Below are 57,671 nucleotides of genomic sequence, written 5' to 3' on the forward strand. Positions count from 1 at the left end.
TCCAGGGCAGCATATATGATGCTTTCGCCGAGAAGCTTGCGGAGAAGGTTTCTTTGATGAAGGTCGGAGACGGCTTCGAGCCGGGGGTCGTTGCCGGGCCGCTGATTACCGAAAAGGCCGTGCAGAAAGTTGAGGAGCATATTGCCGACGCCTTGGAAAAAGGCGGTATCGTCGCTGTGGGCGGCAAGAGGGACGAACGAGGCGGTCTGTTTTTCCAGCCGACGATTTTGACGGGCGTGACCTCCGCGATGAAGGTTGCGCGCGAAGAAACGTTCGGACCGGTCGCGCCGCTGTTCCGGTTCGAGACCGAGGACGACGTCGTCGAAATGGCCAACGACACCGAGTTCGGCTTGGCCTCCTATTTCTATGCCAAAGATCTCTCGCGCGTTTTCCGGGTGGCCGAGGCACTGGAATACGGCATGGTCGGCATCAATACCGGCCTGATCTCGACAGAGGTGGCGCCCTTTGGGGGCATCAAGCAATCCGGACAGGGTCGCGAAGGCTCAAAATACGGCATCGAGGATTACCTGGAGGTGAAGTATCTCTGCCTGCAGGTTGAATGATAGCGCCGTACCGACCAAGCGAGGAGGGACGGCAAGGTTCATGCGCTTCGCTCACCTCATCGTTCGACAAATGGTCCGCACAGTTCCTGCAATTCTTTAACGAATGACATGACAACGGGCCGAAGGACGCTGCGCCGGCGGTAGGCAATGCCCATACTTCTGGTCCATGTACGCTGGTCCAACTTGAGGGCTACAAATTGAGGATTGCTTCCCTGTACGTATATGCTGGTGCGGGTCAGATAGCTAAGCCAGTTAGAGCCGGCGATCATCGACATCTGAAATGTCGAGGAGGTCGTTTCGCAGATAGCGAGCGGTCGAGGTAGTTGGGCCGCGGCGAAAAGACCCTCCAAAGCCAGTCGATCCGGCTCAGGCCGAGCCGGGATCACCCATCGGTATTCCACCAGATCGCTGAGGCTAACCTTCTGTGCCCGGGCAAGTTTATGGTCCCTGTCTGCGATGACATCGACTGGGATCTCCATCAGGTCGACAAAATCGATTTCCTCGGAAAGCTCCTTGGGGCGCGTCATAACCGCGATATCGATCGCGCCATTTAAGAGGGCGACATAAAGCGTGGAGCTCAGCTCTTCATTGAGGGAGACGTCGACTTCCGGCTGTTCTGCGAGGAAGTGTTTCACTGCTGTAGGCACAAGCTCGCGCATCGCGGTTGTGATCGCGCCGATGCGCAGTCGACCCCGGCGGGCGCCCCGCATGGCGTCCAACTCATTGCGCGCCTCGTCCGTGAGAGACAGGACGAGTTCTCCATATTCGATCAGCCGCTGGCCATAGTCGGTCGGTCGCACGCCCCATGGGCCGCGGTCAAGCAGGCGCACACCCAGCGACTGCTCCAGCGCGCGGATGCTCTTGCTGAGCGCCGGCTGCGTCACATTCAGCCTTTCGGCCGCGACCCCGAAACTGGAATAGCGGGCCACAAGCACCAGGTTTCTCAACTGCCTCAGGTCCACGGTCTCTCCAGTCCGGCGTACTGATCTTTGAGGTCACGAAATGAATTTTCGTTATGGCGAAATGTCGGTCAATGCCAAGCAGCCCTTGCTTTCACTCGTTCGCGAGATTTTTGGCCGATGACCACTGAGCCATTATAACTATTATTCATCATAAAGGACCAGTTAGTTTCTTGCCCCTCCCAGCGCCTTTCACCATCATCCCACCCAACAACACGGCACAAATGCCGGATGGGAACGATGATGACAGCCATTGCACAAAAAGCCCCTGACGCGGGCAATGAACCCATTCCGGCATTTCGCAGCTTGTGCGAATGGGCCGCAACGGCTTCCGAATTTGGCCCGCTCGCTCGCCGCCGCGCCGAAGATGCCTTTGTGGATATCCTCGCGACAATGATTGCCGGAATGAACGACGTTTCGACTGCCTCCGTCATCAAGTCATTGGCAGGATGCGGCGAAGGGTCGTCTTTTGCGTTCGGAGCATCACATGGATTTGCGGCTCCCTGGGCCGCGTTGATCAATGGTACCGCAGCCCATGCACTCGACTTCGACGACAATTTTGCGCCGGCTTTCACCCATGCGACGGCGGTACTTGCCCCTGCGCTCCTGTCGCTGGTGAATGATCGGAAGGTGGACGGAGCCGCCCTCACCGGTGCATTCATTGTCGGACTGGAGTTGCAGGGCCGCATCGGCCGGCTCATGCAGCCTGCTCACTATCAGCGTGGCTGGCATTCCACCTCGACCATTGGTGCGATCGGAACGGCCGGTGCCTGCGCCCGATTGCTCGGTGGCTCTTCGGATCAGATACGGTCTGCGATGAGCGCGGCGACGAGCATGGCGGGTGGTTCGAAACTGCAGTTCGGATCGAAGATGAAGCCGATCCACGCCGGCCTTGCCGCCAAGAATGCCGTTCTGGCGGCGCGTTTCGCCATGGCCGGCATCGGCGCCAATGACGACCCTCTCGCCGGCGATTGGGGTTTCGCGGCATTGACCGGCGCCGGCGATGCCGATCCGGAAGTCATGATCGAGGGCTTGGGAGAGGCGCTGGAAATCGAGACGAGCGGCCTGCTTGCCAAGCGGTTTCCCTGCTGCGGCGCGGCGCATCGCAGTATCGATGCCCTGGAACTGCTGCTGCGGCGGGAGCCGGACCTGTCGCTTGATGCAATCGACAGGATCGAGACGTCATTGCCGGAGATGGCAAGGCGCAACCTGCGCTTCGACTGTCCCACCGACGAGATGGAAGCCCGGTTTAGCGGCACCTATTGCATGGCGCGGATGCTGGTCGACAGGGTTCTGGAACTCGCGCACTTCACGGAAGATAGCGTTGGCGACGAGCGGATTGCCGCGTGGCTACCTCGTATCCACCTGATTGCCTACAATGACGCCTTGATGGTCGATGGCGCGAATTTCGAAGCGGTCACCAGAATTCATCTGAGAGACGGCCGGGTCATGGAGGCCTCGGTGCGACATCCGAAGGGATCGCCGGAAAATCCGCTGAGCGATGACGACCTGTTCGCGAAATTCCGGACCTGCTGCGCCTGGAGCGGTCACGAGGTCGCCGCCGAACGCCTTTTCCAGCTTGCGAGGTCGCTTGGAGCAGCAGGCGACATCGGCGAGGCCATGGCGTCGGTCGAAAGGAACCTCAGCATTCATTAACCGGTCCGTCCGGACCAATCGGTCAAAGGGAACGTCTTCGAAAAATCACATAAACGAAGACAAAAAAACGGAGTGAATATATGAATTTCGTCAAGACTCGGCTGGCGGCTTCGGCTGCCTTGATCCTCCTCGGTGCGCTGCCGCTTTCGGCCGCGGATCTCAAGGTAGGCATCAAATCGGAACCGTCTTCGCTCGACCCGCAGTTTCACGTTCTCGTGCCGAACATGCAGGTCACGTTCGCCATGTTCGATCCGCTCGTGATGATGGATTCGAAGCTGGTGCCGCAACCTGCCTTGGCGGAAAGCTGGAAGGCGACGAGCGAGACGATCTGGGAATTCGTGCTGCGCAAAGATGCAAAATTCTCGGATGGCTCGCCGCTAACGGCCGACGATGTGGTGTTCACCCTCAATCGGATCCCGAAGGTTCCGAACAGCCCGACGGCTTTCACGCTGTTTACCCGCCAGATCGCCACGGTCGAGGCTGTGGATGCACATACGGTGCGCATCACTACCAAGCAGCCCTATCCGCTCCTCATCACCGACCTTGCCAACCTGCCGATCATGTCGAAGACTGCGGCTTCCGGTTCTGCACCTGAGGGCAAGACCACCGTCGAACTCAACCGCGGCGAGGGGCTTGTCGGCACCGGTCCGTTCAAATTCGTGTCCTGGCAGAAGGGCGCGGATCTCGTTTTGGAGCGTAACCCGAACTATTGGGGCAAGCCTGCCGAATGGGACAACGTGATCTATCGCCCGATGACCAATCCGGCCGCACGTGCCGCCGCCCTCCTGTCGGGTGATATCGACATGATGGAAGATCCGCCGACTACCGACCTTGAGCAGTTCAAGACGAACGCCAAGCTCTCGGTGGCTGAAGCTCCGGGCACGCGTATCGTTTACATCGCGCTCGACCAAAAGGGCGAGCCGAGCCCCGGCATTCCCGGTCAGGGCAAGAATCCGCTGATGGACAAGCGAGTGCGTGAGGCGCTTTCGCTGGCGATCGATCGCAAGGCGATCGCCGAGCGCGTCATGGGCGGTGTCGCGGTTGCCGCCGGCGACCTGCTGCCGCAGTCGATGTTCGGTGCCGTCAAGGCGCGTCAGGCCGCACCAGCCTCCGACACGGCCAAGGCCAAGGCTCTGCTCGCCGAAGCCGGTTATCCCAACGGCTTCCAGATCACTCTCGGCACGCCGAATGGGCGTTACGTCAACGACGTGCGGGTGGCGCAGACGATCGCCGCCATGTGGACGCGCGCCGGGGTTAAGGCCGAGGTCGCGGCTGCCGCGCCGCCAGTCTTCTTCAAGAGCCGCGACAACTTCGAATATAGCGCCTACCTCGCTGCCTGGGGCAATTCCACCGGCGAAATGTCGACGACATTGCGGTCGCTGGTCGGCACCCGCGACCCGTCCAAGGGTTCCGGCACGTCGAACGGCGGGCGTTATTCCAATCCGGAACTCGATGCTCTTCTCGAAAAGGCATCTGCGACGATGGACGACAAGGCGCGCGCTGAGCTGCTGCAGAAAGCCGACGAGATGGTCCTTTCGGACTATGGCATCATTCCCGTGCATTTCGAAGTGCCGGTTTGGGCGCTGCGCAAGGGTCTGACTTACGCCGCCCGCGCCGATCAATATACGTTGCCGCAGGACGTCACGTCCGCGAAATAACACGATTTCCGGCCCGTTCGCTTAAGTCTGACGGGCCGGACACCACGAAAGAAGGACAGGCAGGTGCCCGTTTTCATCATCAACCGGCTGCTTCAGGCCATTGGCGTGATCCTTGTCATGTCGGTGCTCGTTTTCGTCGGGCTTTATCTGATCGGCGACCCCACCTCGATGCTCGTCAGCCCCGAAGCGACCGAGATCGAACGGCAGGCATTGCGCAAGGCGCTGGGGCTCGATCAATCCATCTGGATCCAGTACCTGACATTTCTCGGCAATGCTGCGCACGGAGATTTCGGTCGCAGCTTCCTGACAGGGCAGCCAGCGCTGCAACTGATCGTCGAACGCATGCCTGCAACCGTCGAACTCGTGGTTGTTGCCATGACCTTTGCCCTGGTCGTCGGCGTGCCATTGGGAATCCTGGCCGGACTTCGCCCCAAGGCGCCGTCCAGCAAGGCGATCATGACGGGCTCGATCCTTGGTTTCAGCCTGCCGAACTTCTGGATCGGCCTGATGCTCATCATGCTGTTCGCCGTCTATCTCGGTGTCCTGCCGGCATCGGCGCGTGGCGAGACCGTCAACATCGGCGGCGTGGCGCTCAGCATCTTCACGCTCGATGGATGGCAGCATCTCGCCCTGCCGGCGTTGACGCTCGGCATGGCCAAGGCCGCACTCATCATCCGCGTTACCCGGGCCGCCACCCGTGAGGTACTGCCCATGGACTACATCAAGTTCGCCCGCGCCAAGGGATTGCGCCCTTCGCGAATCTTGAAGGTCCATCTTCTGAAGAACATTCTGATACCGATTGTCACCGTCGCGGGCCTGGAATTCGGCCAGGCGATCGCCTTTGCCGTGGTGACGGAAAGCGTCTTCTCCTGGCCGGGCATGGGAAAGCTCCTGATCGACTCCATCATCACCCTCGATCGGCCGGTCGTTGTCGCCTACCTCATCATGATGGTCTTCTTTCTCGTAATCCTGAACCTCGTCATCGACATCCTCTACATAGCCATCGATCCGAGCGCCGGGGAAAAGGTGCGCGACTGATGAGTACGCCAATGACAGTTTCATCGACGGCTCCCGCAGAAGAGTCTCCGTTTCGCCGTCTCCTGATGCAGTTCGCCGAAAATCGGCTCGCACTCGTTGGCCTTGCGCTTCTGCTGCTCCTCGCCGTTCCGGCGATACTGGCGCCGTGGATCGCACCGCAGAACCCCTATGACATTGGCTCGCTCGACATCCTGGACTCCCAGATGCCGCCCGGCAGTATGGGGGAAATGACCGGCATCACCTATTGGCTCGGCACCGACAGCCAGGCCCGCGATGTCCTGTCCGCGGTGCTCTTCGGCATGCGGACGAGCCTGCTCGTGGCTTTCGTGTCCGTCTCCGCCTCTCTGCTGATAGGCGCAACTGTCGGTCTCTGCGCCGCCTATTTTGGTGGCTGGCTCGACGCGCTTTTGATGCGTATCGTCGATATCCAGCTTTCGTTTCCAGCTATCCTCGTGGCGCTCATTATGCTTTCCATCCTTGGTCAGGGACTGGACAAGGTGATCATCGCGCTGATCGTCGTCCAATGGGCATACTTTGCGCGGACCGCGAGAGGCACGGCGCTCGTCGAGCGCAATCGCGAATACATTCTGGCGGCCCGCTGTCTTTCGCTTGGCTGGCGGCGCATCATCTTCCGCCATCTCCTGCCGAACTGTCTGCCGCCGCTGATCGTCATCGCGACCATCGATCTCGCCCATGCGATCGCGCTGGAAGCAACACTTTCCTTCCTCGGGGTAGGGGTTCCTGTCACGCAGCCGTCGCTCGGCATGCTGATCGCCAACGGCTTCGAGTTCATGCTGTCGGGGCACTACTGGATTTCGGTCTTCCCGGGCGTCGCGCTGGCGCTCGCCATCATAGGCATCAACCTCGTCGGCGATCATCTTCGCGACGTTCTGAACCCGAGGAACGCCCAGTGATGGATGTCACCACCATGAAAGCAATGACTGCGGCGGAATGCCAACCTCTGCTGTCGATCAAGGGCCTGAAGACGCATTTCGAGACGCGCGCCGGCATCATAAAAGCGGTTGATGGCGTCGATATCGAACTTGGCCGCGGCGAAATTCTCGGGTTGGTCGGTGAATCCGGCTCTGGAAAATCGATCACCGGCTTTTCGATCCTTGGCCTGATCGATCCGCCCGGCCGCATCGCGGACGGCAGCATCACCTATGACGGCCGCGATCTCGTCTCTATGGACGAGGAGGATCGCCGCCAGCTGCGCGGTAATGACATTGCGATGATCTTCCAGGATCCTTCGATGACGCTCAATCCGGTGCTGCGCATCGATACGCAGATGATCGAAACCGTCCAGGCGCATGCGAATGTGAGTACCGCCGAGGCCCGGCAGCGGGCGAGGGATGCGCTGGTGCAGGTTGGCATTCCCTCTCCGGACGAACGCCTGAAAACCTATCCCTATGAGCTTTCAGGCGGCATGCGCCAGCGTATCGCCATCGCGATTGCTCTCATCAACAGCCCCAAGCTCATCATCGCGGACGAGCCGACGACTGCGCTCGATGTCTCGATCCAGGGGCAGATCATCCACGAGGTCAAGAAACTGTGCCGCAAGACCGGTACGGCGCTCATCTGGATCACTCACGACCTTGCCGTAGTTGCCGGCCTCGCCGACCGGATTGCGGTCATGTATGCCGGCCGCATCGTCGAGACGGGCAAGACCGCGGATCTCATCGAAAGACCGCTGCACCCATACACCAAGGGGCTGATTGACTCCGTCCCGTCGCATTCCACGCGCGGCCGCAGGCTGCATCAGATCAAGGGAATGACACCCTCGCTCCTCAACCTTCCGCAAGGCTGCGCATTCCGCGAACGATGCGAGAAGGTGACGCAGGAATGTCTGGTCGCTCCCGAACCGACGCTTCTGGCCGGAAGGTTGGTGCGTTGCTGGAATCCAGCCCTATGAGACAGGACATGATCACAGACACAAACGTGCAGGGGCCGATGCTGGAGCTGCGCTCACTCGCCAAAACCTTCACCAAGCCGGTTGGTGTAGCCGGTCATATTGCCAATCTCTTCGGCGCCAAGGTCCGGAAGATCGAGGTCCGTGCGGTCGCGGGCATCGACCTGGCGGTTGGCAAGGGCGAGGTAGTGGGTATCGTCGGCGAATCCGGCTGCGGCAAGTCCACCGTCGCGCGGATGATCGCCGGCATCAGCGGGATCACTGCGGGCAGCATCAGCTACAGAGGCGTTCCGACCTCGACCATGACGGCGGAACAGCGGCGGGATTTCTCGCTCAGCGTCCAGATGATCTTCCAGGATCCGTTTGCCTCGCTCAACCCGCGCATGCGGGTAATCGATATCATCGGCGAAGCGCCGGTCGCCCATGGGCTGATCAGCAAGGCCGAGCAGCGTGCCTATGTCATCGATCTCATGGAAAAGGTCGGGCTCTCGGGAGCCTATGTCAACCGTTACCCGCACCAGTTCTCCGGCGGCCAGCGCCAGCGCATCGGCATCGCGCGTGCTCTTGCGGTCAAGCCGTCGCTGATTATCTGCGACGAAGCGGTAGCTGCGCTCGACGTGTCAATCCAGGCGCAGGTGCTGAACCTGTTCATGGACCTGCGCGACGACCTGGACCTCACCTACCTGTTCATTTCGCACAATCTCGGTGTCGTCGAGCATATCTCGGACCGGGTGGTGATCATGTATCTCGGCCGTGTGGTGGAGATCGCGCCGACCGTGGAGCTGTTTTCCAGCCCGAACCATCCCTACACGCGCCTGCTTCTCGAGCAGTTGCCGGTGCTCGAGGCCGGCGAGCGTGACTACAAGCCGATACAGGGCGAACTTCCATCGCCGCTCGATCCACCGTCCGGTTGCCCCTTCCACCCGCGCTGCCCAAGCGCCATGGATCGCTGCAAGCGTGATGTTCCTGAACTGAAAGCCATCGGCGCCGGTCGTCTTTCGGCCTGTCATCTCAACGAAGCTGCCTGATTATGTCCAAACCCAGAACCATCGTGCCGTCCGGAGAGCCTCCGATCCGGGCGCTCCTCACCAGCGCACCCTTCAAGGCAGCGACGGACGCCCTTGCTCAGACCCACACTCGCTTCATAGGCGAGTTGATCATGCTGACCGAAGTTCCCGCCCCACCCTTCAAGGAGGAGCGTCGCGGCAGCGCCTATCGCAACCTGCTGGAGGCAGCCAATCTCGAAGAGATCGCGATCGACGCCGTTGGCAACGTCACGGGCCTTCGCCGTGGCAATGGTGGTGGAGAACGGATGATCGCCATCTCCGCGCATCTCGACACCGTCTTTCCAGAAGGCACGGACTTAACCGTCCGGCGCGATGGATACCGGCTTGCGGCACCGGGCGTCGGCGACAATACCCGAGGTCTTGCAACCATCCTCGCCTATCTGCGGGCGCTCGACGCCGCCGGGATCAGGACGCGTGACGACATCCTGGTGCTGGCAACTGTCGGCGAGGAGGGCGAAGGCGACCTACGCGGGATGCGGCATTTCTTTGCCGAAAGCGTCTACCGCGATCGCATCGCAGCTCTGATCTGCCTGGACGGACCGACCCCGGCGAACACCGTGGTTTCCGGAGGAACAGGATCGAAGCGTTACCGCGTCACGTTTCGCGGACCGGGTGGCCACAGCTTTGCCGACCACGGCATCGTCAATCCGATGATCGCCGCCGCGCGCACGGTCGTTGAGCTCGGCCTCCTGTCCCTGCCCGACGACCCGAAGACGACATGCAGTTCCACGGTGATAGAGGGTGGCAACTCGGTCAACGCGATTCCGGCGGAAGTCTCGCTGATGGTGGATCTGCGCTCCAATTCTCCATCAGAACTGGCGGATCTCGATGCACGCTTCCGGGGGATCGTGCTGCAGTCTTGCCATGTGGAGAATGATAGCCGTTCGATCGAGAAGGGAGCAATCGCGGTCGAGATCGTGCTGATCGGTGATCGACCTGCTGGGGAGACGGCGGAGGGCGAACTGACGCGTTGCGCGGGAGCTGCCATCGAGGCGATCGGCGAGACGCCGGTGTTCGGGTCGTTTTCGACGGATGCGAACGTGGCCATGAGTTTAGGCATTCCGGCGGTGACGCTCTCATGGGGCGGTGAAGGTGGCAATGCCCATGCGCTCAGCGAATGGACGGACGTGAATCCGGAAAAATCGCTGCCCGGCATGTCCGTCGGGCTGGCCGTGATGCTTGCCTGCGCCGGCATCGATATTGGCCAATGATCGAGGGATGAGCGAGATGCAGGAACACAAGGTCGCCACGGCGAGGCGCAACGATTTTCTCGATGCCAGCCATATTTCACGCTGCGCCAACGCAAAGGCTCAGGCCTTTATCGATCTCAGCGACCGCGTATGGGGCATGCCGGAGCTGCGTTTCGAGGAGTTGCGCTCGGTCGAGGAGCATATCGCGGCAATGGAAGCCGAGAGCTTTCAGGTGACCCGCGGCATCGCGGGCATCAGGACGGCCTTTATGGCGGAAGCGGGAGAAGGGGACGTTACCATCGGCTTCCTCGGCGAATTCGATGCTCTGGCCAATCTTTCCCAAGTGTCCGGCATCACCGAGCAGCGGGAGGTCGAGCCCGGTTCGAACGGTCACGGGTGCCATCACAACCTTCTGGGCGCGGCCTCGCTGCTTGCCGCCGTCGCCTTGCGGGATGCCTTGGCCGAGAGCGGTATCAGGGCGCGCGTCCGTTATTACGGATGCCCTGCCGAGGAGGGCGGATCCGGCAAGACATACATGGCCCGCGCCGGCGCATTCGACGACCTCGATGCCGCGTTCTGCTGGCATCCCTGCGTCTACAATGCCGTCATGTCGTCCTCGACACTCGCCAATCTCCAGGCCTATTTCCGCTTCAGCGGCCGCGCGGCGCACGCTGCCATGAGCCCACAGGTCGGCCGTAGCGCGCTCGATGCCGTTGAACTGATGAATGTCGGCATCAACTACATGCGCGAGCACATGCCTTCGGAGGCTCGCGTACACTATGCCATCACCCAGACAGGCGGCATTTCTCCGAACGTTGTGCAGGCATCCGCGGAAGGTCTCTATCTCGTCCGGGCGCCTAAGCTTGCCGACGCCCGCACTCTGTTCGAACGCGTGCGCAAGATCGCCGAGGGCGCTGCGCTGATGACGGAAACGAAGGTGGAGATGATCTTCGACCGTGCAACATCCAACATCCTGCCCAACCGGGCGCTGGAGGAGGCGATGCATCGAGAATTCACGACGCTCGGCCCCCCAGATTTCGATTCCGCCGACTTCGAGTTTGCGGACAGGCTGCGGGCCGAAGCCCTCACCGAGGACGATGTTCGCGCGAGTGCGGAAGCATTCGGAGGGCCTGCCGACTATCCGAAGTCCCTGCATGACGGACTTCTGCCCCTTCCAGGGGAACCGGGACTGCTGTTCGGCTCGACGGATGTGGGTGATGTGAGCTGGGTCGTGCCGACGGCGCAGTGCCTGACGGCAACGGCTGCGATCGGCACACCGTTCCATGCCTGGCAGGCGGTGACGCAGGGTAAGCTGCCGGCTGCCCACAAGGCCATGGTCACGGCCGCTAAGGTCATGGCGGCGACCGGCGCGAGGGTGGTGGCCGATCCGGAACTGTTGTCGCGGGCAAAGCAGGAACTCGCCCTCCGTCGAGGCGGAAAAGCCTACTTAACGCCACTTCCGGATGGCAGCGAGCCGCCTTCGACAGCAGCACGTCCGTAGCAACCAAGGGTATCATCTTCAAACAGAGGCCAGCGCGCAAACAAAGTTTCGGCACAGCGCGAACTCCGAGCAGTCGGTGCCGAACTGCGGGAGCCGGAAAAGGTTTCGGCTTTAAAAGTGTAGAGATGCCTCGATCTCTAAATCACCGACTTTCCAGTCGTGCACAGCAGAGACGTGAGGACCTTGGTCAGAGCTGGAGCCCTTTCCGGATCTGCGTCCCAATCTGCGTCGGAGGAGCAGCGGAGGCAGGGAAGCCCGATCGCTCCACAACCGCAGCCCCTGGTTCCCGTCCAAGGCTTGCTCGGATGCTCTTCGCACACCCAGCCGGTATCGTGGCATTCCTTGCATTGCCGCATCATCAACCTCGTCACGAGTGGGTCACGAATTCACCGGCCGTCGATACCGCAGTCGCGATGACGCGGTATTCGTCGTGGACTCAAACACAAATGACGAGGTCTTTTACCCTGCCAACGAGATTGGGACGAGAACATCAATCGAGCTAGATTGGCTTGCAACTCATGAAACGCAGCTAAGTGTGCTTCCTGCAGCCTTTAGGTGCAGCACTGCGACTTTGATCCAAGGACGAAATCGAACACTGGTTCGGGAAGTCCCGGCGCCACGGGCCGCGATACGGCGGGCATTCTTGTGGCTACTTCCGCCAGGTCAGCCAGCGTGTCCGGCGCCATGCCGAGAGCGCGCGCAAAGGATACGTGGGGCACTTTCATCAAGTGACGGAGCAGCATTGCTGCGCGGCCAGCATGACGCCCGGCTGCGCTGTATTTATTCTCGCGAATCTTCACGCCTGCGGCCGATAGCAAGATCAGCGCTTTGAGAAACGCCCGCTCAGAGCTGCCTCGACCGGCCACTTGCCAAAGGGCTTCCCACGCTTCATGCGCTTCCCAGTAATAGCCGTGGTTGAAGAGATCTTGACCCCACACGAATGCGTCAGAAACAAGCGACGCTTGAGCGGCGACGGGCATTGGCCCGATATGATAACTGTGGCCGGCGGGATCGCGCACGGGATGCGGCTGCCTTCCCGGCAGATATGCGTAGGCAGGAAAGCTCTTTTGCGGTAACAAGCGAAGCCGTCTTTTAACGCCAGTTGTCATAGGGAATGAATAGCATTCCGGCGGCGCGGGTTCCATGAGGGGTTGCCGCAAAGACGATTTGCAAATCGTCTGGTCGCTTCCCGCTGATCCGCCATCGTCAAACGACAACCGGCAAGCTGCCGGAAACTGTCGAAGATGCAGAGCCGACATCGTCTGAGAGGCGTTATACCTCTCGGTGGGTCCGGGCAAGCTCCTGGAAAGCCTTGAAACTCGCGTAGCGCTTGTCATGGATCTCGGCGGTGGAGCCGTCTGCCGGGCTGTACACCGCCGCGACACCGCAGAGGCTTTCCATGGCGGAGCGGGCATCCTGGAACGCGCCGCCAGCGACTGCGCCGAGGATTGCGGACCCGAGCAGCACAGGCTCCTCCGAACTCGTCGCGACCACCTGCATGCCGCAGGCATCGGCGAGGATCTGGCGGACGAGATCATGCTGCCCGGCGCCGCCGCTGATGACCACGCGTTGAACCTGCGCACCCGCCTCAGCCTGGGTTTCTATGATCTGTCGCAGGCCATAACCTATGCCGCAGAGGCCTGCGACATAGAGGGCGATCAGGCTGTCGAATTCGTACTCCATTCCGAGACCCGCGATTATCGCTCTGGCATGGGGGTCGGCAAAAGGCGCGCGATTGCCGAGAAATTCTGGAACGACGTGCAGACCGCGGGCCAGTATGACGGCTTCGGACGCTTTGCTGACTTTTTCGGCGACGGCGTTTGCGATCAGGACCGGCAATGGTATGCGCTGTCTGGCGGCTCGTGCGTGCGCATCGGCCGCGGCGGGATGGAATGAAAGCAGCTGATCGATCGCAGCACCTGCAGCGCTCTGACCACCTTCATTGAGCCACATGCCCGGCACCATGGCTGAGTAATACGGCCCCCATACCCCGGGCACGAAGATGGGCGCTGCGGTCGATGTCATCGTGCAGGAGGACGTTCCGAACACATAGGCGAGATTGTCCTCGGGTCTTCCGCCAATCCCGACGGTCCCGATACCGCCGGCGTGAGCGTCGATCATGCTGGCCGCAACCGCCGTCCCCGGCCTCAGCCCCATGGCCCGCGCGGCCTCTTCGGTCAGTCCTCGTCCAAGCGGCGTTCCCGGTTCGACGATATTCGTGCCGATGCGAATGAACTTCTCGTCTGCAAGCGCGCCGAGGCCAATCTTCTCGAAATAGGTCGGATCCCATCTTTGTTCATGCGCAAGGTACGTCCATTTGCAGGTTACGGTGCAGGTGGAACGGGCAAGATCCCCGGTGGCCTTCCAAGTCAGGAAGTCGGCCAGGTCGAAAAACTGCCATGCGGCATTGAAGGTTTCGGGGCGGTTCTCCTTCAGCCATAGGATTTTCGGCGTTTCCATCTCGGGTGAAATCCGACCGCCGACATAGCGCAGGACATCGTGACCCATCTCGTTGATCCGTTCCGCTTGGGCGACAGCGCGGTGATCCATCCAGACGATGATGTCCCGATTGCTATCTTCCGACGGGCCGACCGCCAGGGGACGCCCGCCTTCACCCAGCACCACGAGTGAACAGGTCGCATCAAAACCAAGACCGACAGCGCCAGCCGGATCAACTCCAGCCAAGGCTACCGCCTCCCGGATAACCGCGCACACGGCATGCCAGATTTCAGTGCTGGATTGCTCGACCAACGCGCCGGCTTCCCGAAATAATGTGATGTCCCGCTTGGCCACAGCGAGCATGCGGCCATCAAGATCGAACAGTCCGGCGCGCGCACTCCCGGTGCCGACATCGACGCCGATGAGATAGCGTAAAACCACGGGCACGGAAGGGTTGGCTGCATTGCTCATAATACTGGGCTCTTAAAGGTGCGCGGATATCAGACAAGCTTGCCGGCGGGCGTCGATCAAAGATCAACGCTGTTTGGCAGGATCACAAGATCGCGGATCGTGATGTTGCGTGGTCGCGAAAGCATGAAGATCACGGCTTCGGCTACTTCCTTTGGCTGCATCAGGCTGCCGTTCGCGAGCGCTTCTTCCATCTTGGCCTTCGGCCAATCATCGAGCAAAGCGGTTACCACCGGGCCGGGCAGCACGGCACCGACACGCACACCATATTGCGCTACCTGTCGGCGGGTCGAATGGACAAAGGCCTGAACCGCAAACTTAGATGCCGTGTAGATCGGTTCCCAAACCACCGGCACGACGCCGGCAATTGAACTTGTGAACAGGATGTCTCCGGATTTCTGGGCGATCATGTGCGGCAGCACCGCGTGAACTGACCGGAAAGCGGCATTGATGTTGAGGTTCAGTACGCGGTCCCATTCGTCCGGGTCGCCTTCCGCGACCGGTCCGCCGACATAGGCACCGGCATTGGCATGGAAGATGTCGAGGCGTCCGCCGAGCTCGAGGACGCGAGGTAGGATGCCGGATAGTTCTTCACCATTTAGCAAATCCACCACCAGCGGCCGTGCGCGATCGCCCAGTTCTTTGCACAGTGTTTCGAGCTTGTCTCGGGCGCGATCGATCAACACGACGGTCGCACCTTCGGCAAGCAGGGCGCGGCTGCATTCCAGCCCAATGCCCGACGCGGCGCCGGTGACTGCGGCAACTTTACCCTTCATGAGTTCGGCCATGAGATTTCCTTCGACTTGTTTTTACGCGCGGCCATGGCTGAGGCGTGACCGGCGAGCGAGCGAATCGACGATCACCGCAATCGCAAGCACAGCGCCTGTAATCATGTAGCGCAGGGATGAATTCAGGTTCAGCAAGGTAAGACCGTTGGAGATGGCCTGAATGACGATGATGCCGAGTAAGGCCGAATACGCGCTCCCACGACCACCAAAGAGGCTGGTTCCGCCGATGACCGCCGCCGCGATCGCATTCAGATTGACGTCACCGGTGCCGGCCTGCTGGCTCGATGATGCCAGCCGCGACGCCGACAGGATGCCGCCAAGCGCTGCAAGGGTGGAGCACAGCATGAAGGCGCTCAGGTAGATCCGGCGGACATTGATGCCGGAGCGACGAGCAGCTTCCCGGTTTCCGCCGACGGCAAAGATCGACCGACCCCATTGTGTCTTTGTCAGTGCGTAATTCAGGACTATAACCAGGGCGACAAGGAGCCCGAACATCCAAGGTACGCCGCGGCCGAGGTTCAGGTAGTATACGGCGAATTCCAGGCTGACGGTCAGGGCAGCCGCTTTCCCGAGCAGGATCGTCAAAGGCTGCGTTGACAGATTGGCCGACCGGCGGCGTTTGCGAACAGCGAAACCGACCATGACCATGACGAGCCCCGGCATCAAGGCTAACCCATGGGATATCCAGTCCGGCATCACCAGGATCTGACCGAAACGGACCAGCGGTGATGCATATGGCAGATTGATACTTCCAGTCGGCCCGAGAATGTAGAGCTGCAGACCGAGCAGCGCGAGGAGCCCGGCGAGCGTGGCAACGAAGCTTGGCATGCCCAGCCGATTGTACATCAAGGCGTAAAGCGCACCGATCAGGGCTCCAGTCACCAGCGCCGCGAAGATCGCAATGACCACGGGCAAGCCGGAATTGACCCAGAGAACACCGATGATGGCGGAAGACAGGCCACTCATCGAGCCGACGGACAGATCGATCTCGCCAAGCAGAAGAACGCAGACGATGCCAAGCGAAAGGATGCCCACGGTAGCGCAATCAAACAGCAGATTTACCAGGTTGTTCGGTGCCAGGAAGACCGGGTTGAGAATGCTGAATACGATTGAGATAACAATCAGCCCCACCGCCACCGGCAACATGCCCAGGTCGCCCGACCGCACCCGATTGACAAAACTCCGCAGCGCGCCCGGCAGGCCATCGTCATGTCTGATCCGTTCGTCTCTGCGATCGAGAGCCTGATCCTTGTTTGCCACATCCTTTGGCATGTTGCGGTTCATGTGGCACTCCCGTTCAGTCCATTGTGGCCCGTCCTGCGGTCAAGGCGACGCGATACGGAATTTTCCGTGGCTCCGGTGATCGATGCAACCAGCTCTTGATTGGATGCGTCCGGGCGGAAGACGCCGTTGTTGCGACCGAGGCGCAATACCACGATGCGATCGGCGACAGCCCTGACATCTTCCATATTGTGGCTGATGATGATGACGCCGAGCCCACGGTCGCGGACGCGCTCGATGAGGTTCAGCACCTCGGCGGTCTGGGCCACGCCGAGAGCTGCCGTCGGCTCGTCGAGCATGATGATCTTCGGGTCGAGAAGAAGGGAGCGTGCAATTGCAACGGTTTGGCGCTGACCACCCGATAGCGAAGCGACCGGCTCTCGGACGGAGGGAATACGCGCAGCCAGCTCCTTCAAAAGAGTCCAGGCACGAACTTCCATGGCAACTTCATCGAGATTCCACGGCGACAGTTCGTGGCCAAGGAAGAGGTTTGCGACGACGTCGAGGTTTTCGCAAAGTGCCAGATCCTGAAAAACCGTGGCGATGCCAAGCTCGAGCGCGCGGCTGGGGCTATCAAGAGAGACGGGCTGTCCGCAGAACTCAATTCTGCCGGAGGACGGCTGATGGACACCTGCAAGTATCTTGATCAAGGTCGACTTGCCTGCACCATTGTCTCCGACGAGGGCAACGACCTCCCCGGATTGCACTTCCAGATCGATATCCGTCAGCGCCGATACAGCTCCAAAATTCTTGGAGATACCAGTAAGCCGGAGGATGGGGTTGCCCTTCTCCGGGTTCGCTCGGTGTTCTTGCACCATTGCTTGACGCTCTTTCGCGTTTTCGGAACCAGTCCGGACGAGCACAGTGCTCGGCCGGACACTTTGAGATCGTTATTTTGTAATGCCAAGCTTCTTGCAGCCCTGGACATACTCCCCGGTGCAGACCTCCTCTGCGGTCTGGATCTTCTTGTCGAAGATTTCAGCCTTGATATTTTTGGCGGTCACCACGGATGGGACGAAGAGCTCGGAGGGCGTATTATAGAGCGAGGTTTTCGCCTCGGGCGTCTCGCCCTTCAGGAGCTGGACCGTAACCTTGGCGGCAGCAGCGGCAACGATCTCCGAAGGCTTGGATATCGTGTTATACTGATCGCCCGAAATGATGAGCTGCAGGGCTGCGATCGTGGCGTCATTGCCGGTGACCGGCGGCACAGGAGCCACGCCGGCCGCCTTGAATGCAGCGATTGCACCACCGCCTGTACCGTCATTGGCGGCGACGACGCCCTTGATGTCGGCGCCAAACCGGGTGATCTGACCAGCAGTCCATTCCTGTGCCTTCGGCGGAGCCCATTCCGGGGTGTCGAATTCGGCGAGCGTCTTGTAACCTGAATCCTTCAGGCCCCGATGGATACCGTCGCGAATAAGACCGGCAGCAGCATCTGTCGGCGAGCCGTTGATCTGGAGCACGCCCGCGCCTTCGGGAACGCCGGCTGCCTTAAGATGATCGACGAGCGATTTGGCTATCGCGTGGCCGATACCTTCATTATCGAACGATACGTAAAAGTCAGCCGCTTTCGCCGGAATCGGGCGGTCATAGGCGATGACTTTTACATCCTGTGACTGGGCGATCTCGACGAGTGCAGCCGCGGCGGCGGAGTCAACCGGATCGAGAACGACCACCTTGGCACCCTGGGCGATCGCCGAGTTGAACTGTTGTTGCTGAAGCGCCATGTCTGCGTTGGCATTTTGATAGATCACCGTGCAAGTCGGGCACAGTTTCTTCATCTCGGCCTTGAAGCCCGGATAGTCATGATTTTCATATCGCGTCGATGCCTGATCCGGCATCAGAAATGCGACGGTTGCCGCTTCCTGTCCATAGGCTGAGCCGGCAAACGTTGCGGCGGCGGCGATGGACATCAACACTGAACGGTATTTCATAGTCTCCTCCGTTTTGATCTAGAAGCCGTGTCAAGAGACGCTTCCGGTTTCATGCAAGCCTTCCGCGCTTTGCCGCACGCGGCAAAGCGCGATCTCACTTTCCTCACCGAACCACGTCGGCGCGGCAATGAACGTGGCGTGCCTGAACCCCTCCCGATTGACTCTCCACAGCCAACCAACTTCATCGATTGTGCAGCGATGCTCAATCGATGAAGCAAGAATTGCCACCCCCGCCCAATAATGTCAAGCTGCGTTCGAAGTGGAGAAATTCGTGAATCAGGACAAGGTAACAAAAAAGACGACCATCTATGACCTTGCCGAGCTTGCAGGAACATCGGCCAGCGCCGTCAGCGCTGTGCTGAATGGTAATTGGAAAAAGCGCAGGATCAGCAGCCAACTTGCGGAAAGGATCACTCGGTTAGCCGAAGAGCAGGGCTACGCCGTCAATATGCAGGCGAGCCTTCTGCGCCGCGAGAAGTCGAAAATCATTGGCATGATCGTGCCTAAATACGACAACCGTTATTTTGGTTCGATTGTCGAGACATTCGAGACGATGGCGCGCGAGCGGGGACTATTCCCGATTATCACCTGTACCCGCCGCGATCCTGAGCTTGAAATCGAAGCTGCCCGCACGATGCTTTCCTATCAGGTGGAATGGTTGATTTCGACCGGCGCTACGGATCCCGATCGTATCACCGACATCTGCAGCGCCGCTGGCGTGAGAAGCCTCAATCTCGACCTTCCAGGGAGCAAAGCCCCGTCCATCATTTCCGACAACTTCAAAGGCGCGCGTGAGCTGACGAGGCGCATCCTCATCAACAGTGAACGCAAGCTGGGCGCCGCCCACCCGCTTCTCTTCATTGGCGGCCGTGGCAGCGATCACAACACCGCGGAACGTGTACGTGGTTTCCGCACTGCGCATGCCGACGTCGGCGTTTCCGTCGACGAGAGCCATATCCTGACCTGCGGCTACGCGCCCGAGAAAGCGGAGAGTTCGCTTCAAGCCCTGGCGGCATCCGAAGGCCGGCTGCCAGATGGGATGTTCGTGAACTCCACCATCTCGCTCGAAGGCGTGATGCGGTGGATCAAGCGTTCGGGTCACTATGTCGGCCGCTCACCCGTGATCGGCTGCTTCGACTGGGATCCGTTCGCTGCCTTGCTCGCGGACGAAATCGAAATGGTCCGGCAGGACGTACAAGGCATGTTGGATGCCGTGTTCGGTATCATTGATCAAGGATCGTCAAGCGAAACGTTGATACAGATCCCGCCTGTCTTCATGGAGGGTGATGCTCCGTGGTAGTTGAAGTTCTTTTCGTCAATACGGTTCCATCGATCGTTGGAACGCTGGATACATCGCGTCCCCAGTAGCTGCGTCGCTTGAGCTTGGACGCACGCTCATGACTTTTTAACGTGAGTCCGCCAGCTAGCCTCCTGGCCGTTCGGCCGGCCAGCCGCGCGTTCGTCTCGAGGCCGGCTCTTTGGCCGCGGGCGAGGCGGCGCGATCATCCTCGTCCCTCAGTTCGCCTGATTGAGCGCCCTGCCACGGATCTGCGGCTTGGGCTCCGGCCCAGGATGCTGGGAGATTCGTGTTCAACACCGGGGTGCCGCATTGAATCCATGCGGTTTGTCCTGTATCAGCCTACAAGATCGGTATAAAATACCCTGCCAGTCATTGCGGAATTTTGTCGTCCATGCTCACCAAAAAGGGAAAATACGGCCTCAAGGCAATGGTTCATCTCGCCCAGCTTGAGCCGGGGCGGACCGCTTTCGTCAGCGAGATCGCCGAACAGAACAATATATCCAAGAAGTTTCTGGATGCCATCCTGCTGGAGCTGCGCAAGGGCGGCCTGTTGCGCTCCAAAAAAGGACCAGGCGGTGGATATGCGCTTTCCAAGCCGGCCTCCCAGATCTTTGTCGGACAGGCGGTGCGGATCCTCGATGGGCCGCTGGCCCCGATCCGCTGCGCCAGCAAGACAGCCTTCGAAGCGTGTGACGATTGCGATTATCCGGAAGATTGCCAGATCCGCCATTCGATGACCGAAGTGCGTGACGCCATCGCAGCCGTGCTTGACGGCATGACGCTCGAGCAGATGGTGCTCAAACGCTCCAGCGGTCTTCTCGACGACCGGAAGGCCAGCGGCGAAAAGAACTAGAACTGGCCGTTCGGCGGCGGCAGCCTGCCATTCAGATGGAAATCGCCGATCGCGTGATGTTTCCAGCGGACCGGATCATGAATGGTGTGGGTGCGGGCATTTCGCCAGTGACGGTCGAGGTTAAGCTCTTCGTTAGTCGAGGAGGTTCCCGCAAGCTCGAAGAGCGCATTAGACGCATCGAGTGCGGCTTCGGTGCTCAGGACCTTAGCTGCCGCCACTGCAAGAGATGCTTCGGTTGCCGTTTCGGCTGAGGGACTGATCTGGGCGATATCCACCTTGCGTCCGGCCCGCTCGAGGACGGCGCTCGCTGCCTCCAACTTCACGGCAAGCGCCCCCGCACGGGCAATGGTCAATGGATCAGCACTCGCCGATTCAATACCGAGGTTGCGATTGCCGCGCGACTTGAGGCGTACGAAGTCAATCATATCGGCAAAGGCAGCGCGGGCGATCCCGAGATCGACCGCCGCATGCAGGAGCTGTCCCAGGGAACCGAGCGGCCCCGGCTGTTCGAAACTCCTGTAGTGACCGACGACGGCATCCGCCGCGACATAGATATTGTCGATGATGACCGTTCCGCTCGCTGTGGTCCGTTGGCCGAAGCCGGACCAATCGTCGATAATCTCCAATCCTGCCGTTTCGCGCGGCACGATAGCCATGACAAGCTTGTTATGCTGATCCAGTCCGAAGATTGCGATCCAGTCGGCGAAAAGCGCGCCGGTTGAATAATATTTGCGTCCTGTGATGCGATAACCTGGCCCGTCGGGGACAAGGCGGGTCTCCATATCTCCGGCCGCTTTGGTGCCCGCTTCCGCCAAGGCGTTTGCAAAATGCTCCCCCGCAAGCGCCCGTGTGAAGAAATATCTCTTCTGCTCCTCGGTGCCGGCCAATCTCAGCGCTTCCAGAATGTAAAAATGGTTCTGAGGGATCTGCCCGACCGAGCTATCCGCTTCCGACAGGATGGCGATGACCTCGGCCAGAAACGGATTGGATATGTCGGCGCCGCCATAGTCCGCGGGAACGCTGACACCCAGCAGACCGGACTGGGCGACGAGCTCCATCTCGTGATGCGGCAGGATGCGTTCGCGGTCTCGAAAACTGGAACCTTGCGCGATCTGCAGCGCCAGCGCCTTCGCTGCTTCAATCGCCTGATCCTCGGTTGCAAGATAGGGAGACACTGCTCTTATCTTTCCTGCCAAACGGACAACCCTGCTCATGGTTCACCTCCCAGACAAGACTGTCATTCAGCCATTTCCAGCACGTGTCGGGAAGAAATAAAGCTTTAAATGATTGCCTCAACGCAACCAATTTTACCTCGCAACAGGCGCCGCAAGATGCTCGTTGACCTCAACCGATGGAACGGTACTGGCCGTGACTGTAGATCAAGGGTGATCCGCCTCCGACCGAAACTCCGACGATACGTCCGAGGATGATGGCGTGGCTATGGCGCTCGATGATCTCCTCGACCTCGCAATCCAACGCGGCCAGAGCATCGACGAGGACGGCCGCGCCCGTCGAAAGTACCGTCCAGTCGGCCCCTTCATAACGCTTCTTCCCCTTGATGCCGTCCTTGCCGGAAAAACGCTCGGCGATCGCCTGTTGACTGTCGCTGAGGATGTTGACGCAGAAGTGGCGGTGTCGCGCGATTGCCGGCCAGGTCGAGGAGGATCGGTTGATGTTGGCGATCATCGTCGGGGGCTCGACCGACAACGCGGTTGCGGACGTGACCGTAGCACCCGTCCGGTCACTCTCGTCTCCCGCAGTGATAATCGACACCGTTCCAGCGACATGTCTCATCACTGCTTTGAGGTCGTTTGAGGTCGGGATCTGCAATACCGGGGAAGACCCCGCCGACAATGCAACTGCCAAATCCATTTCAGTTCTCCAGATGGTGAGGAAGGAGAAGCGGTATCAGCCGCTCCGTTCGCGGCAGATCAATTGGCCCGCTCTACAGGTTGCTCGGGCGGCAGGAGGTCGGCGTGGTGAGCGCGGGCGACGTCGGGATGGGAACGCAGCCGACTTTTCAGATGGTTCTGACCGACCTCTCGAAAGATCGGGTTCAGGGGGTCAACGGAAATACCCCGTTCCGATCGCTTCAGCTCTTCCGGAAGCTCGATGACGGGGATCGTCGCATCGTAGCGCGAGCCGAGGAAGAAGGCGACCGAGAACCGCTCGACACCAGCAGGGGGTGCAACGACGTCATGAACGTCGGCGCGCACGAAGCCGTTTGTGGCAAGCTCGAGCAGTTCGCCTGTGTTGATTATGAAGGTGCCCGGCACCGGCGGCGCCTCGATCCAGAACCCCTCCTCGGTCCGCACACGAAGACCCGGGGTTGTGTCCTGCAAAAGAACAGTCACAAAACCACCGTCCTTGTGGGCGCCGACCCCTTGATCCGTCTCGGCGACGTCTCGCCCGGGATAACGGATGATTTTCAGCAGTTGGGAGGGTTGTGGCTCGTAGATCCCGGCAAAGACATTTTCCGGCTGGCCGAGCGCCGCGGCGATTGCCTTGAGGATGTCAATCCCGACGCGCGTCACCTCTGCCTGGTAGGCCAGCAGCAGTGGCTTCAGCTCCGGAAGAGCATCCGGCCACTGGTTGGGCCCAAAAAGGCGCTTCCAGGGTGGTGTATCGTGGCCGATTTCGACGGCCACGCCTTCAGTATTGATATCGAGCTGTTCCCGCCAGTCCTGTTCGCCGCGCGTGCGCTCCTGGCCGGCTCGATTGTAGCCGCGAAAATGCGGTGACTTCACCATCTCGATCTTGAGCTTTTCTTCAAGCGGCAGGGCGAAGAAACGTTTGGTGGTCGAGACCACGTCTTCGATCAACCTGGAATCGACGCCATGGCCTTTGAGATAGAAGAAGCCGTGGTCATGGAGCACCTTCCGCAGTTCGGCGACAAACGCGGTCCGCTCCTGAGGGGAGGCATAAAAACGCGAGAGATCAAGGGTCGGCAACGACGTTGCCGTTTCGACCCGCTGGGCGTGGATGGTCATCGGCTTGTCCTTTCTGAACGATTCAGCCCCGGCCCGAGGTGCCGAAAATGGAATTGACCACGAATGTCTCCCTCTTGCAGGTTCATTGTGGGCTAGACGCTAAAGTCTATTAATTCCCTGGACAAACAAGATAATGGCAAAGATCACCTATCCTGTAGAATGATTTGTCGCCTCAGGCGCGAAATCGGGAAGAAGCCAGCAGCGATCAGTCGCTACGGGTACCCAAGGGCTATCGGGTGGCGGGAATTGCTGAGCTTTTCGGCAATTTGCCACGGTCCTCAAAAACATGTCAAAACTTATCAAGAATTGTTAGCGGTATCTTGCCCGCGGGGGAGGCTTCGATATAGTTCGCTCACATGGACGATATCCGCAGAAACGACTTCCTGGTTATTTTTCTGTCGATCAGGGATCGGCTCACCGCTGTCATTCAGCGGCGTGTGGCCTGTAGCGCAACGGCCGCCGATTTGACGCAGGATACGTTTCTCAAGCTCTGGGAGCGCCGCACCTTGCTGCGCGGCGTTTCCGACCTCGCTGGCTATTTCGTCACGACGGGGCGCAACCTCGCAGCCGATCATGAGCGGCGCCGACGGATATCTCCGTTTGTTGCAGGTATCGAGCACCTTGAGCACGTCGCGGACAACAGGCCCTCGGCGGAGGACATCATGCTTTCCCGCGACGAACTGCGCCGGCTGCAGGAGATCGTCGACGCGCTGCCGCCGAAATGCCGGCAGGTGTTTCTGCTCTCAAGGCTGGAAGGTCTCACCTATGTCGAGATCGGGGCTCGTCTCGGCATTTCCCCCAAAACCGTCTTCAGCCATATGGTGACGGCGCTGCAGCGCCTGAAAGCCGGGATGTAGGCACTATTTCCGCAACCCAGATTTTTGCCCGTCCCATTCGTCCTGGTTGATGGGGAAGGAATGCGCCGCATGGAAGAACCGGCTGACTGTCATCAGCGAACGGACGATCAGATTTCGCGCGAGGCCGCGGAATGGTTTGCGCTGTTGCTCGACGGGCGAGAAAAGCCTTCCGACCGCCAGCGGTTTCGTGACTGGCTGCTGACCGACGACCGCAACGCCCGGGCCTATGCCGAACTGGAACAGCTCTGGTCCGGCGCCGGCATGGTGCGGGACCGCATGGCAGAAGCCAATCCGTCGCGGCGGACGGCCCTCAAGACCGGTGGCGCTGCCATTGTGCTGCTTGCTGCCGGTTATGCCGGCACGCGACTGTTCGGATCCTCGGCGGACTACCGCACCGGCACCGGGGAAACTGCGACGGTGACGCTGCCGGATGGCTCCACGGCTCAGCTCTCGACCCGCACGGCGTTCTCCATTGACTTCGCGCCTGGGCGCAGACGCGTGGTGATCGAACGGGGTGAGGTATTTTTTGACGTGGCGCCGGATTCGCGACGGCCGTTCACGGTGGAGGCCGCTGATTTGAACGCAACGGCACTCGGTACAGCCTACTCGGTTGGGTTTCTGAATGACGGGATTGAGGTCACTGTCGCCAAACATGCGGTCAGCGTCTCGACCGGAGGCACGTCGCAAAGGCTAGTCGAGGGGGATACCGTCATCTATCGGAACGGCAGGCTCTCCGTTCCGGTCAAGACGGATGTCGAACAACAGCTTTCCTGGCGCAACGGTAAACTCGTCTTCCTGTCCACCCCGCTTGCAAACGTCGTCTCGTCGCTCTCCCGCTGGAGAACCGGCAAGATCGTCATCATGGACGACGAACTGGCTCGGCGGCCGGTGACCATCATCGTCGACGTCAAGCGCTCGGGCACCATTCTGGATACGCTGGCACTCGGCCTGCCGATTACCGTCCGCAACCTGTCACCTTGGCTGACACTGATTTACCCAAAATAAAAATTTCAAAAATTACTCAGGTTTTCGGACCGGCCGCTCGTCCTTTTGATTATGGCGCGCTCGTTCGCGCAGAAATGTCGCGTTGCCGAAGGGGGATTTTCGTGTCGCGTATCAATATCAGTAGCCGGTTGCCGGCCATCGTGGCGGGCTCCTTCCGCAAGTCTCTTCTCGCGACCGTCTGCGTCGCGACGCTCCTGCAAGCCGCCCCTGTGATGGCCCAGGCAGCGGCTCATGCCGCTTCCTACACGTTCTCGATCCCGGCGCAGCCTCTTTCTTCGGCTCTGGTGCGCTTTTCCTCGATCACAGGCATCGATGTCGTTTTCGACGGCGCCCTGCCGGCAGGTGCTCTGACGCAAGGGGTGCGCGGCTCGGCTTCGGCAGAGGGAGCGCTAGGCCAGCTTCTTGCCGGCACCGGCCTTTCCTGGCAATTCCGCGGCGCCGGTACCGTGGTCCTGAGCGTGCCCAGCCAGACTGGAACGACCGGATCGACGGGTTCAGCCACGGAACTGAAGCCGATCGTGCTGGGTGCTGAAAGCGCTTGGGGGCCTGTTGAAGGTTTCGTCGCCAATCGAAGTGCCACGGGCACCAAGACCGATACGCCGTTGATTGAAACGCCACAATCGATCTCCGTCGTCACCCGGGATCAGATGGACGTGCAAGGCGTCAACAGCTTGAACAGCGCGCTCCGCTACACGCCGGGCGCGACCGGCGACGTTTATGGCACGGACAATCGCGGTCTCGGTGTCCAGCTCCGCGGTATGGGAACGGGCAGTAGCGGCATCTTCTACCGGGACGGTCTGCAGCTCAAGGACTCCAACTTCACCATGTTCAACGCCATCGAGCCTTACGGGGCCGAGCGTTACGAAGTGCTGCGCGGCCCGGCCTCCGTCCTTTACGGCCAGGCGACGCCAGGCGGCCTCATCAACTATGTGAGCAAGCGCCCGACCGAAGATGTGCTGCGCGAAGTCGAGCTGCTCGGCGGAAGTTTTGATCACTACGAGGGACGGTTCGATTTCAGCGGGCCTGTCTCCGACGACGACACGGTGCTCTACCGAATGACCGGCGTGGTGAGGGACAGCTCGACGCAGATCGATTTCGTCGACGAGGATCGCATTTTCCTCGCGCCTGCCGTCACCTTCAAGCCGGATGAAGACACCAAGCTGACGATCCTCGGACAATACCAGCGCGACCGCTCCGGCTGGGCCATGCAATATCTTCCCGCATCTGGAACGGTCTTCGATAGCCCCTATGGGGAAATTCCCAATAGCCGTTTCGTGGGCGAGCCGGCCTTCGACGAATACAACAATACCCTGGGCTCGATCGGCTACGAATTCGAGCATCGCTTCAACGATACCTGGCAGATCCGCCAGAATGCCCGTTACGTCTGGTTGGACCATGAGGAAAAAGGCGTTTTCGGTGGCGGCTTGCAGGCGGACGGCCGCACATACGACCGCTACGCCGACGCCGGTGGAACCGAACTGAACGGCGGTACGATCGACACGCAGATCATCGGCGAGTTCGATACCGGGCAACTATCACACACGCTTCTTGCGGGCCTCGACTACAAACGGCATTTTTATCGGGACTATGCTTCGAGCGGGGAGGTCGATCCACTCGATATCTTCGATCCGGTCTATGGCAGCCCCGTAGGCCCGATGACGCCCTACAGGGACACCGACACTACACAGAGCCAGCTCGGCATCTACGGCCAGGACCAGATCAAGCTCGACAAATGGGCGCTGACTTTGGGCGGTCGTTACGACTGGGCGTGGGGAAGTGCCCGCGATTCCGTCGATTCGGCCAACAACGTTAACATGAGCGATGAAGCCTTCACCGGCCGTGCCGGTCTCGTCTATCTCGCCGACAATGGCTTCGCGCCGTATCTGAGCTACACTGAGTCCTTCATCCCGATCACCAGGGCAGGGTTCGAACCCGAGACTGGTCGTCAATACGAGATCGGCGTCAAATATCAGCCGCCCGGCTCCAATTCCTTCGTTACCGTCTCTGCCTTCGATCTGGTTCGTCAGAATGTGGAAAGCTATACAGGCCCAGGTGGTGCCGTCGAGGGACAGACTGGTGAGATCACCTCACGTGGGATCGAAGTCGAAGGCGTGGCAAGCCTCGACTCAGGCATAAACCTTCGCCTAGCCTATACCTATCTCGATACGGAGATAACAAAAGAGACCGATACCAGCAGTGGCGAAAGCGATCTCGGCAACACACCATTCGGCGTCGCCAAACATCGCGCCTCACTTTGGGCCGACTATACGCTGCAGGATGGCCTGCTCGAGGGCCTCACGCTGGGTGGCGGCGTGCGCTATGTCGGCAAAACCTGGGGCAGCAACGCCAACACCTTCAAGGTTCCCGACTATGTGCTGGCGGATGCGGCGCTGAGTTATAAGAAGGACAATACGACCTTCTCTCTCAACGTCAGCAATATCTTCGACAAGGACTATGTCGCCTCCTGCTTTGATGCGAGTTTCGGGTGCTTCTATGGCGAGGGCCGACGGATTACGGCATCCGTGCGGGTCACCTGGTAAGGCAGGCGCGTGGAGCCTGTCACGAAAGGACTAGGCAGGCGAACGTTCCTTGGCGGAGCGTGCGCCTTTGCTCTTTCGGGAACGTCTGCAGCGTCCTCGTCTCCGCCAAAGCGTGTCGTCTGCCTTGAATGGACCGCCGCCGGGATGGTGATGTCGCTTGGCCTCACGCCAATCGCAGTCGGTGACCTCAAGGGTTATTCGCAATGGGTCGATCAGCCAAAGCTGCCGCCTGAGACGCTGGATCTTGGCTCGCGCGGTGAACCGAGCCTCGAACTTTTGGAGGAACTCGACCCCGATCTTATAATCGCAACTTACGGCTATGGACTGGAACCGAGGGAATTCGATCGCTTTGCGCCGACCTATGATCTGCCGCTCTATGCGAGTGGTGCGTCCCCCTATATCCAGGCAAAGACCGAGACGCGCAGGCTTGGCGATCGCCTGGGGCGACGCCGAGAGGCGGAAACGCTGCTTGTCGACGCCGAACGGATGATCGAGCAGTCCCGGACGAAGCTCCTGGATCGCCGGTCCGGCCCGGTCTGTCTCTTTACCTTCTTCGACGACCGGCACCTGCGTATCTACGGCGCCGGCAGCCTGCTGCAGGATGTCCTGACCCGGCTCGAAATCACCAATGCCTGGACAGGCGAGACCAGCGACTGGGGCATATCGACGGTGGGCGTCGAGCAACTCGCGACCATCGGAGACGCGCGACTCGTCTGTCTCGAACCGATCATGCCGCATGCGCACCGGATGATGCGGCAAAGCACGCTCTGGCAGAACCTGCCTGCAGTGCGCGCTCATCCGATCACCACGCTTCCAACCCTCTGGCCCTTCGGCGGCCTGGATGTCGCCGCCCGGTTTGCCACTTCGATGGCGAACAATCTGGTATCTGCGTGATGCGTGCCGTCTTCGCCGCCCTCCTATTGGGGTTTGTCTGCGCGGGGTTGACCGCAAGAGGCCTTCATTCAGTGCTGCCCGTGGAGCTCTGGTGGCAGGCTCTTGTCACACCGGACATGTCGGATGTCAGCCAATTGCTTTTTCATCATTCGGCAATTCCCCGGATCGCCGTGAGCATTCTTGCTGGGGCGGCGCTCGGGCTTGCCGGGACGATCCTCCAGCAGGCACTCCGCAACCCGCTTGCCGAACCAGCGACGATCGGCACGGCCGCCGGAGCTAACCTCGCACTCGGCATTGCCTCGCTCACCGCTCCTCTTCTGTTTGGCTTCGGCCGCGAGCTTGTCGCGATCGGCGGGGCTGTCCTGGCGACTGCGGCGGTGATTGCGCTTTCCTGGAGGCGGCATCTGTCGCCGGTCTCGCTCGTGCTTGCAGGCCTCGTCGTCAGCCTCGTATGCGGATCTGCCAGTGCCCTTTTGGTGATCCTCAACCGGGACTACATGACGGAACTGTTCATATGGCAGACCGGTTCGCTGGTCCAGAACGGTACTGTGGTTGCAGGTGATCTTGCGATCAGGCTGGCGATTGGCTTTGCCTTGGCCTCTCTACTCATCAGGCCGATGCGACTTTTGGAACTCGATGATGACAATACCCGCAGCCTGGGTTCTTCCCCGATCGTGCTGCGCCTGGCCGGGCTCGGTGTCGCCGTCTGGCTGGCTGCAATCGTCGTCGCTGCTGTCGGCGTGATCGGCTTCATCGGCCTTTCTGCGCCGCATATCGCGCGTATGCTCGGTGCCCGCACCTTCAGCCAAAGGCTGGCGCTCGCGCCTGTCGCCGGTGCGCTGCTACTCTGGCTGACCGACCAGATTGTGCAGATTCTGCCCTTGCCGGAAGAGGTGCCGGCCGGCACCGTGACGGCATTGGTCGGCGCGCCGATCTTGCTTTTCCTTCTGCCCCGCATACGGACAGTCATGCCGGGGCAGAGCGCTGTTGACGGGAATTCAGCACGGCACGTCATCCGATGGTGGATGCCGCATGCGGCCGTCCTCTCCATCGCTGCGACCATCGTGCTCAGCCTTTTCCTTGCCCGCGGTACCGGCGGATGGCATTGGGCATCGGTGGGAGAACTTGCCACCTTCATGCCCCTTCGGCTTCCGCGTGTCCTTGTCGCGCTTTCGGCCGGCGCAATCCTTGCGGTGTCCGGTACGCTCCTGCAGCGTACGACCGGTAATCCGATGGCATCGCCGGAAGTTCTCGGGATATCGTCCGGTGCCTCGGTGGGCGTCATCCTGCTTTTTCTGGCCGGCATTGACCTTACCCGCAGCGGCATGATGGTTGCCGCGACGGTCGGCGCACTGCTGACCCTTTCTGTCGTCATGGTAATGGCGGAGCGGATCCGCTCGGCACCAGATCATATCCTTCTTGTGGGCGTGTCGCTGACGGCCATGGGAACAGGGCTTGCCGCCCTCGTGCTTGCAAGCGGTGATCCGCGAATTGATTTCCTCCTCGCATGGCTTTCCGGCTCGACCTACCGGGCTTCGGCCCTGGACGCGGTAACGGCGATCGCACTGGCCTGCATGCTGCTTTGTCTTTCCCCTCTGATGGCGCGCTGGCTGGAAATCCTGCCGCTTGGGATCCCGGCATCGCAATCGCTAGGCCTGCCGTTCAAGGCCGCGCGTCTTTGCATATGGCTTGCGGCCGGTATCGCGGCCGCAGCGGCGACCATCTTGGTCGGACCACTAAGCTTCGTGGGGCTTATTGCACCACGCGCGGCAGATTATCTGGGGTATCATCGACCCCTGCCGCAGCTTTTCGTCGGTGCCTTCGTTGGCGGCATCGTGATGGCGGTCTCGGATTGGATCGGTCGCACGATCATCTTTCCCTGGCAGGTGCCGGTCGGCCTGCTGGTCGCGCTGATCGGAGGCCCGTTTTTTCTTTGGCAACTCACCCGTCGCACGTGAGCGGGTTGAGCCCCAAGTCGTGCCTCGTCACGGCGGACTCCGGGAAACATGTGCGAGTTGTCGTTTGGTGAACGGGGGCTGATCTTCCCGTCAGCCTAACGTCGTTGCGCTGCCGTTGCCGCGGGATTTGATAGCGTTGATGAAGGCCTCCGCGGTCCAGGACAGCGGTGTCCCCGGAAGGATGATGATCCCGTAATCATAAATTTTGTCCGGCAGGAAAGGCCGCATGGCGACTGCGTCACTGCGGAAAAAATCGGCGATCAGAGATGGTACGATCGCGATGCCCAGCCCCTGGGCGGCGCAGGCGCAGGCGGTTTCCACTGAATGGACTTCGAGGCTGCAGCGATAGGTCGGCACCATACGGCGCAGTTCGTGTTCCAATTCGTTGCGGTTGATCCGTTGCCGGCCGAGCAGGATCAGGTCGTTTCGGGCAAGATCATTGACGTCGATCGCTTCTTTTGCCGCAAGCGGATGGCCGGCCGGCATCACGCAGGTCGTGCCGCTGGTAAAGAGCGGCCGCGCATCGAAAGAATGCTGTTCGACCGGCAGGCGGACGAAGCCCAGATCGGCGGTGCGGTTGTAGACCATGCGCTCGATCGCATCGTAGGGCCCGCTCAGGATTTCCACCGTCACGCGCGGATGATCCGCCTTGAAACGCGCTACGATCGGCGGGAGCATGGTGGTCGACAGGCTGTGGGGAAAGGCGACACGCACCAGCGCCTCGCCGAAGGCGCCGGAAACGACGTCGCCGATCTTGGTTCTGAGCCGAGTGACACTCTGAGCCACATCGTCTACCTCGTTCACCAGGAGGCGGGCCTCGGGACGCGGGACGAGCCGGCCCTTGTCGCGCAGGAAGAGTTCGCGGCCGATCTCTTCTTCCAATGAGGCGAGCTGACGACTGATGGCCGATTGCGACAGACCGAGCTGCGCCGCAGCCGCCATGGTCGAGCCGGTATCCATGATCGTCTTGAAGATTTCGAGCTGCTTGAAGTTCATGGATGCGATCCTACGGGCAACGGACCGCCGAACACAAGCGAAGACAGCCAGCGTATCTGCCCGCGCGCAAAACGCATAGGCCCATGCGTTCCGCTCATAATATTGCGCATCTCTCCGGCGCCGTTATCGTCATCGTCAACAAACAGAAAAAAGGGAACATTTTTCCATGGAAATTCTCTGTCCGGGTGGGACGAAGGGTAAGCGGGGGCGCACGTCATGACGGTCTTCGTCATTCGCCGCTTCCTCCAGAGCATCGCCGTTCTGGCTGTGACCGCAGTCATCGTCTTCATCGGCATCTATGCGATCGGCGACCCGGCCGAAATGCTGATTTCTCCGGATGCGAGCCAGGCGGAACGCGCCCAGGTGGTTGCTTCGCTCGGCCTCGACAAGCCGCTCTGGGAACAGTTCTTCACCTTCGCCTGGAACGCGCTGCACGGTGATCTCGGTCGCTCCTTCGTCTTCAACCGCCCGTCGATCGCCCTGATCTTCGAGCGCCTGCCGGCAACGCTCGAGCTGACGCTGACCGGCCTCGTTTTCGCGCTTATCCTCGGCATTCCGCTCGGCCTGCTTTCAGGTCTGAAACCCAACAGCGCCACCGATGAAGTGATCATGACGGGCTCGATCTTCGGCTTTTCGTTGCCGAGCTTCTGGCAGGGCATGATGCTGATCATGATCTTTTCCGTCTGGCTCGGCTGGCTGCCGTCTACCGGCCGTGGCCAGGTTGGCGAGTTTCTCGGCATCCATTCCAGCCTCTTCACGCTGGATGGCCTGAAGCATCTCATCCTGCCGGCGATCAATCTTTCGCTGTTCAAGCTGTCGCTGGTGATCCGCCTGACTCGCACCGGTGTGCGCGAGACCATGCCGCTCGATTTCGTGAAATTCGCCCGGGCCAAGGGATTGTCCGAAAAGCGGATCGTGTTTGTGCATGTGTTCAAGAATATCCTGATTCCGCTCATCACCGTGATCGGTCTCGAACTCGGGAGCATGCTGGCGTTTGCCGTCGTCACCGAAACGATCTTCGCCTGGCCGGGTATCGGCAAGCTGCTGATCGACAGCATCATGCGGCTCGACCGACCGGTGGTCGTTGCCTATCTGCTGGTCATCGTCAGCCTGTTCATCTTCATCAATTTCGTGGTCGATGTGCTTTATTCGCTGGTCGATCCGCGCGTACGGCTCGGAGGTGCGCAATGACCGTTCGTGCCCTTTTCGCTGAAGACATGCTGCTCGGCCGCCTGGTCACCGGCATCGGCCGTAGCCCGAAGGCCGTCGTCGCCGCCGTGGTCTGTGTCATCCTGCTTTTCGCGGCGATCGCCGGACCTTATCTTACGCCGCAGGACCCTTACGATCTCGCTGTTCTCGACATTCTCGACGCCAAGCTGCCGCCGGGGTCGGAAAGCATGGGTGGCCTCGTCTACTGGCTTGGCACGGACGGCCAGGGCCGCGACATGTTCTCGGCCATGATCTACGGCTTGCGTACCAGCCTCGGTGTTGGTGTCTTTTCCGGAATAGTGGCGCTCATCGTCGGCACAGTGCTTGGGTTGACCGCCGCCTATTTCGGGGGACGTATCGATACCCTGATCATGCGCGTGGTCGACTTGATGCTCGGCTTTCCGACCATTCTCGTGGCGTTGATGCTGCTGGCGCTTCTGGGGCAGGGCCTCTGGAAGGTGATCTTCGCGCTCATCCTGGTGCAGTGGGCGACATTTGCGCGAGCCGTCCGAAGCGCAGCGCTGGTCGAGAAGAACAAGGATTACGTCGAGGCGGCCGTGACGCTCGGCATCTCCACGCCGCGCATCCTGATCGGTCATATCCTGCCGAACTGTCTGCCGCCGCTGATCGTTATCGGCATGCTGCAGGTCGCGAACGCGATCTCCGCGGAAGCGACACTCTCCTTCCTCGGCATCGGCCTGCCGATCACCGAACCGTCGCTCGGCCTGCTGATCGCCAACGGCTACCAGCTTCTGATGTCCGGGGAGTACTGGATCAGCGTCTATCCGGGCGTGCTGCTGCTCGTGCTGGTCTTCTCGATCAACATTGTCGGAGACAGGCTGCGCGAAGTTCTCAACCCTCGACTGGGCGAAAGGTGAGCGCGATGACACCCGTCCTCGAAGTTAGAAACCTTTCCACCCATTTCATGACCCGCCGCGGCGTGTTGAAGGCGGTCGACGACGTGAGCTTCACGGTCGGTCAGCGCGAAATCGTCGGCCTTGTCGGCGAATCCGGCTCCGGCAAGTCGATCACCGGCTTCTCGATCCTCGGCCTGGTCGATCCGCCGGGCCGGGTGGTCAACGGCCAGATCCTATTCAACGGCGACGACCTCCTGAAGATGTCGCCGACCGCGATGCGGACGATCCGGGGCAAGCGCATCGCAATGATCTTCCAGGATCCGATGATGACGCTGAACCCGGTGCTTTCGGTCGGCACGCAGATGATCGAGACCGTGCAGGCACATGACAGGGTTTCCCGTGCCGAGGCCCGCGCTCGGTCGCGCGATGCGCTCGGCCTTGTCGGCATTCCCTCTCCGGAAGAGCGGCTCGATTCCTATCCGCACCAGTTTTCCGGCGGCATGCGCCAGCGCGTGGCGATCGCCATCGCTCTTCTTCATCGGCCGGATCTGATCATCGCCGACGAGCCGACCACGGCGCTCGACGTGACGATCCAGTCGCAGATCCTGTTCGAGATCAAGCGGCTCGCCGCCGAGTTCGGCATGGCGCTGATCTGGATCAGCCACGATCTCGGTGTGGTGGCAGCGCTCGCCGACCGGATCATGGTCATGTATGCGGGACGGATCGTCGAGGCGGGTCAGGTGGACGGCGTACTCTCCGAGCCGCGCCATCCTTATACGTCCGGCCTCTTGAGCGCAGTTCCGGCGGCGGTGCCGCGCGGCGAGCCCTTGCGTCCGATCCCAGGTTTTGCGCCATCGCCGCTATCGCGTCCTTCCGGCTGTGCGTTCCGGGACCGCTGCGCCCGCGCCACGGACATCTGCGCCACCGAACCGATGCTGGAGATTGCCGCCGGCCGCGAATTCCGCTGCTTCCACCCCCATCTCTGGAGCGCCGCATGACTAACCCGCTCGTGGAAGCCGTGGACGCTAGCCGGCGGTTCAGCCGCAAGCTCGATTATGCGGAGAAGATTGCCAATCTGTTCGGCGCCGGGCTTGAGGAAAAGACCGTGCATGCGGTCGACGGCGTCAATCTCACAGTCTATCCCGGCGAAGTCGTCGGCCTGGTCGGCGAATCCGGCTGCGGAAAGTCGACGCTCGGCCGTATCATGGCCGGCATCATGCCGACAAGCGACGGCGAGGTGCGCTGGCAGGGCAAGTCGCTGGCGGCGCTTCAGGGCGATGAAAAACGCGCCATGCGCCTTTCCGCCCAGATGATTTTCCAGGATCCGATGTCGACGCTCAATCCGCGCAAGCGGGTGATCGACCTGATCGGCGAAGCCCCGAAGGTGCATGGTATCGTCAAGGGCCGCGAGGTGCGGGACTATGTTGCTTCGCTCACCGAGCGCGTCGGCCTCGATGCCTCCTATCTCGACCGCTATCCGCACCAGTTCTCCGGTGGCCAGCGGCAGCGCATCGGCATTGCCCGGGCGCTGGCGGTGAAGCCAAAACTGCTCGTCTGCGACGAATCCGTCGCTGCTCTCGACGTGTCGATCCAGGCGCAGATCCTCAACCTCTTCATGGACCTGAAGCGGGAGTTCGGGCTCACCTATCTGTTCATCAGCCACGATCTCGGGGTGGTGAAGCATATCTGTGACCGGGTGGTGGTCATGTATCTCGGCCGCGTGGTCGAAAGTGCCACGCCGGATGAACTCTTCGACAATCCGAAACACCCCTATACCCAGGCTCTGATCCGCGAACTGCCGAGTGTCACGGATCGCCGCCGTGTCTTCACGCCGATCAAGGGAGAAATCCCGTCGCCGCTCCATCCGCCACCGGGATGCCATTTCCATCCCCGCTGTCCGAAGGCTTTCGACCGATGCCGCGTGGAACGGCCAGTTCTGAAGAAGAATGGACCCGGTCATATCAGCGCCTGCCATCTGAACGACCTGTCCGCTACCGAAACGAAGAATGCAACGGCCGAAACGGCCATCTAAAAAGAAGGGAACTGACACATGAAACCGATGAAATTTCTGTTGGCCGGGGTTGCGGCCACCGTCATCGCGCTGGGTTCGGCTCAAGCTGCCGACCTCGTGCTTGGCAGCGCCACCGAGCCATCGGCGATCGACCCGCAGTTCTCGCGCACCGGCAACAACCAGAACATCGCCATGCAGGTCTTCGACCGCCTTGTGCAGACGGATGCAGCAATCAATATCGAACCGGCGCTGGCGGTCTCGTGGACGAATGTCGATCCTCTGACCTGGCATGTAAAGCTGCGCGAAGGCGTCAAGTTCCACGACGGCAATCCACTGACCGCCGAGGACGTGATCTTTTCGCTGACCCGCGCCAAGGACATCCCGAACAGCCCAGCGCCTTTTTCCGGCAACGTCGCGGCGATCGACAGCATGAAGGCCCTCGATGACCTGACCGTCGAGTTCAAGACGAAAAAACCCTCTCCGGACTTCATCGAGCAGATCGGCTTCGTCTACATCGTCGAGAAGAAGGTCGCAGAAGGGGCTTCGATCGAGGATTTCAACAGCGGAAAGGCGGCGATCGGCACGGGTGCCTACAAGTTCAAATCCTGGACGCCGGGCGACAACCTGGTTCTGATCCGCAACGACGCCTTCTGGGGCAAAAAGCAGGATTTCGACAACGTCACGATCAAGTTCATCTCGAACGATGCCTCCCGCGTTGCGGCGCTTCGCTCGGGCGCTGTCGACCTGATCGACGCGGTGCCGCCGGGTGATGTGAAGACACTCCAGGGTATTTCCGATCTCAAGGTCTTCTCGACTGCATCGGCGCGGATGATCTATCTCGCGCTCGACAGCGCCCGCGACAAGAGCCCCTTCATCACCGATAAGGATGGCAAGCCGCTGGATAAGAACCCGCTGAAGGACGTGAAGGTGCGTCAGGGGCTTTCGAAACTCGTCAACCGCCAGCTGATCATCGACCGCATTCTCGATGGCTCGGCCGAACCTGCGGGCCAGCTCGTGCCCAATGGCGTGGCTGGAAACGATCCGTCCATCAAGGCGCCTGCCTTCGATGCGGACGAGGCCAAGAAGCTGCTTGCCGATGCGGGGTACAAGGACGGTTTCGGCGTCACCATCCACACTTCCAACGACCGCTTTCCAGGCGACGCCGAGGTTGCTCAGGCACTCGGCCAGATGTTTGCGCGTGGCGGCCTCAAGGTCAACGGCGTCGTCGCCCAGCCCTACAACGTCTATACCAAGGGCGCCGGAGCCGGCGAATTCTCCGCCTTCATCTTCTCGCTCGGTAATTCCACGCCGACCTCGGCGACGGGCCTTCGCAATCTGCTGATGACGGCAAACAAGGATGCCGGCACGGGTTCCTTCAACCGTACCAAGTATTCCAACCCTGCCTTCGACGAGGCGATGCGCACCGCGACCGCCGAGTTCGATGCAAAGAAGCGCGTCGAGCTTCTGCAGACGGCGACAAAGCTGGTGTTTGCCGACGTGCCGGTCATTCCGCTCTACTGGCAGAAGGTTCATTGGGCCGGCAAGGCAAACCTTTCCTACGTCGCCAACATGACGGAAGACACGAGTGCAACGCTCGCTGGCCTCGCCAAGTAAGTCGGGCCAGGCACGCTTTCGCCGCAGCGCCCGCTTTTCCGGGCGCGCGGTTCTCCCGAGCCGGGCAGCGAGTGCGGCGGGCCGGCTCGGGTTTTCTCTGCCAATTTTTGAGGATACGGATATGGATACCCTGACGCCATCGCGCTTCGAGGTGATTGCCGACGACGTGATTGTCGAACGCGATGTGATGGTGACGATGCGTGACGGCATCAGACTTGCGACCGACGTCTACCGGCCGGCCAAGGAAGGCAAGGTGGTGGAGGGCAGGCTGCCGTCGATCATGGAACGCACGCCCTACGGCAAGGCGGAGCGCTCGCGCTCCGAAATTGAAGTCGGCATGGCGGCCCCGATGAAGCGCGAGGAAGTCGCCGTATACTTTGTGCGCGCTGGCTACGCTGTCGTCTATCAGGACTGCCGAGGTCGCTACAATTCCGAAGGCGAGTTCAGCAAGTACATTTCCGAAGCCGCCGATGGCTATGACACGGCAAGTTGGCTGGTGGAACAGCCTTGGTCGAACGGCAAGTTCGGGACGATGGGCCTTTCCTATGCGGCGCATACTCAAGCTGCGCTCGCCTGCCTCAATCCCCCGGGCCTTGCCTGCATGGTGATGGATTCGGGCGGGTTTTCCAACGCCTATCAATGCGGCATCCGCCAAGGTGGCGCCTTCGAACTGAAACAAGCGACCTGGGCCTACAACCAGGCGATCGGCGAAGGCAACGAACTGGCCCGTGCCGCAATCGAGGCTGAGGATATCCACGCCTGGTTCAACGTCATGCCCTGGAGCGAAGGCGTCTCGCCGGTTCGGTGGATGCCGGAATACGAAAATTACCTGCTGGAACAATGGCGCAGCGGCTCGTTCGACGAAAGCTGGCGTCGCGTCGGTCTCTACATGGAAGGGTTCTACGAGACCTTTCCGGAGGTTCCCATCGTGCTGATGTCCAGTTGGTACGACGCTTATGTGAAGTCGACGCTCGACAACTATCGTGGCCTCTCCGGCAAGGACAGTCGGCCGCTGCAGCTTATCATGGGGCCTTGGCTACACGGCAACCGCAACTCCACCTTTGCCGGCGATACGTTCTTTGGGCTTGCCGCACCGCTCGGGGGCAATGTGACTGAAAGCTGGCTCTCCTTCCGACGTGACTGGTTCGATCGATGGTTGAAGGGCCAGGAAAACCATGTTGCCGAGGCGCCGGTGGTTCGTGCCTTCGTCATGGGAGGTGGTTCCGGCGGGCGCGATGTCGAGGGGCGGCTTGACCATGGTGGGTCCTGGATCGAGGCAACCGACTGGCCGCTGCCGGGCACCGAGTTCAAATCCTATTATATCCATGAGAACGGCTCGCTTTCGCCCGAAAAGCCGGAGGCGGACGCCGCGCCGTTCGTCTATGACTACGACCCGAAGAACCCCGTTCCGACGATCGGAGGTTCGCTCACCAGTGGCCAACCGATCTTCGAGGGTGGCGGCTTTGACCAGCGCGAGGGTGAAAGGTTCTTTGGCTCCCGACATCCCGGATTGCCGCTGGCGGCGCGGGCCGATGTCTTGTCGTTCGAGACCGAACCGCTTGAGAATGAGATTGCCGTGGTGGGGCCGATCCTTGTTGAACTCTTTGTGGCGTCGGATGCCCTGGACACCGATTTCACGGCGAAGCTGGTCGATGTCTATCCGCCAAACAAGGACTATCCGACCGGTTACGCGCTCAATATCACCGATGGGATCATCCGCTGCCGTTATCGCAATTCCTGGGAAAAGCCGGAGCCGATCGTGGCGGGCGAGGTTTTCAGGGTGACGATCGAGCCTTTTGCGACCGCCAATCGTTTCGCCAAGGGACATCGCATCCGGCTCGATATCTCCTCTTCCAACTTCCCGAAATATGACATCAATCCCAACAGCTTTGCGCCCGAAGGCCGAGGCCGTACGACCGAGGTCGCCCGAAACAGCGTGTTCTGCGATGCTGTAAGGCCATCTTCGATCTGCTTGCCGGTCGTAGACCCGACGGCTCTGAAACCGCTGGCCAGGTGAGCGAAACATGCTTTCTGTCGGGCTCACTGGCCAAATCCTCATCCATGGCCCACTCGATCTCTCGGGTCGGGGGCACGCTCGGGTGCGGGAATTCCTCCAGGCGGACGTCGTCTTCGGAAATCTGGAGGCGACGGTCGAAACGAGGGACGCCTGGCCGACGAAAACGAAGACGCTGCATCTTGCATCGCCCGAGGCGTTGTATTCGTTGCGAGGCCTCGGTTTCCACGCGGTAACCCATGCCAACAACCACGCCTTCGATCTTGGTCCGCCCGGAATAGCTGCAACCCGTTCGGCGGCGAAGGCGGCGGGCCTGCAGCTTGCCGGCAGCGGTGCTGATATCGATGAGGCAGCTGCGCCGGCGATCGCGACCGGTCCGGATCGGTCGGTGGCAATCTTCTCCGTCGATATCGGTCCGCAGCCGGACATAAACTACGCCTCCGTCGACCGCGCTGGTATTGCGCCGTTGCGGGTTCGGCGCTCTGTGTCGGTTCCGCCCGCGGAGTTCGCGGCGCTTTCACGGATCGTTGCGGCGCTTGGTGACGATGCACGCGAGGCTGCTCGTGCCTCTGTCGGCTATCGCCCCGACGGTGGCGAGGGGATCGAAGTTTTCGGCACCCCGGTTATCGCAGGCGAGGAGATCAAGGCCGTGTGGTCGGCGGACGAGGGCGACATGCGGCGTCTTGTGGCCGGAATAGCGTCCGCCAAGTCCAAGGGCTCTTATGTTGCCGTGGCAATTCATGGCCACCGTTGGAATGCGGTATGGTCCCAAACCCCGACCTGGCTGCTCGATCTTTGTCGCGATCTGATCGACCAGGGGGCGGATATGATCCTTGGCACGGGCGCACCGGTCATGCAGCCGATACATTTTCATCGTGGCCGCGCGATCGTTCCGGGGCTCGGCAACTTCGTATTTCATACTCGACGATCGGAGAGTTATCGACAACGAGGCGTTGATGTCTGGCGCAGCGCGGCAATCCGGTTGGAGCTTGCTGCCGACGGTGAATGCCAACGACTGGAAATCCTGCCGGTTGCGGTCGGCCGCCCCGCGGATGACGGGTTGGCGAGGGCGCCGGTACCTCTTGAGGGCGCGGACGCCCTCGACATTGCGAATATTGCTTTTCGAGAGATTTCTGCTGCCGACCATCATCGGCTAGGACCTCTCAAGGCTTGAGCGATAGATCCAGAACACGGCCTTCGAACAGACGATCGCGTGAGCCTTCCAGATGCTTTCGCATGAGATCACGGGCGTCCTCGGCGCGGCCTTCGCTGACTGCCTGAAAAATTTCCTGATGCTCCTCATAGACCTGCTGCAGGCCAGGGCGAGCACCCATCAACGAAAGACCATGCAGGTGCATGCCGACAGCAATATGTGCCTTCAGCGCCTCCATCGAGGCGGTGTAGAAATGATTGTTCGCTGCCTGAGTAACTGCCCTGTGGAAGTTGAAGTCTGCCTCCACTCTATGCAGCTGGTGGCTTGTCGCCTCGCGCAACTCCGCAAGCGCTTCAGCGATCTTATCGATTGCGGCTTTGTCTCGCCGCTGCGCCGCAAAAAAGGCGGCAGCCGGTTCGATTGTCAGACGAAATTCATAACAACGCTGAATATCGGCGATCGATTTGACCGGTGAATAGGCGAGCTGGGCTGTATTGGAAGCCTGGGCGCTGACGAACGTGCCAGCCCCCTGACGCGAATAAATCATTCCCTGATCCCGTAGACGGCTCAACGCATCGCGGACGACGGGTCTCGACACGCCGAGCAGTGCGGCAAGTTCATGTTCGCCAGGAAGCCTTGAGTCCGGTGCATAATTTCCGGTGCGGATACGCTCGAGGAGTTGGTCAAAGACCCGATCCACAAGTTTGACCGACCGGACCCGGTCCGGCTTACCCTGAGCTGCTGGCCGCGCCTGTTTGCTCAATCCTTCAGCCAATCGATCTGTCATTTGGTCCCATCATAAGGTCCGCCTTGTTTCGGGCGGCTTTGCGAGCGCTTTTACCAGAGTTTCCTGAGATCCGAAGCCCCCCGATTTGATCGCCAGTCGTATCTGCCGCCCGTTTTGCAGAACCAGCTCACACCACGGAAAACCCGGCTCAAGTTCGCCCTTTGGCGACAACAGGCCGACATTCAAGGCGCGCAAAAGCGCGTGCGCGGTGTCGCCGCCGCCGGTAATGACCGTATCGGCCTTCGTCGCCTCAATGATGTCGGTAACCTTTTCGGCGAAACGGTCGGCCACCGCCGCACCGTCTTCGACAACCTCACCGGAGCAGCGGATCAGGACCGGCAGGGTCACTTCAGGGCGTATAGAAAGGACGCCTGCGGGGGCATCGAGCAGGCCGTTCAGTCCCCCACTTGTTTCAAGGGCCTCCATCTGCCTCATGGTGATGGGGTCGCGCGAGCCGATTGCAAACAGGGTTGCAGAACTGGGGGAAAAATATCTTGCGCCGGATCGACCCTTGCAAAGTCTGCGCGCCAGAGCAAGGCCGAGGCCGCGCGCTCCAACGAGCACCGCCTTGCCGTCGAGTTGAGCGACGATCCTATCGAGATCAGCGTCAGTTTCGGCATCCGCAATGTAGAGCTCGACGCCGGGACCGGCAAAAAGCGGCAGGATTGGCAATGGTATCTCGACGCCACGCCCGACGACCGATCCGCCGCGTGTAAAGCGCTGCTGATCGGGGACGGCAGGGGCGATGACGAGCTTGCTATTGCCAAAGACGTCGGCGACCGCCTCGCTTTCAATGGCGACATTCCCTTTAAGACGGGAATCGATTTTCTTGAAGACAAAGGAAGGTTTAGCCGTGGCGATCGTTGCGGCGGCGTAGCGCACGGTCTGCTCTGCCTGTGGAGCAGGCATGGCCCTTGAGGCTGTATTGACGACCAGGACGTCTGGTGCGGCTTTGAGCGCGACCGATATGTTGTCCACGTCGATCGCCACTGAAACGGTCAATCCCGCCCCCATGAAGGGTGTGCTAGTGTCGAGCGCACCCGTCAGATCGTCGGCGATGATTGCGACTTCCAGGCCCATCACGCTGAACTCGAATTGACGGCATGGCAGGCAACCAAATGACCGGGCCGGGCCGCCTTCCATTCCGGTACGACCTTGGCACAAATGTCCGCGGCAATTGGGCAGCGCGTATGAAATCGGCAGCCTGTGGGCGGATTGAGGGGGCTTGGGACGTCGCCCTCCAGAATCTGGCGTTTGCGATTGCGCTCCCTCACCGGATCCGCTTCCGGCACGGCAGACAACAGCGCTTTCGTGTAGGGATGAAGCGGTGCTTCGAAGAGCGCATCGCGTGGTGCCAGTTCGGCCAGGCGGCCGAGATACATGACTCCAACGCGGGTCGAGATATGTCGCACAACGGCCAGATCGTGGGCGATGAAAAGATAGGTGAGCCCGTATTTTTCCTGCAGGTCGAGCAGGAGGTTGATGATTTGGGCCTGGATCGAGACGTCGAGAGCCGAGATCGCTTCGTCGCAGACGATGAATTTAGGCTGGCAGGCTAGTGCCCTGGCAATCACCACACGCTGTCGCTGACCGCCGGAAAGCTCGTGCGGGTAACGCGAGGCGAAACGGGACGGCAGGCCGACATCCTGAAGAAGTGCGGCGATCTTGTCATTCAGTTCAGTCTTGGCCGCGAGTTTGTGAAACAGCATCGGCTCGCCGATTGCCTCGCCGACGGTCATGCGCGGATTAAGGGTTGAATAGGGATCCTGGAAAACGATCTGCAGGTCGCGGCGGAAGGGGCGCATGTGCTTGTCGTCGAGCAAGGTCAGGTCCTGACCTTTGTAAATAACTCTTCCGCCGCTGGCGCGGTGCAGGTTCAAGATGGTGAAGCCAGTCGTCGATTTTCCGCAACCGGACTCGCCGACCAGGCTCAGCGTTTCCCCATGCTGGATGTCGAGGCTGACGTCATCGAGTGCGTGGACAGTGGCCGTCCTTTCGCCGAAGGCGCCGAGACGCACATGAAAATGCTTTACGAGATTTTCGACCTTGAGCAGGGGTTCGACATTCATCATGCGGCCTTTAGCGCTTTGTGGGCTGCGAAGCAGGCGGCGCGGTGGCTGCCCTCCGAGGAAATGGGTTCGAGCTTGGGCACTTCTTTGCGGCAGATGTCCATTGCAACGGGACAGCGGGGCGCAAAGGGGCAGCCCGGAGGGCGGCGTCCCGGTTCAGGCGGTGTGCCGCCGATCGAGCTTAATCGCGCTGCCGGCGCGTCCGACAGTGTAGGGATCGAGGCGAGTAGGCCTCTGGTATAAGGATGACTCGGATTGGCAAAGAGGGCATCGACCGGAGCATCCTCAACCACGGTGCCGGCATAGAGCACGACAACGCGGTCAGCGAGGCCAGCAATCAGTGCCAGATCATGGGTAATCCAGACGACGGACATGCCGAGCTTGGCCCGAAGCTGCTTCACGAGATCGACGATCTGGGCCTGGATCGTAACGTCGAGCGCTGTTGTGGGCTCGTCGGCAATCAGCAGCTTTGGGTCGCAAGCCAAGCCGATCGCAATCATCACGCGCTGCCGCATACCGCCGGAGAGTTCGTGCGGATAGGCGTTCAGCCGTTCCTCAGGACCTGGAATGCCGACGAGCCGCAAAAGTTCGACAGCCCGTTTGCGGGCATCTTGGCGAGACATCCCGCGATGATAGAGGAGCGGTTCGCAGATCTGGTCGCCCACCTTCATGACCGGATTGAGGGATGTCATCGGGTCCTGGAAGACGAAGCCGATGTCGCCACCACGCACCTTGCGCAGCGCCCGCGCCGACATCTTCTGCAGGTCTTGGCCGTCGAAATCGGCAGAGCCCTTCGTCACCTTGATCTTGTTGGGCAGGAGCCGCATCAGGCTGAGCATGGTGAGGCTTTTGCCACAGCCGGACTCTCCGACCACGCCGAGTGTCTCTCCCCTGGTCACATGAAGATCGATCCCATCGACGACGACCGCCCGGCCGCCGCGGCCGTCGATTTCAACGCTCAGGCCCTTAACATCGAGCAGTCGTTCCCTGGTGTTTTGAGCGGTCACTTCGTGCCTCGCGGGTTGAGGGCGTCGTTCAGCCCATCGCCGAGAAAGGAGAAGGCGACGGACGCCAAGCCAAGCACGGCGGCGGGTGCAGCGAGCAGGTGAGGATAGTGTTGCCAGACCCGCAGGCCGTCGGAGATCATGTTGCCCCAGCTGGGCGTCGGCGGGTTCACGCCGACGCCCAGGAAGGAAAATGCGCTTTCCAGAACCATGGCGGTGCCGAGCCCGGCACTCACCGCCACAATGAGGGGCCCAAGTGCATTGGGGACGACGTAGCGCATCATGATGATACGGTTGGAAAGCCCCAATGCCATGGCGGCGGTGATATAGGGCCGGCTTCGGATCGACAGCACTTGGGCGCGGACCAGGCGCGCATAAGGCGGCCAGGATATCAGCGCCATTGAACCAAAAACGAGAAGGAAATCGATCCAGATCGTCTCGCGATAGAAGGGGTTCAGCGTCGCCATGTACTGGGCTTCCATCCAACGGGCGATGGGCGTCTTCAGCGAGGCATTGATGACCACGACCAGGAGCAAATTGGGTACCGACATGGTCATGTCCGTCAACCACATGATGACGCGGTCATAGGGATCGCCGAAGAAACCCGCAACCGCACCGAGGGCCGTACCGATTGAAAGCGCAATTGCCGTAACGACGATCGCGACCAGAAAGGCAGTGCGGCTGCCATAAACGACACGACTGAAGACATCGCGGCCGAGGTCGTCAGTGCCGAAGAGATGGGAGAGCGACGGCGCCTGGTTACGAGCCTGGAGATCCTGGCTCAGGAAGTCGTAAGGTGTCAGATAAGGTCCGAAGATTGCCACAAAGGCCAGCAGCACGATGATACCGAGGCCGAAGATCGCCAGTTTGTTGCGTTTCAGTCGGTGCCAGGCATCGCGCCAGAGGTTGACCGGGCGGTCCTGCTCGTCGCCGATGGTAGGATTGGTCTGAACGAGCGTCATCGTCAGCGGCTCCTTTTGGAATCGTTGGCGCGCGGGTCGAGCAGTGGATAGAGGATGTCGACCAGAAGATTGGACATCATCACCAGAAAGGATCCGATCAAAGTGATCGCCAGGATCACGGGATAATCCGAATTGATCAGCGCCTGCACGGTGAGGCGCCCAAGACCCGGCAGGCCGAAAACGAGCTCCACGAAGATCGCCCCGTTGACGATGGTGATCATGATAAGGCCGAGCTGCGTGACGACCGGCGTCAGGACCGGTCGGAGGATATGGCGCAACGCCACCATCATCTCCGGCACTCCCTTGGCTCGTGCGGTGCGCACGAAATCCTCCGAAAGCACTTCGATGACGGCAGCGCGCGTCTGGCGAATGATAAGTGCGATCGGCTGGAAGGAGAGCACGAAAAGCGGCAGGAGGATGCGCATGTCAAACACACCACCCCATCCGTAAGGGACTTTCGCCCCCGGCAGGAGGACGATAAGGGCCACCATCAGCAGAGGCCCTGCGACATAGGCAGGGATAGCCCACAGGAAGAGCGCGGATCCGAGAATGGCGTAGTCGGTTCGGGTGTTCTGGTTGAGCGCAGCGATCATGCCAAGCGGGATGGCGACGACAGCGGTCAGGACGATGGAACAGAGGGCAAGCTGGAATGAGACGGGCGCGGCAGCCTTCACCAGGGCCCAGACCGAACGGCCTGAACTGAGGGAGTTGCCGAACTTTCCCTGCAGCAGGTTCCACACATAGTAGGCAAACTGCTCGATGAACGGCTTATTGAGCCCGGCGCTCTCGCGGATCGCCTCGATACGCTGAGGATTATAGGCGACATCGCCGGGTGCGCGCAGGAAGATAAGTTTGATCGGATCGCCGGCACCATAGAAGGCAAGCGCGTAGACCGCCAGCATGACCAGCAGGACCGACGGGACCCAGATTGCAAATCGTGTCGCAACGTAACGCAGCATCGCCGAGTTTCCCTCCCGCATGGGCCGGCCGCCGGCAAAGGCTTCCTGACGCTTTCATGCCGTCTTTTCCGCAGCCTCCAGATGTGCGCGGAATCAGTTTGAATTCCGGTTTTTTCGGAAAGCGATGCGCGAACCGAAAACTGCGCATCGCATTCCTGCCGGGCTGGGATCAGCCCGCCGGACTCATCTCGGCTGCCTCAGCCGATGGTAATTTCCCAAGGCCGTGCAACCTGCCAATCAAGGTTTTTGTCGATGCCCTTGACCTCTTTGGTGGCCCAGCGCGACATGGCTTGAGCATACCAGGGAATGAAGGCCCAGTCTTCGCGGAAAGCCGTCTGAGCCTCCTGCGCGAGTGCGACGCGTTTCGGATCGTCGGCCGCCTTGGTCGAAGCCTCGGCAAGTGCGGCATCGACCTTGGGATTTTTGTAGCCTCCAAGCTTGTTCTGAGCGTTGGAAGAGGTGGAAGCGATCGAACCTTGCAGGTAGGAGACGGCATCGGGCACGCGGGTGCCGACATCGTCGCGGAAGATTTGTACGGCGTTCTGATCAGGGCCGGCGTAGGCATCCTGCTGCGGCTTCATGTCCACAGCGGTGATGCCGAGGTTCTGACGCCATTGTTCGGCTATGAATTGCGCCGCCGCCTCGATGGCGGGCCCGGAGACGCCGACAAAGAGGAGTTTCGGCAGGCGTTCAGGGCCGCCATACTTGGATTCCTTCAACAGCTTTTTGGCTGCGGCTGGATCGAATGGATAAGGTTCGAAGCCGGAATTCTCCGCCCCAGGCACCGAGTTGATCACCTGATCTGTCTTCTTGTGCGGCCCGTCGGGATAAGAAGCCTTCAAAAGACCCTCGCGGTCGACCGCCATGATCAGCGCCTGGCGCACCTTCGGGTCGTCCATCGGCGCGCGCGACGTATTGAACCAGAAATGCTGGCTGGTCGGGATCAGTGGACCTGATGAAAATTCCGGCCCCAGATCCTGTACGATCGTGGAGGTGATGAGTTCGGTATGGGCGTTGAATTCGCCGGACTTGATCAGCGACGTCGCGGTGATGTTATCCTCAATGGAAGAGATCTCGATCCCCGCAAGCTTCGGCTTCGGTCCGAAAAAATGCTCGTTCGGTTCGAAGGCGAGCTTGCCCGCGTCGAGATCGATCTCGATGAGTTTGAACGGTCCGGAATAGACAGCACCGTTGTCGGGCATGTACCAGTCCTGGATCTCGGCGCCGTCGCTGCCGCGCGATTGCGACGCCTTGGTAATCGGCGCGATATGGTTTGCTACGCGCATGAAGAAGATGGGGTCGGTTTCCGACAGCGTCACCACGACTGTCCCGGCGTCGGGAGTGGCCACGCCGGAAAGCTCGGTGGCTTTGCCGCTGCTGATTTCACCATAACCCGCGACCTTGCTCAGCACCTGGTCGGCCCGCTGATTCTTGGTGGTTGGCATGGCCGAAACGTTCCAGGAGCCTTTGACATCCTCAGATGTGATTTTGCTGCCGTCGGAGAAGGAGGCCTTGGGATCGATCTTGAAGGTCCAGACCTTGCCATCCTGCGACGGAGTCCAGCTCGTGAAGACATAGGGATGGATCTCGCCTTTCTCGTCGAAATACATCGGAGATGCCCACCAGATGGAATTCCAGCGATAGGGAACACCGCCGCCTCGTAGCGGAGACCAATCCTGGTTAAAAGCCGGATTTGCGACCTTCAGGATCTGCCCTTCCTGCGCGACCACGATGCGGGCGCTACCACCGAACACAGATGCCGCAATGGTTGCTCCCAAGCCAAGCTTCAATGTGTCCCGCCGGGACATTTGCGCCGAATTTGCTGCGCTGTCTGCTGCTTTCGTCATCCCTACCTCCCAATAGAATGTCGGCCGTTCCTCCCGGCCGGCGATGGGGTACACTCCCGCGATAATGTAAATATGTCAATATTTATCTGCCATTTTTCTACTCAATTGTGATATCTACATAAAAAATCGTTGTATATCAATATGATATTAGAGTGAATGCGGATGTTGTGTCGTTTGTTTGTTGACAACCTATAGAGTTTCGAGAGAGAAAAGTGAAGACGCGGTGGACGCTATCTCTACTGCGAGTGGGGTTGCCGCGATTGGAGGAGAACATGTTAAACAAGCAGGCCGTAAGAGGTGTGTTCTGTGCGGCCGCCACGCCCTTGAATGGCGACGGCTCACCGGATCTCGCGTTGTTTTCGAGCCATTGTAAACAACTGCTGTCCGAGGGCTGCCACGGGGTGGCTCTTTTGGGTACGACGGGAGAGGCAAATTCCTTTTCCATCGCCGAGCGTCGGGCTATCCTCGAGGCAGCCATTGCAGCCGGCATCGACCCCGACACCTTGATGCCTGGCACCGGGCTTGTTTGTCTGGCGGATACGGTTGAATTGACCCGGCATGCCTTATCCTGCGGCGTTACCAAGGTGGTCATGCTGCCACCGTTTTATTACAAAGGTGTGAGTGACGATGGCCTGTTTACAGCCTATGGGCAGATCATCGAGAAGATTGGTGACCCCCGGCTGCGGGTCATTCTTTACAACATCCCTCAGATCTCGGGAGTGGCGCTCTCGTTGGCGCTCGTGAAGCGTCTCGTGGACGCGTTTCCACAAGTCGTTGTCGGGATAAAGGATTCCTCTGGTGATCTTGCCAACATGCAGGCGACTTCAGTGGCCCTTCCGGATTTTTCGGTCTTGGCCGGTGCCGATCCGCTCATGTTGCCGCTCCTGCAATCGGGGGGAGCGGGTTGCATTACCGCAACGTCCAACCTGGTAGCCGGTTCCCTGCGTGTCGTGTACGACCAGTTTGCGAACACAGACAGGGCCGGAGAGGTTGAAGCAGCCCAGTCGCGCATCAATGCCTATCGGTCGCTTTCCAATTCCTATGTTCAGATTCCGACTATCAAGGCGATGGTTGGTTTGAAGCGGAGCGAAAGTGATTGGCGCCGCACTCGTCCGCCGTTGATGCCGTTGACCGATGCCGAGTTTGCCGAGCTTTCCTCTCATTATTCAAGACTTCCGTGAACCTTGGGTGCCCACATGACCCCGACAGCTCTTGACCCCGCAGAAGTTCCGGCCCTGATGACCGGAAGGATGGTCGTCAACGGCGACGCCGCCGATCGTGTTGACGCATATCTGCCTTCCCCATGCGTACAGAATCATGCGGCAAATCTAGCCTTTCTTGCAGACGGGACGCTCACCTGCGCCTGGTTCGGCGGCACGATGGAAGGGATGGGCGATATCTCCGTCTATATGTCCAGGCTTCCGCCGGGAGCCACTTCATGGTCGCAACCTGAAAAGCTGAGCGACGATCCCTTGCGGTCGGAGCAGAATCCTTTGCTGTTTCAAGCGCCCGACGGCAGGGTATGGCTGTTTTATACGTCGCAGATATCCGGGAATCAGGATGGAGCAGTTGTCAAGAAACGCATCTCCGCGGATGGAGGACGGACCTTCTCCGCGCCCGATTTTCTCTGCGATATTCCTGGTACATTCATACGCCAGCCATTGATCGTCAACGGCGACGGCACTTGGCTGTTGCCCGCCTTCCGGTGCCTGAGCGAGGCGGGGCGCCGGTGGACCGGGGATATCGACAGGGCCGCGGTGCTGGTTTCCAAAGATCGTGGCAGCAACTGGGACATGGTGGAGGTGCCCGAGAGCCTTGGCGCGGTGCATATGAACATCGTGCCCTTCAGCGGCGGTGATATGGTGGCTTTTTATCGCAACCGCTTCGCCACGCAGATATTGCGTAGCCATTCAAACGACGGCGGACTGAACTGGAGCCCCCCGGAAGCGACCGAACTGCCCAACAACAATTCGTCCATACAGGCTATCAGATTGAAAGATGGAAGTATTGCAATGGTTTACAACCACAGCAATGCGGAAATGTCGGACGCGCGTCGCCATTCGCTCTATGACGAGATCGACGGTCCCGAAGATGTTGTGCCGGTACAGGCGAATGCTGTTGCGGACCGGAAGGGCGCGGTCTGGGGCGTGCCGCGTGCGCCGCTGAGCCTCGCGATCTCGCGCGATGGCGGTAGGACATTTGCGGCGCGGTTTGACCTTGATAGGGGTGACGGGCACTGCTTGAGCAACAATTCTACGGATATGCTGAACCGGGAGTTCTCCTATCCCTCTATCGTCGAAGGTCCCGATGGCGCCCTTCATGTTGCCTACACCTATTTCCGCCGCGCGATCAAATACGTCCGGCTGGAGCCGTCGTTTTTCAAAAAATGACAAGTTGAAGGGGATGGTTCGCCCGTCCCGGACCTACCAAGGGGTGCTAAAGTGGCGCGCTGTCGCCGATTCAAAGACTGATTCGTCAAAAGACTCGTCGCTGCTTGCAAAGTCTCCGTAGTATATATAACAACTTTACATATATTTGGCGCAGGCACCCGTTGCCGCGCTGGAGGAGGGTAAGCCGATGAGCATGTTGAGCACGCCGATTTCGATGATCCGACCGCCCTTGATCGAGTTCGGGGTTGGGACAGCTGAACGTCTTGGTGCTTGGGCTCACCTGCGAGGATGCAGGCGTATTCTTGTCGTTTCGGATGCTTTCAATGCACCGCGTACAGATCTGCTTGGCCTCAAAGGGGAGGTGAGTGTATTCGGGGAGGTTCGTGCAGAGCCAGATAGCGGCGATCTGGGGCGCGTGCTGGCTGCGACGGATGCAGCGGATGCGGATCTGATCATCGGTTTCGGCGGTGGAAGCGCCATGGACCTGGCAAAACTCGCCGCCGCGCTTGCTGGTTCCGGACAAAAACTGTCAGATGTGGTTGGTGCCGGCAAGATCGCTGCACGGGGGAGGGCGGCGTTGGCGCAGGTGCCGACGACCGCCGGCACCGGAAGCGAGGCAGGCATCCGGGCCCTCGTCACGGATCCCACCACGAAAAGCAAGCTGGCAGTCGAGAGCATACATATGCTTGCTGATATTGCGGTCATCGACCCGGCGCTGACCTTCACCGTGCCGCCAGCGATTACCGCCGCCACGGGTGTCGACGCCATGGCGCATTGCGTCGAGGCTTTCACGAACCGCAAGTCGCACCCCATCGTCGATCTTTATGCGATCGAGGGCGTGCGGCTGGTCGGGCGTTATCTGGCCCGGGCGGTTGCCGACGGACAGGATGCTGAAGCGCGCGCCGGTCTGGCGCTGGCCTCGCTTTATGGAGGCTACTGTCTGGGACCGGTCAATACTGCCGGAGGCCATGCGCTCGCGTATCCACTCGGGACGCGCTGGAATATCGCCCATGGCGCCGCCAATGCGCTGATCTTTCCGCATGTTCTGGCCTTCAATACGCCCGCCGTTCCGCAAAAGACCGCAGCGGTGCTTGAGGCGCTGGGACTTGCGCAATCCGGTACGGTGGGCTCCGTCTACGAAGCGTCGCGTGCCTTTTGCGCTTCGCTCGATATCGAGATGAAGCTGTCGAAGGTCGGCGTGCCGCAAGCGGATCTCGGCGCGATGGCCGACGATGCCTTTGCCATTCGTCGCCTGCTCGACAACAATCCTCGCGAGATGTCGCGCGCCGATATATTGGCGATTTACGAGGCGGCCTATTGAAGGGCAGGGGAGGGAAAGGCATCTGAGAATGAGCAAGGACACACGTATCGCGATCACGCTGGGCGACCCGGCGGGCGTGGGGCCGGAGGTGATCGTCAAGGCCCTCAGTGCCTTGCCTGAGATAGAGCGGGAAAATTTCACGGTCGTCGGCTCCGAGGAAGCGTTGCAGCGGGCGAACAGTGCGTGCGGCACCGCGCTGCTGTTCTCGCCAACTCCGAAGGACGGTACGATCCTTGTGGACGAGGTACCGATAGACGGTAGGCTGCCGCAGATCGGCAAGGTGGATGCTGTCGCGGGCGACGCTTCGGTACGCTACATCCGCCGGGCAGTCGAACTGGCGCTTTCCGGCACAGTCGACTGCATCGTCACGGCGCCGATCAACAAGGAAGCTATGAACCTCGCCGGTCATCATTACGACGGCCATACCGGACTGCTGGCACATCTCACGGGATCGAAGAGCTCCTTCATGCTGCTTGCCTCCGAACGCCTCAACACCATCCATGTCTCCACCCATGTTTCCTTGCGCGGGGCGATCGAACGGGCCAAGACCGAGCGTGTTTTGGCGACGATCGTAGCCGGCCATCAACATTTTTTGCGTATCGGCAAGACGCCGCGCATTGCCGTTGCGGGGCTTAATCCGCATTGCGGCGAGAACGGGCTTTTTGGCACCGAGGATACTGAATTTCTGGCCCCTGCCATCGAACAGGCTCGTGCGAAGGGCATCGATGTGGTGGGACCCATCTCGGCGGATACGGTTTTTGCGCGTGCCTATAACGGCGCATTTGATCTGGTTGTCGCACAGTATCACGACCAGGGGCACATACCGATCAAGCTGGTCGCCTTCGACAGCGCGGTCAACGTTTCGCTCGGCCTTCCGATCGATCGTGTCTCCGTCGATCACGGCACCGCCTTCGATATCGCCGGAACCGGCAAAGCAAACCACGTCAACATGTTGTCGGCGATCTCCTATGCTCGCCTGATGGCCGGGGCACATGGCTGACGGCAGTCTGCGGCCGCACCGAGCGGCAATCTGAAACGCGAGCTCTTGCGATCGAAGACATTTCGTCCCAATATGAAGATATTGGGGGTTCGTATGCATCTAACCGAACGTCAATCGAAAATCGTTGCGCTGGCCAAGTCGGCCGGGCGGGTGCTCGTCGAGGAAATGGCGGGCGAATTCCAGGTGACGCCGCAGACGATTCGCAAGGATCTCAACGATCTTTGCGCGGCGCAGCTTCTGACGCGCATCCACGGTGGAGCCACTTTCCCGCGTGGAACGGAGAATGTGCGCTATGATTCGCGTCGCCAGATCGCAGCCGCCGAAAAGCAGGCAATCGGCATTGCCGCGGCCGGGCTCATTCCCGACAATGCCTCTCTCTTCATCAATATCGGTACGACGACGGAGGCCGTCGGGGAAGCTTTGGATCACCATCAGGAATTGATGGTGATCACCAACAATATCAATGTCGCCAACCGGTTGCGCCTCCTGGACGACATCGAAGTGGTAATAACGGGCGGAGTCGTGCGCCAATCCGACGGCGGTATAGTGGGAGAGGCGGCCGTTGACTTCATCCGGCAATTCAAGGTGGATTTTGCAGTGATCGGGGCTTCGGCGATCGATTCGGATGGAGCGCTTCTGGACTACGATTTCCGGGAGGTGAAAGTTGCGCAGGCGATCATCGCCAATGCGCGTCACGTCATCCTGGTCGCGGACTCAACGAAATTCGAGCGCACCGCCCCGGTGCGCATAGCACAGATTTCCCAGGTCCATACCTTTATCACCGACCAATGCGACTCGCCTTCGATCCGCGATATCTGTCAGCAAAGCGGTGTTACGATCATCGAGACGTCGAAAGAAAACTGATAATTTCTGGTGCACTTGACATTCGTTTGACATTCGGAAAATTTCGTTCTTAATGGAATGACTTTCGAAAGGTCGAGACGCTGCTCGCCGGCGGCTCGAAGTGGGGGAGAATGAGCCAGATTGTCCACGATATCTTCGTGATCGGCGGCGGCATCAACGGATGCGGCATAGCCCGCGACGCCGTTGGGCGCGGTTATTCGGTCGCGCTTGCGGAAATGGATGATTTCGCCTCCGGGACGTCTTCTGGAGCCACCAAGCTCATTCATGGTGGATTGAGGTACCTCGAGCACTACGAATTTCGGCTGGTGCGCGAATCGCTGATGGAGCGCGAGGTGCTTTGGGCGATGGCGCCGCACATCATCTGGCCGATGCGTTTCGTCCTCCCCTATCACAAGGGCGGGATAAGGCCGGCCTGGCTTATCCGCATGGGACTCTTCCTCTACGATCATCTCGGTGGGCGGAAGCTTCTGCCGCCCACGGCAGTCCTGGATATGAGAACCGACCCGGCAGGCAAGCCGCTCAAGACGCTGTTTACGAAAGCATTCGAATATTCGGACGGCTGGGTGGACGATGCCCGCATGGTCGTCCTCAACGCGCGTGATGCTGCGGACCGAGGGGCTCTTATCCTGCCGCGAACGAAAGTCGTGTCTGCCAGGCGCGAGAACTCGATCTGGACCGTGGAGACCGTCAATGTCGTTTCGGGCCGCACGCAATCCTATCAGGCGCGCATGCTCATCAATGCCGGGGGGCCATGGGTCGATCACGTGATACGGTCTGCCTTCGGGCAGAATGCAGCGCATAATGTACGGCTCGTCCAGGGCAGTCATATCGTGGTGCGGAAGAAGTTTGAGGGCCCGAGAGCCTATTTCTTTCAGAACCCCGACAATCGCATTATCTTCGCCATACCCTATGAGGATGATTTCACGCTGATCGGTACGACCGACCGTGATTACCACGGCGATCCCAAGGATGTGCACATCTCCGAAGAGGAGACGGAATATCTGTGCAAGGCGGCCAGCGAATATTTTCGCGAGCCCGTCACGTCGCAGGATATCGTGTGGACCTATTCGGCCGTTCGGCCGCTTTTCGACGACGGCGCCTCCAAGGCCCAGGAAGCCACCCGCGATTATGTGCTGAAGCTCGACCTGGAGAACGGCGCGCCCCTGCTCAACGTGTTCGGTGGAAAGCTGACCACCTATCGGCGCCTCTCGGAACATGCGCTGCAGAAGATCGGGGAGGCAATAGGCTCCAAGGGACATTCCTGGACCGCCGGCAGCCATCTTCCAGGTGGTGATTTTGCCGTGGAGGGTTACGAGACCGAGGTCAAACGACTGATGCAGCGACATGGGTTCCTGACCGCAGGACATGCGCGTCGTCTGGTACGCCGTTACGGGACAAAGGCACAGGTCATCCTTGATGGCGTCAACGATACCGAGGGGCTTGGCCGTCATTTCGGCAGCAACCTTTATGAAGCTGAGGTGCGCTATCTCATCGAGCACGAGTGGGCGATGACGGCGCAGGATGTACTCTGGCGCAGGACCAAGGAAGGACTGCGTCTGACCGAACAAGAAGCGAGATCTTTGGAGGAGTACATGGCTGCCCTACCGGCAAGAATGGTCGGTTAGGCGGGCATGTGGTCCCCGTTGCGAGGAGGCACGGGAGCCTGAATGCTGGAACTGCGAAACGTGGCCAAGATGGTTGCGGGAGATTATCACATCTACCCGACCGATCTTGCCTTTGAACGAGGCACGCTCAATGTCCTGCTCGGGCCGACGCTGGCGGGCAAGACATCGCTGATGCGATTGATGGCCGGGCTCGACCGGCCGACGAGCGGCTCGGTCTTCTTCGACGGTGCCGACGTCACCGGCGTGCGGGTGCAACAACGCAACGTCGCGATGGTCTATCAACAGTTCATCAATTATCCGGCCTTGACGGTCTACGAGAACATAGCCTCGCCGTTGCGCATTGCGGGCAGGGATTCTGCGTCGATCGACCAAGCCGTGAGGCAGGCGGCGGAACTCCTGAAGCTGACGCCCTATCTCGATCGCACACCCCTCAATCTGTCCGGTGGGCAGCAGCAGCGAACTGCGCTGGCTCGTGCGCTCGTCAAAAATGCCAGTCTCGTCCTGATGGACGAGCCGCTCGCCAACCTCGACTACAAGCTCCGCGAGGAATTGCGCGAGGAACTGCCGAAGATCTTTGCCCAGTCTGGGGCAGTTTTCGTCTACGCGACGACGGAGCCGTCGGAGGCGCTTCTGCTCGGTGGCAATACGGCAACGCTTTCTGAGGGACGGGTGACCCAGTTCGGAAAGACGATTGACGTCTACCGCAAACCCGCCGATCTCGTGACCGCCAAGACATTTGCCGACCCCCCGCTCAATTTCATTGATGTGATCAAGTCCGGTGCCTTCTTTCAACATCAGGATTTCGACCGCCTGCCCGTACCGTCGCATCTGTTGAAGATATCCGACGGAGCGATGACCGTGGCCTTCCATCCACATCACCTGGGGCTTAGCCGGCAAACGGAGGGCGCCGCGCCGCTGAAGGCCGTGACGCAGATTTCCGAAATCACGGGTTCGGAAAGTTTCGTCCATCTGGACTATAATGGCGTGCGCTGGATCATGTTGGCTGCCGGCATTCACGAGATCGATCCAGATACGCAGATCGAGCTCTTCCTCGACACGCGTCATCTGATGGCTTTTGGCAGCGATGGCCGGGCCATTGCCGTTGATGCCGTGGCCTAGGGGGAGAAAAATCATGGCTCGCATCACACTTGACCATATTCGCCACGCCTACGGCCCCAATCCGAAGTCTGCGAAGGACTACGCGTTGCGCGAAGTCCATCACGAATGGAACGACGGCGGCGCCTATGCGCTGCTTGGGCCATCCGGCTGCGGCAAGACGACCCTGCTGAACATCATCTCCGGGCTGCTTCAGCCGTCCGAGGGACATATCCTGTTCGACGGCAAGGATGTTACATACCTGTCGACCCAGGCGCGCAATATCGCTCAGGTTTTCCAGTTCCCGGTCATCTATGACACGATGACGGTTTACGACAATCTGGCCTTCCCCTTGCGCAACCGCGCTGTGCCGGAGGCGGAAGTTGATCGCCGTGTCCGCGAGATGCTGGAGATCATCGATCTTGCCGGATGGGCAAAGCGCAAGGCGCAGGGATTGACCGCCGACCAGAAGCAGAAGATTTCCCTCGGCCGGGGCCTCGTCCGCAATGACGTCAACGCGATCCTGTTCGACGAGCCGCTCACCGTCATCGATCCTCACATGAAGTGGGTGCTGCGCTCGCAGTTGAAGCGGCTGCACAAGCAGTTCGGTTTCACCATGGTCTACGTGACGCACGACCAGACGGAGGCGCTGACCTTCGCAGACAAGGTCGTCGTCATGTATGACGGCCAGATCGTGCAGATCGGGACGCCCGCTGAGCTTTTCGAGCGTCCTACACACACATTCGTGGGCTATTTCATAGGCTCTCCGGGCATGAACGTCATGCCGGCGCGCGTCGAAGGTTCCGCCGTGGTCGTCGGAGGCGAGACTATCGCTCTCGATTATTCCCCTCAGGTCAAAGCCGGTGACCGGGCCGAACTTGGTATCCGGCCGGAATTCATCCGTATCGGCCGGGAAGGCATGCCGGTCGCCGTGAACCGTATCGAGGACATCGGGCGCCGAAGGATCGTCCGCGCAGATTTCCAGGGACAGCGGATCGCCATCGTCGCATCAGAGGATGCCGAGATCCCGGCAGAGCCGCGCATCA

At 60.2% G+C, this 57,671-nt stretch carries 49 protein-coding genes (1 of these 49 running past the window's edge); 31 read left to right on the plus strand and 18 right to left on the minus strand.

Going from position 1 to position 57,671, the window contains the following annotated elements:
* Window positions 1-563, plus strand: a 563-nt coding sequence (locus tag C5L13_RS07485; protein ID WP_158693408.1) for an aldehyde dehydrogenase family protein, incomplete at its 5' end; no start/stop codon positions are given.
* 56 nt (window positions 564-619) lie between these two features.
* Here C5L13_RS07485 and C5L13_RS07490 read toward each other — a convergent pair.
* Window positions 620-1,525, minus strand: a complete 906-nt coding sequence (locus tag C5L13_RS07490) for a LysR family transcriptional regulator (RefSeq protein ID WP_105382664.1) — start codon at window positions 1,523-1,525, stop codon at window positions 620-622.
* A 237-nt stretch (window positions 1,526-1,762) separates the two neighbouring features.
* On the opposite strand from C5L13_RS07490, the gene C5L13_RS07495 reads away from it, so the two are divergent.
* From C5L13_RS07495 to C5L13_RS07530, 8 genes are all read left to right on the plus strand, one after another.
* The gene (locus tag C5L13_RS07495) at window positions 1,763-3,178 is read left to right on the plus strand and encodes an MmgE/PrpD family protein (RefSeq protein WP_158693409.1); all 1,416 of its coding nucleotides are present in this window, start codon (window positions 1,763-1,765) and stop codon (window positions 3,176-3,178) included.
* A gap of 80 nt (window positions 3,179-3,258) precedes the next feature.
* The gene (locus tag C5L13_RS07500) at window positions 3,259-4,836 is read left to right on the plus strand and encodes an ABC transporter substrate-binding protein (protein ID WP_105382666.1); all 1,578 of its coding nucleotides are present in this window, start codon (window positions 3,259-3,261) and stop codon (window positions 4,834-4,836) included.
* A 63-nt stretch (window positions 4,837-4,899) separates the two neighbouring features.
* Window positions 4,900-5,874 (plus strand): ABC transporter permease, encoded by a 975-nt coding sequence (locus tag C5L13_RS07505; RefSeq protein ID WP_105382667.1) that lies wholly within the window; start codon window positions 4,900-4,902, stop codon window positions 5,872-5,874.
* Window positions 5,875-5,885: 11 nt separating this feature from the next.
* Complete coding sequence (locus C5L13_RS07510; protein ID WP_170117228.1) at window positions 5,886-6,788, plus strand: ABC transporter permease; 903 nt, start codon at window positions 5,886-5,888, stop codon at window positions 6,786-6,788.
* The gene (locus tag C5L13_RS07515) at window positions 6,788-7,786 is read left to right on the plus strand and encodes an ABC transporter ATP-binding protein (RefSeq protein WP_105382669.1); all 999 of its coding nucleotides are present in this window, start codon (window positions 6,788-6,790) and stop codon (window positions 7,784-7,786) included. Before C5L13_RS07510 ends, C5L13_RS07515 begins: the two co-directional genes overlap by 1 nt.
* 8 nt (window positions 7,787-7,794) lie before the next feature.
* On the plus strand, window positions 7,795-8,811 hold the full coding sequence (locus tag C5L13_RS07520) for an ABC transporter ATP-binding protein (protein ID WP_205836816.1): 1,017 nt from the start codon (window positions 7,795-7,797) through the stop codon (window positions 8,809-8,811).
* A gap of 2 nt (window positions 8,812-8,813) precedes the next feature.
* Entirely contained in the window at window positions 8,814-10,061 is a 1,248-nt protein-coding gene (locus C5L13_RS07525) for a M20/M25/M40 family metallo-hydrolase (RefSeq protein ID WP_105382671.1), read from the plus strand.
* Window positions 10,062-10,077: 16 nt separating this feature from the next.
* On the plus strand, window positions 10,078-11,541 hold the full coding sequence (locus tag C5L13_RS07530; RefSeq protein ID WP_105382672.1) for a M20 family metallopeptidase: 1,464 nt from the start codon (window positions 10,078-10,080) through the stop codon (window positions 11,539-11,541).
* Window positions 11,542-12,092: 551 nt separating this feature from the next.
* Here C5L13_RS07530 and C5L13_RS07535 read toward each other — a convergent pair.
* From C5L13_RS07535 to C5L13_RS07560, 6 genes are all read right to left on the minus strand, one after another.
* On the minus strand, window positions 12,093-12,686 hold the full coding sequence (locus tag C5L13_RS07535) for a DUF309 domain-containing protein (RefSeq protein ID WP_245571167.1): 594 nt from the start codon (window positions 12,684-12,686) through the stop codon (window positions 12,093-12,095).
* A 127-nt stretch (window positions 12,687-12,813) separates the two neighbouring features.
* Entirely contained in the window at window positions 12,814-14,451 is a 1,638-nt protein-coding gene (locus tag C5L13_RS07540; protein WP_105382674.1) for an FGGY-family carbohydrate kinase, read from the minus strand.
* Between the two features lie 56 nt (window positions 14,452-14,507).
* Window positions 14,508-15,236 (minus strand): SDR family oxidoreductase, encoded by a 729-nt coding sequence (locus C5L13_RS07545; RefSeq protein WP_105382675.1) that lies wholly within the window; start codon window positions 15,234-15,236, stop codon window positions 14,508-14,510.
* Between the two features lie 21 nt (window positions 15,237-15,257).
* Window positions 15,258-16,520, minus strand: a complete 1,263-nt coding sequence (locus C5L13_RS07550; protein WP_170117229.1) for a sugar ABC transporter permease — start codon at window positions 16,518-16,520, stop codon at window positions 15,258-15,260.
* The gene (locus C5L13_RS07555) at window positions 16,517-17,335 is read right to left on the minus strand and encodes an ATP-binding cassette domain-containing protein (RefSeq protein WP_105382676.1); all 819 of its coding nucleotides are present in this window, start codon (window positions 17,333-17,335) and stop codon (window positions 16,517-16,519) included. Before C5L13_RS07555 ends, C5L13_RS07550 begins: the two co-directional genes overlap by 4 nt.
* 72 nt (window positions 17,336-17,407) lie before the next feature.
* Window positions 17,408-18,451, minus strand: a complete 1,044-nt coding sequence (locus tag C5L13_RS07560; protein WP_105382677.1) for an ABC transporter substrate-binding protein — start codon at window positions 18,449-18,451, stop codon at window positions 17,408-17,410.
* Between the two features lie 271 nt (window positions 18,452-18,722).
* Here C5L13_RS07560 and C5L13_RS07565 point away from each other — a divergent pair, with 271 nt between their 5' ends.
* Both C5L13_RS07565 and C5L13_RS07570 read left to right on the plus strand, forming a co-directional pair.
* Entirely contained in the window at window positions 18,723-19,751 is a 1,029-nt protein-coding gene (locus C5L13_RS07565) for a LacI family DNA-binding transcriptional regulator (RefSeq protein WP_105382678.1), read from the plus strand.
* A gap of 391 nt (window positions 19,752-20,142) precedes the next feature.
* A complete protein-coding gene (locus tag C5L13_RS07570) occupies window positions 20,143-20,604 on the plus strand; it encodes an RrF2 family transcriptional regulator (RefSeq protein WP_105382679.1) in 462 nt (153 codons plus the stop codon).
* Here the strand turns inward: C5L13_RS07570 and C5L13_RS07575 are convergent.
* The 3 genes from C5L13_RS07575 to C5L13_RS07585 form a co-directional block, all read right to left on the minus strand.
* Window positions 20,601-21,818: an SfnB family sulfur acquisition oxidoreductase gene (locus C5L13_RS07575; protein WP_105382680.1), complete on the minus strand. Its 1,218-nt coding sequence runs from the start codon at window positions 21,816-21,818 to the stop codon at window positions 20,601-20,603. The genes C5L13_RS07570 and C5L13_RS07575 overlap by 4 nt on opposite strands.
* Window positions 21,819-21,948: 130 nt before the next feature.
* Window positions 21,949-22,476: a flavin reductase family protein gene (locus C5L13_RS07580; protein ID WP_105382681.1), complete on the minus strand. Its 528-nt coding sequence runs from the start codon at window positions 22,474-22,476 to the stop codon at window positions 21,949-21,951.
* Window positions 22,477-22,535: 59 nt separating this feature from the next.
* Window positions 22,536-23,594 carry an isopenicillin N synthase family dioxygenase gene (locus C5L13_RS07585; RefSeq protein WP_105382682.1) on the minus strand — a complete coding sequence of 353 codons (1,059 nt, stop codon included), beginning with the start codon at window positions 23,592-23,594 and terminating at the stop codon, window positions 22,536-22,538.
* A gap of 356 nt (window positions 23,595-23,950) precedes the next feature.
* Between C5L13_RS07585 and C5L13_RS07590 the strand changes: the two genes are divergently transcribed.
* From C5L13_RS07590 to fhuB, 5 genes are all read left to right on the plus strand, one after another.
* Window positions 23,951-24,451: an RNA polymerase sigma factor gene (locus C5L13_RS07590; RefSeq protein ID WP_105382683.1), complete on the plus strand. Its 501-nt coding sequence runs from the start codon at window positions 23,951-23,953 to the stop codon at window positions 24,449-24,451.
* Window positions 24,452-24,520: 69 nt separating this feature from the next.
* Window positions 24,521-25,456 (plus strand): FecR family protein, encoded by a 936-nt coding sequence (locus C5L13_RS07595; RefSeq protein WP_105383108.1) that lies wholly within the window; start codon window positions 24,521-24,523, stop codon window positions 25,454-25,456.
* Between the two features lie 101 nt (window positions 25,457-25,557).
* Window positions 25,558-27,996: a TonB-dependent siderophore receptor gene (locus C5L13_RS07600; RefSeq protein WP_245571169.1), complete on the plus strand. Its 2,439-nt coding sequence runs from the start codon at window positions 25,558-25,560 to the stop codon at window positions 27,994-27,996.
* Between the two features lie 9 nt (window positions 27,997-28,005).
* The gene (locus tag C5L13_RS07605; RefSeq protein WP_280952605.1) at window positions 28,006-28,890 is read left to right on the plus strand and encodes an ABC transporter substrate-binding protein; all 885 of its coding nucleotides are present in this window, start codon (window positions 28,006-28,008) and stop codon (window positions 28,888-28,890) included.
* On the plus strand, window positions 28,890-30,848 hold the full coding sequence (gene fhuB, locus C5L13_RS07610; protein ID WP_105382685.1) for a Fe(3+)-hydroxamate ABC transporter permease FhuB: 1,959 nt from the start codon (window positions 28,890-28,892) through the stop codon (window positions 30,846-30,848). Before C5L13_RS07605 ends, fhuB begins: the two co-directional genes overlap by 1 nt.
* A 90-nt stretch (window positions 30,849-30,938) precedes the next feature.
* Here fhuB and C5L13_RS07615 read toward each other — a convergent pair whose 3' ends face one another.
* Window positions 30,939-31,844 carry a LysR family transcriptional regulator gene (locus C5L13_RS07615; RefSeq protein WP_105382686.1) on the minus strand — a complete coding sequence of 302 codons (906 nt, stop codon included), beginning with the start codon at window positions 31,842-31,844 and terminating at the stop codon, window positions 30,939-30,941.
* A 216-nt stretch (window positions 31,845-32,060) separates the two neighbouring features.
* Here C5L13_RS07615 and C5L13_RS07620 point away from each other — a divergent pair, with 216 nt between their 5' ends.
* The 7 genes from C5L13_RS07620 (at window position 32,061) to C5L13_RS07650 (ending at window position 40,723) form a co-directional block, all read left to right on the plus strand.
* Window positions 32,061-33,035: an ABC transporter permease gene (locus tag C5L13_RS07620; RefSeq protein ID WP_105382687.1), complete on the plus strand. Its 975-nt coding sequence runs from the start codon at window positions 32,061-32,063 to the stop codon at window positions 33,033-33,035.
* Window positions 33,032-33,931 carry an ABC transporter permease gene (locus tag C5L13_RS07625; RefSeq protein ID WP_105382688.1) on the plus strand — a complete coding sequence of 300 codons (900 nt, stop codon included), beginning with the start codon at window positions 33,032-33,034 and terminating at the stop codon, window positions 33,929-33,931. Before C5L13_RS07620 ends, C5L13_RS07625 begins: the two co-directional genes overlap by 4 nt.
* 5 nt (window positions 33,932-33,936) lie before the next feature.
* Window positions 33,937-34,908, plus strand: coding sequence for an ABC transporter ATP-binding protein (locus tag C5L13_RS07630; RefSeq protein WP_105382689.1), 972 nt, complete (start codon window positions 33,937-33,939; stop codon window positions 34,906-34,908).
* A complete protein-coding gene (locus C5L13_RS07635) occupies window positions 34,905-35,942 on the plus strand; it encodes an ABC transporter ATP-binding protein (RefSeq protein WP_105382690.1) in 1,038 nt (345 codons plus the stop codon). Before C5L13_RS07630 ends, C5L13_RS07635 begins: the two co-directional genes overlap by 4 nt.
* An 18-nt stretch (window positions 35,943-35,960) precedes the next feature.
* Window positions 35,961-37,535, plus strand: a complete 1,575-nt coding sequence (locus C5L13_RS07640) for an ABC transporter substrate-binding protein (protein ID WP_105382691.1) — start codon at window positions 35,961-35,963, stop codon at window positions 37,533-37,535.
* A gap of 121 nt (window positions 37,536-37,656) precedes the next feature.
* Window positions 37,657-39,552 carry a CocE/NonD family hydrolase gene (locus C5L13_RS07645; RefSeq protein WP_245571171.1) on the plus strand — a complete coding sequence of 632 codons (1,896 nt, stop codon included), beginning with the start codon at window positions 37,657-37,659 and terminating at the stop codon, window positions 39,550-39,552.
* 7 nt (window positions 39,553-39,559) lie between these two features.
* A complete protein-coding gene (locus tag C5L13_RS07650) occupies window positions 39,560-40,723 on the plus strand; it encodes a CapA family protein (RefSeq protein WP_105382692.1) in 1,164 nt (387 codons plus the stop codon).
* On the opposite strand, the gene C5L13_RS07655 is transcribed toward C5L13_RS07650, so the two are convergent.
* From C5L13_RS07655 to C5L13_RS07685, 7 genes are all read right to left on the minus strand, one after another.
* Window positions 40,713-41,489, minus strand: coding sequence for a FadR/GntR family transcriptional regulator (locus tag C5L13_RS07655; RefSeq protein ID WP_170117230.1), 777 nt, complete (start codon window positions 41,487-41,489; stop codon window positions 40,713-40,715). The genes C5L13_RS07650 and C5L13_RS07655 overlap by 11 nt on opposite strands.
* A 9-nt stretch (window positions 41,490-41,498) precedes the next feature.
* Window positions 41,499-42,569 carry a four-carbon acid sugar kinase family protein gene (locus tag C5L13_RS07660; protein ID WP_105382693.1) on the minus strand — a complete coding sequence of 357 codons (1,071 nt, stop codon included), beginning with the start codon at window positions 42,567-42,569 and terminating at the stop codon, window positions 41,499-41,501.
* Entirely contained in the window at window positions 42,569-43,558 is a 990-nt protein-coding gene (locus tag C5L13_RS07665; RefSeq protein ID WP_105383112.1) for an ABC transporter ATP-binding protein, read from the minus strand. Before C5L13_RS07665 ends, C5L13_RS07660 begins: the two co-directional genes overlap by 1 nt.
* Window positions 43,558-44,565: an ABC transporter ATP-binding protein gene (locus tag C5L13_RS07670; RefSeq protein WP_105382694.1), complete on the minus strand. Its 1,008-nt coding sequence runs from the start codon at window positions 44,563-44,565 to the stop codon at window positions 43,558-43,560. Before C5L13_RS07670 ends, C5L13_RS07665 begins: the two co-directional genes overlap by 1 nt.
* A complete protein-coding gene (locus tag C5L13_RS07675) occupies window positions 44,562-45,524 on the minus strand; it encodes an ABC transporter permease (protein ID WP_105382695.1) in 963 nt (320 codons plus the stop codon). The genes C5L13_RS07670 and C5L13_RS07675 overlap by 4 nt, the downstream gene beginning before the upstream one ends.
* 2 nt (window positions 45,525-45,526) lie before the next feature.
* Window positions 45,527-46,483 carry an ABC transporter permease gene (locus tag C5L13_RS07680; RefSeq protein ID WP_105382696.1) on the minus strand — a complete coding sequence of 319 codons (957 nt, stop codon included), beginning with the start codon at window positions 46,481-46,483 and terminating at the stop codon, window positions 45,527-45,529.
* 197 nt (window positions 46,484-46,680) lie between these two features.
* Complete coding sequence (locus C5L13_RS07685) at window positions 46,681-48,330, minus strand: ABC transporter substrate-binding protein (RefSeq protein WP_105382697.1); 1,650 nt, start codon at window positions 48,328-48,330, stop codon at window positions 46,681-46,683.
* A 272-nt stretch (window positions 48,331-48,602) separates the two neighbouring features.
* Here C5L13_RS07685 and C5L13_RS07690 point away from each other — a divergent pair, with 272 nt between their 5' ends.
* The 8 genes from C5L13_RS07690 to C5L13_RS07725 form a co-directional block, all read left to right on the plus strand.
* Window positions 48,603-49,511 carry a dihydrodipicolinate synthase family protein gene (locus C5L13_RS07690; RefSeq protein ID WP_105382698.1) on the plus strand — a complete coding sequence of 303 codons (909 nt, stop codon included), beginning with the start codon at window positions 48,603-48,605 and terminating at the stop codon, window positions 49,509-49,511.
* A gap of 15 nt (window positions 49,512-49,526) precedes the next feature.
* The gene (locus C5L13_RS07695; RefSeq protein ID WP_105382699.1) at window positions 49,527-50,720 is read left to right on the plus strand and encodes a sialidase family protein; all 1,194 of its coding nucleotides are present in this window, start codon (window positions 49,527-49,529) and stop codon (window positions 50,718-50,720) included.
* A 187-nt stretch (window positions 50,721-50,907) separates the two neighbouring features.
* Entirely contained in the window at window positions 50,908-52,041 is a 1,134-nt protein-coding gene (locus tag C5L13_RS07700; RefSeq protein ID WP_105382700.1) for an iron-containing alcohol dehydrogenase, read from the plus strand.
* Between the two features lie 28 nt (window positions 52,042-52,069).
* Window positions 52,070-53,041, plus strand: a complete 972-nt coding sequence (gene pdxA, locus C5L13_RS07705) for a 4-hydroxythreonine-4-phosphate dehydrogenase PdxA (RefSeq protein WP_105382701.1) — start codon at window positions 52,070-52,072, stop codon at window positions 53,039-53,041.
* Between the two features lie 93 nt (window positions 53,042-53,134).
* Window positions 53,135-53,905: a DeoR/GlpR family DNA-binding transcription regulator gene (locus C5L13_RS07710; RefSeq protein ID WP_105382702.1), complete on the plus strand. Its 771-nt coding sequence runs from the start codon at window positions 53,135-53,137 to the stop codon at window positions 53,903-53,905.
* 110 nt (window positions 53,906-54,015) lie between these two features.
* Window positions 54,016-55,530 (plus strand): glycerol-3-phosphate dehydrogenase, encoded by a 1,515-nt coding sequence (gene glpD / locus C5L13_RS07715; RefSeq protein WP_105382703.1) that lies wholly within the window; start codon window positions 54,016-54,018, stop codon window positions 55,528-55,530.
* 42 nt (window positions 55,531-55,572) lie between these two features.
* Window positions 55,573-56,649: an ABC transporter ATP-binding protein gene (locus tag C5L13_RS07720; protein WP_105382704.1), complete on the plus strand. Its 1,077-nt coding sequence runs from the start codon at window positions 55,573-55,575 to the stop codon at window positions 56,647-56,649.
* Window positions 56,650-56,662: 13 nt separating this feature from the next.
* On the plus strand, window positions 56,663-57,671 hold the 5' portion of the coding sequence (locus C5L13_RS07725; RefSeq protein ID WP_105382705.1) for an ABC transporter ATP-binding protein. The gene runs 62 nt beyond the window's last position; 1,009 of the gene's 1,071 nt are visible here — the first part of the coding sequence; the start codon lies at window positions 56,663-56,665; its stop codon lies beyond the right edge, outside the window.

The sequence above is a fragment of the Neorhizobium alkalisoli genome, from assembly GCF_002968635.1.
Classification (GTDB): Bacteria; Pseudomonadota; Alphaproteobacteria; order Rhizobiales; family Rhizobiaceae; genus Neorhizobium; species Neorhizobium alkalisoli.

Excerpts from the sequence above, each read along its gene's own strand:
- C5L13_RS07495 (WP_158693409.1), top strand. The coding sequence starts at position 1,763 with ATGATGACAGCCATTGCACAAAAAGCCCCTGACGCGGGCAATGAACCC.
- C5L13_RS07500 (WP_105382666.1), top strand. The coding sequence starts at position 3,259 with ATGAATTTCGTCAAGACTCGGCTGGCGGCTTCGGCTGCCTTGATCCTC.
- C5L13_RS07510 (WP_170117228.1), top strand. The coding sequence starts at position 5,886 with ATGACAGTTTCATCGACGGCTCCCGCAGAAGAGTCTCCGTTTCGCCGT.
- C5L13_RS07515 (WP_105382669.1), top strand. The coding sequence starts at position 6,788 with ATGGATGTCACCACCATGAAAGCAATGACTGCGGCGGAATGCCAACCT.
- C5L13_RS07520 (WP_205836816.1), top strand. The coding sequence starts at position 7,795 with ATGATCACAGACACAAACGTGCAGGGGCCGATGCTGGAGCTGCGCTCA.
- C5L13_RS07525 (WP_105382671.1), top strand. The coding sequence starts at position 8,814 with ATGTCCAAACCCAGAACCATCGTGCCGTCCGGAGAGCCTCCGATCCGG.
- C5L13_RS07530 (WP_105382672.1), top strand. The coding sequence starts at position 10,078 with ATGCAGGAACACAAGGTCGCCACGGCGAGGCGCAACGATTTTCTCGAT.
- C5L13_RS07535 (WP_245571167.1), bottom strand. The coding sequence starts at position 12,686 with ATGGAACCCGCGCCGCCGGAATGCTATTCATTCCCTATGACAACTGGC.
- C5L13_RS07540 (WP_105382674.1), bottom strand. The coding sequence starts at position 14,451 with ATGAGCAATGCAGCCAACCCTTCCGTGCCCGTGGTTTTACGCTATCTC.
- C5L13_RS07545 (WP_105382675.1), bottom strand. The coding sequence starts at position 15,236 with ATGGCCGAACTCATGAAGGGTAAAGTTGCCGCAGTCACCGGCGCCGCG.
- C5L13_RS07550 (WP_170117229.1), bottom strand. The coding sequence starts at position 16,520 with ATGAACCGCAACATGCCAAAGGATGTGGCAAACAAGGATCAGGCTCTC.
- C5L13_RS07555 (WP_105382676.1), bottom strand. The coding sequence starts at position 17,335 with ATGGTGCAAGAACACCGAGCGAACCCGGAGAAGGGCAACCCCATCCTC.
- C5L13_RS07560 (WP_105382677.1), bottom strand. The coding sequence starts at position 18,451 with ATGAAATACCGTTCAGTGTTGATGTCCATCGCCGCCGCCGCAACGTTT.
- C5L13_RS07570 (WP_105382679.1), top strand. The coding sequence starts at position 20,143 with ATGCTCACCAAAAAGGGAAAATACGGCCTCAAGGCAATGGTTCATCTC.
- C5L13_RS07575 (WP_105382680.1), bottom strand. The coding sequence starts at position 21,818 with ATGAGCAGGGTTGTCCGTTTGGCAGGAAAGATAAGAGCAGTGTCTCCC.
- C5L13_RS07580 (WP_105382681.1), bottom strand. The coding sequence starts at position 22,476 with ATGGATTTGGCAGTTGCATTGTCGGCGGGGTCTTCCCCGGTATTGCAG.
- C5L13_RS07585 (WP_105382682.1), bottom strand. The coding sequence starts at position 23,594 with ATGACCATCCACGCCCAGCGGGTCGAAACGGCAACGTCGTTGCCGACC.
- C5L13_RS07590 (WP_105382683.1), top strand. The coding sequence starts at position 23,951 with ATGGACGATATCCGCAGAAACGACTTCCTGGTTATTTTTCTGTCGATC.
- C5L13_RS07595 (WP_105383108.1), top strand. The coding sequence starts at position 24,521 with ATGGAAGAACCGGCTGACTGTCATCAGCGAACGGACGATCAGATTTCG.
- fhuB (WP_105382685.1), top strand. The coding sequence starts at position 28,890 with ATGCGTGCCGTCTTCGCCGCCCTCCTATTGGGGTTTGTCTGCGCGGGG.
- C5L13_RS07615 (WP_105382686.1), bottom strand. The coding sequence starts at position 31,844 with ATGAACTTCAAGCAGCTCGAAATCTTCAAGACGATCATGGATACCGGC.
- C5L13_RS07620 (WP_105382687.1), top strand. The coding sequence starts at position 32,061 with ATGACGGTCTTCGTCATTCGCCGCTTCCTCCAGAGCATCGCCGTTCTG.
- C5L13_RS07625 (WP_105382688.1), top strand. The coding sequence starts at position 33,032 with ATGACCGTTCGTGCCCTTTTCGCTGAAGACATGCTGCTCGGCCGCCTG.
- C5L13_RS07630 (WP_105382689.1), top strand. The coding sequence starts at position 33,937 with ATGACACCCGTCCTCGAAGTTAGAAACCTTTCCACCCATTTCATGACC.
- C5L13_RS07635 (WP_105382690.1), top strand. The coding sequence starts at position 34,905 with ATGACTAACCCGCTCGTGGAAGCCGTGGACGCTAGCCGGCGGTTCAGC.
- C5L13_RS07640 (WP_105382691.1), top strand. The coding sequence starts at position 35,961 with ATGAAACCGATGAAATTTCTGTTGGCCGGGGTTGCGGCCACCGTCATC.
- C5L13_RS07645 (WP_245571171.1), top strand. The coding sequence starts at position 37,657 with ATGGATACCCTGACGCCATCGCGCTTCGAGGTGATTGCCGACGACGTG.
- C5L13_RS07650 (WP_105382692.1), top strand. The coding sequence starts at position 39,560 with ATGCTTTCTGTCGGGCTCACTGGCCAAATCCTCATCCATGGCCCACTC.
- C5L13_RS07655 (WP_170117230.1), bottom strand. The coding sequence starts at position 41,489 with ATGACAGATCGATTGGCTGAAGGATTGAGCAAACAGGCGCGGCCAGCA.
- C5L13_RS07660 (WP_105382693.1), bottom strand. The coding sequence starts at position 42,569 with ATGGGCCTGGAAGTCGCAATCATCGCCGACGATCTGACGGGTGCGCTC.
- C5L13_RS07665 (WP_105383112.1), bottom strand. The coding sequence starts at position 43,558 with ATGAATGTCGAACCCCTGCTCAAGGTCGAAAATCTCGTAAAGCATTTT.
- C5L13_RS07675 (WP_105382695.1), bottom strand. The coding sequence starts at position 45,524 with ATGACGCTCGTTCAGACCAATCCTACCATCGGCGACGAGCAGGACCGC.
- C5L13_RS07680 (WP_105382696.1), bottom strand. The coding sequence starts at position 46,483 with ATGCTGCGTTACGTTGCGACACGATTTGCAATCTGGGTCCCGTCGGTC.
- C5L13_RS07685 (WP_105382697.1), bottom strand. The coding sequence starts at position 48,330 with ATGACGAAAGCAGCAGACAGCGCAGCAAATTCGGCGCAAATGTCCCGG.
- C5L13_RS07690 (WP_105382698.1), top strand. The coding sequence starts at position 48,603 with ATGTTAAACAAGCAGGCCGTAAGAGGTGTGTTCTGTGCGGCCGCCACG.
- C5L13_RS07695 (WP_105382699.1), top strand. The coding sequence starts at position 49,527 with ATGACCCCGACAGCTCTTGACCCCGCAGAAGTTCCGGCCCTGATGACC.
- C5L13_RS07700 (WP_105382700.1), top strand. The coding sequence starts at position 50,908 with ATGAGCATGTTGAGCACGCCGATTTCGATGATCCGACCGCCCTTGATC.
- pdxA (WP_105382701.1), top strand. The coding sequence starts at position 52,070 with ATGAGCAAGGACACACGTATCGCGATCACGCTGGGCGACCCGGCGGGC.
- C5L13_RS07710 (WP_105382702.1), top strand. The coding sequence starts at position 53,135 with ATGCATCTAACCGAACGTCAATCGAAAATCGTTGCGCTGGCCAAGTCG.
- glpD (WP_105382703.1), top strand. The coding sequence starts at position 54,016 with ATGAGCCAGATTGTCCACGATATCTTCGTGATCGGCGGCGGCATCAAC.
- C5L13_RS07720 (WP_105382704.1), top strand. The coding sequence starts at position 55,573 with ATGCTGGAACTGCGAAACGTGGCCAAGATGGTTGCGGGAGATTATCAC.